The 56394-nt window shown below is 63.6% G+C and carries 58 protein-coding genes (2 of these 58 only partly in view); 39 read left to right on the top strand and 19 right to left on the bottom strand.

The features are described 5' to 3' along the window. From PVV74_RS20535 to PVV74_RS20470, 14 genes are all read left to right on the top strand, one after another. A protein-coding gene (locus tag PVV74_RS20535; RefSeq protein WP_103761940.1) for a cytochrome c biogenesis CcdA family protein crosses the window boundary here: on the top strand, window positions 1-211 show its 3' portion. It extends 530 nt beyond the left edge of the window; only the last 211 of its 741 coding nucleotides appear in the window; its start codon lies beyond the left edge, outside the window; the stop codon is at window positions 209-211. An 18-nt stretch (window positions 212-229) separates the two neighbouring features. Further along, on the top strand, window positions 230-781 hold the full coding sequence (locus PVV74_RS20530; RefSeq protein WP_274594482.1) for a thioredoxin family protein: 552 nt from the start codon (window positions 230-232) through the stop codon (window positions 779-781). Window positions 782-921: 140 nt separating this feature from the next. Then, complete coding sequence (gene soxX, locus PVV74_RS20525; protein WP_103761942.1) at window positions 922-1395, top strand: sulfur oxidation c-type cytochrome SoxX; 474 nt, start codon at window positions 922-924, stop codon at window positions 1393-1395. Between the two features lie 20 nt (window positions 1396-1415). Further along, a complete protein-coding gene (soxY, locus tag PVV74_RS20520) occupies window positions 1416-1838 on the top strand; it encodes a thiosulfate oxidation carrier protein SoxY (RefSeq protein ID WP_103761943.1) in 423 nt (140 codons plus the stop codon). 23 nt (window positions 1839-1861) lie between these two features. After that, window positions 1862-2191, top strand: coding sequence for a thiosulfate oxidation carrier complex protein SoxZ (soxZ, locus tag PVV74_RS20515; protein ID WP_103761944.1), 330 nt, complete (start codon window positions 1862-1864; stop codon window positions 2189-2191). A 62-nt stretch (window positions 2192-2253) separates the two neighbouring features. After that, complete coding sequence (soxA, locus tag PVV74_RS20510; RefSeq protein WP_274594492.1) at window positions 2254-3078, top strand: sulfur oxidation c-type cytochrome SoxA; 825 nt, start codon at window positions 2254-2256, stop codon at window positions 3076-3078. Between the two features lie 90 nt (window positions 3079-3168). After that, window positions 3169-4866 (top strand): thiosulfohydrolase SoxB, encoded by a 1698-nt coding sequence (soxB, locus tag PVV74_RS20505; protein WP_274594481.1) that lies wholly within the window; start codon window positions 3169-3171, stop codon window positions 4864-4866. Between the two features lie 25 nt (window positions 4867-4891). Then, window positions 4892-6166 carry a sulfite dehydrogenase gene (gene soxC, locus PVV74_RS20500; RefSeq protein WP_274594480.1) on the top strand — a complete coding sequence of 425 codons (1275 nt, stop codon included), beginning with the start codon at window positions 4892-4894 and terminating at the stop codon, window positions 6164-6166. Then, window positions 6150-7370 (top strand): c-type cytochrome, encoded by a 1221-nt coding sequence (locus tag PVV74_RS20495; RefSeq protein ID WP_274594479.1) that lies wholly within the window; start codon window positions 6150-6152, stop codon window positions 7368-7370. Before soxC ends, PVV74_RS20495 begins: the two co-directional genes overlap by 17 nt. Before the next feature lie 4 nt (window positions 7371-7374). Then, the gene (locus PVV74_RS20490) at window positions 7375-8091 is read left to right on the top strand and encodes a c-type cytochrome (protein WP_425061804.1); all 717 of its coding nucleotides are present in this window, start codon (window positions 7375-7377) and stop codon (window positions 8089-8091) included. A 28-nt stretch (window positions 8092-8119) separates the two neighbouring features. Next, entirely contained in the window at window positions 8120-9385 is a 1266-nt protein-coding gene (locus PVV74_RS20485) for an NAD(P)/FAD-dependent oxidoreductase (RefSeq protein ID WP_103761949.1), read from the top strand. Window positions 9386-9473: 88 nt separating this feature from the next. Beyond that, on the top strand, window positions 9474-9905 hold the full coding sequence (locus PVV74_RS20480; RefSeq protein WP_274594478.1) for a DUF302 domain-containing protein: 432 nt from the start codon (window positions 9474-9476) through the stop codon (window positions 9903-9905). Further along, window positions 9905-11122 (top strand): 5-aminolevulinate synthase, encoded by a 1218-nt coding sequence (gene hemA, locus PVV74_RS20475; protein ID WP_274594477.1) that lies wholly within the window; start codon window positions 9905-9907, stop codon window positions 11120-11122. The genes PVV74_RS20480 and hemA overlap by 1 nt, the downstream gene beginning before the upstream one ends. 207 nt (window positions 11123-11329) lie before the next feature. After that, a complete protein-coding gene (locus PVV74_RS20470; RefSeq protein WP_274594476.1) occupies window positions 11330-12376 on the top strand; it encodes a YeeE/YedE family protein in 1047 nt (348 codons plus the stop codon). A 3-nt stretch (window positions 12377-12379) separates the two neighbouring features. Here PVV74_RS20470 and PVV74_RS20465 read toward each other — a convergent pair whose 3' ends face one another. The 5 genes from PVV74_RS20465 to PVV74_RS20445 form a co-directional block, all read right to left on the bottom strand. Continuing rightward, complete coding sequence (locus tag PVV74_RS20465) at window positions 12380-13327, bottom strand: MBL fold metallo-hydrolase (RefSeq protein WP_274594475.1); 948 nt, start codon at window positions 13325-13327, stop codon at window positions 12380-12382. Beyond that, on the bottom strand, window positions 13327-14259 hold the full coding sequence (locus PVV74_RS20460; protein ID WP_274594474.1) for an MBL fold metallo-hydrolase: 933 nt from the start codon (window positions 14257-14259) through the stop codon (window positions 13327-13329). Before PVV74_RS20460 ends, PVV74_RS20465 begins: the two co-directional genes overlap by 1 nt. Window positions 14260-14359: 100 nt before the next feature. Further along, on the bottom strand, window positions 14360-14545 hold the full coding sequence (locus PVV74_RS20455) for a hypothetical protein (protein ID WP_274594473.1): 186 nt from the start codon (window positions 14543-14545) through the stop codon (window positions 14360-14362). A gap of 119 nt (window positions 14546-14664) precedes the next feature. Then, window positions 14665-15225, bottom strand: coding sequence for a thioredoxin family protein (locus PVV74_RS20450; RefSeq protein ID WP_103761956.1), 561 nt, complete (start codon window positions 15223-15225; stop codon window positions 14665-14667). An 80-nt stretch (window positions 15226-15305) separates the two neighbouring features. Continuing rightward, window positions 15306-15992: a response regulator gene (locus PVV74_RS20445; protein WP_274594472.1), complete on the bottom strand. Its 687-nt coding sequence runs from the start codon at window positions 15990-15992 to the stop codon at window positions 15306-15308. A gap of 301 nt (window positions 15993-16293) precedes the next feature. On the opposite strand from PVV74_RS20445, the gene PVV74_RS20440 reads away from it, so the two are divergent. The 7 genes from PVV74_RS20440 (at window position 16294) to PVV74_RS20410 (ending at window position 25037) form a co-directional block, all read left to right on the top strand. Then, window positions 16294-16917: a sensor histidine kinase gene (locus tag PVV74_RS20440; RefSeq protein ID WP_274594471.1), complete on the top strand. Its 624-nt coding sequence runs from the start codon at window positions 16294-16296 to the stop codon at window positions 16915-16917. Between the two features lie 61 nt (window positions 16918-16978). After that, window positions 16979-18727, top strand: a complete 1749-nt coding sequence (locus tag PVV74_RS20435) for a sensor histidine kinase (RefSeq protein WP_103761959.1) — start codon at window positions 16979-16981, stop codon at window positions 18725-18727. After that, complete coding sequence (locus PVV74_RS20430; protein WP_274594470.1) at window positions 18724-19962, top strand: sigma-54-dependent transcriptional regulator; 1239 nt, start codon at window positions 18724-18726, stop codon at window positions 19960-19962. The genes PVV74_RS20435 and PVV74_RS20430 overlap by 4 nt, the downstream gene beginning before the upstream one ends. Window positions 19963-20105: 143 nt before the next feature. Next, the gene (locus tag PVV74_RS20425) at window positions 20106-21440 is read left to right on the top strand and encodes an acyltransferase family protein (RefSeq protein WP_274594469.1); all 1335 of its coding nucleotides are present in this window, start codon (window positions 20106-20108) and stop codon (window positions 21438-21440) included. A gap of 251 nt (window positions 21441-21691) precedes the next feature. Further along, complete coding sequence (locus PVV74_RS20420; protein WP_274594468.1) at window positions 21692-22693, top strand: DctP family TRAP transporter solute-binding subunit; 1002 nt, start codon at window positions 21692-21694, stop codon at window positions 22691-22693. 132 nt (window positions 22694-22825) lie between these two features. Continuing rightward, window positions 22826-23551 (top strand): TRAP transporter small permease, encoded by a 726-nt coding sequence (locus tag PVV74_RS20415; protein WP_274594467.1) that lies wholly within the window; start codon window positions 22826-22828, stop codon window positions 23549-23551. Window positions 23552-23555: 4 nt separating this feature from the next. Continuing rightward, a complete protein-coding gene (locus PVV74_RS20410) occupies window positions 23556-25037 on the top strand; it encodes a TRAP transporter large permease (RefSeq protein ID WP_103761964.1) in 1482 nt (493 codons plus the stop codon). Between the two features lie 72 nt (window positions 25038-25109). Here PVV74_RS20410 and PVV74_RS20405 read toward each other — a convergent pair whose 3' ends face one another. From PVV74_RS20405 to PVV74_RS20375, 7 genes are all read right to left on the bottom strand, one after another. Continuing rightward, a complete protein-coding gene (locus tag PVV74_RS20405) occupies window positions 25110-25895 on the bottom strand; it encodes a carnitinyl-CoA dehydratase (protein ID WP_274594466.1) in 786 nt (261 codons plus the stop codon). Next, window positions 25885-27930, bottom strand: coding sequence for an acetate--CoA ligase family protein (locus PVV74_RS20400; RefSeq protein WP_274594465.1), 2046 nt, complete (start codon window positions 27928-27930; stop codon window positions 25885-25887). Before PVV74_RS20400 ends, PVV74_RS20405 begins: the two co-directional genes overlap by 11 nt. Before the next feature lie 49 nt (window positions 27931-27979). Continuing rightward, window positions 27980-29140, bottom strand: coding sequence for an acyl-CoA dehydrogenase family protein (locus PVV74_RS20395; RefSeq protein ID WP_103761967.1), 1161 nt, complete (start codon window positions 29138-29140; stop codon window positions 27980-27982). Between the two features lie 4 nt (window positions 29141-29144). Beyond that, a complete protein-coding gene (locus tag PVV74_RS20390) occupies window positions 29145-30554 on the bottom strand; it encodes a carnitine 3-dehydrogenase (protein ID WP_274594490.1) in 1410 nt (469 codons plus the stop codon). 14 nt (window positions 30555-30568) lie between these two features. Further along, entirely contained in the window at window positions 30569-31108 is a 540-nt protein-coding gene (locus PVV74_RS20385) for a lipocalin family protein (protein WP_274594464.1), read from the bottom strand. A 32-nt stretch (window positions 31109-31140) separates the two neighbouring features. Continuing rightward, window positions 31141-31905, bottom strand: a complete 765-nt coding sequence (locus tag PVV74_RS20380; RefSeq protein WP_274594463.1) for an SDR family oxidoreductase — start codon at window positions 31903-31905, stop codon at window positions 31141-31143. A gap of 76 nt (window positions 31906-31981) precedes the next feature. Further along, window positions 31982-32893, bottom strand: a complete 912-nt coding sequence (locus tag PVV74_RS20375; RefSeq protein WP_274594462.1) for a 3-keto-5-aminohexanoate cleavage protein — start codon at window positions 32891-32893, stop codon at window positions 31982-31984. Window positions 32894-32966: 73 nt separating this feature from the next. Here PVV74_RS20375 and PVV74_RS20370 point away from each other — a divergent pair, with 73 nt between their 5' ends. From PVV74_RS20370 to PVV74_RS20355, 4 genes are all read left to right on the top strand, one after another. Next, entirely contained in the window at window positions 32967-33911 is a 945-nt protein-coding gene (locus tag PVV74_RS20370; RefSeq protein ID WP_274594461.1) for a GlxA family transcriptional regulator, read from the top strand. Between the two features lie 31 nt (window positions 33912-33942). Further along, on the top strand, window positions 33943-35196 hold the full coding sequence (locus PVV74_RS20365; RefSeq protein WP_274594460.1) for an NAD(P)/FAD-dependent oxidoreductase: 1254 nt from the start codon (window positions 33943-33945) through the stop codon (window positions 35194-35196). Window positions 35197-35358: 162 nt separating this feature from the next. Continuing rightward, window positions 35359-35817 carry a (2Fe-2S)-binding protein gene (locus PVV74_RS20360; RefSeq protein WP_274594459.1) on the top strand — a complete coding sequence of 153 codons (459 nt, stop codon included), beginning with the start codon at window positions 35359-35361 and terminating at the stop codon, window positions 35815-35817. 1 nt (window position 35818) lies between these two features. Continuing rightward, window positions 35819-38017, top strand: a complete 2199-nt coding sequence (locus tag PVV74_RS20355; protein WP_274594458.1) for a xanthine dehydrogenase family protein molybdopterin-binding subunit — start codon at window positions 35819-35821, stop codon at window positions 38015-38017. A gap of 243 nt (window positions 38018-38260) precedes the next feature. Here the strand turns inward: PVV74_RS20355 and urtE are convergent, their stop codons facing one another. The 6 genes from urtE to PVV74_RS20325 form a co-directional block, all read right to left on the bottom strand. Next, complete coding sequence (urtE, locus tag PVV74_RS20350) at window positions 38261-38956, bottom strand: urea ABC transporter ATP-binding subunit UrtE (protein WP_274594489.1); 696 nt, start codon at window positions 38954-38956, stop codon at window positions 38261-38263. Between the two features lies 1 nt (window position 38957). Beyond that, complete coding sequence (gene urtD / locus PVV74_RS20345; RefSeq protein WP_103761974.1) at window positions 38958-39698, bottom strand: urea ABC transporter ATP-binding protein UrtD; 741 nt, start codon at window positions 39696-39698, stop codon at window positions 38958-38960. Further along, the gene (urtC, locus tag PVV74_RS20340) at window positions 39695-40957 is read right to left on the bottom strand and encodes an urea ABC transporter permease subunit UrtC (RefSeq protein ID WP_274594457.1); all 1263 of its coding nucleotides are present in this window, start codon (window positions 40955-40957) and stop codon (window positions 39695-39697) included. The genes urtD and urtC overlap by 4 nt, the downstream gene beginning before the upstream one ends. Window position 40958: 1 nt before the next feature. Beyond that, complete coding sequence (urtB, locus tag PVV74_RS20335; protein WP_274594456.1) at window positions 40959-42914, bottom strand: urea ABC transporter permease subunit UrtB; 1956 nt, start codon at window positions 42912-42914, stop codon at window positions 40959-40961. A 71-nt stretch (window positions 42915-42985) separates the two neighbouring features. Beyond that, complete coding sequence (gene urtA, locus PVV74_RS20330; protein ID WP_274594455.1) at window positions 42986-44260, bottom strand: urea ABC transporter substrate-binding protein; 1275 nt, start codon at window positions 44258-44260, stop codon at window positions 42986-42988. 293 nt (window positions 44261-44553) lie between these two features. Further along, window positions 44554-44928, bottom strand: coding sequence for a hypothetical protein (locus PVV74_RS20325; protein ID WP_146049970.1), 375 nt, complete (start codon window positions 44926-44928; stop codon window positions 44554-44556). 140 nt (window positions 44929-45068) lie between these two features. On the opposite strand from PVV74_RS20325, the gene PVV74_RS20320 reads away from it, so the two are divergent. Genes PVV74_RS20320 through ureG form a run of 8 tightly spaced genes read left to right on the top strand, consistent with a single transcriptional unit; the run spans window position 45069 to window position 50702 of the window. Then, window positions 45069-46001 carry an urease accessory protein UreD gene (locus PVV74_RS20320; RefSeq protein WP_245890438.1) on the top strand — a complete coding sequence of 311 codons (933 nt, stop codon included), beginning with the start codon at window positions 45069-45071 and terminating at the stop codon, window positions 45999-46001. A 5-nt stretch (window positions 46002-46006) separates the two neighbouring features. Further along, window positions 46007-46309 (top strand): urease subunit gamma, encoded by a 303-nt coding sequence (locus PVV74_RS20315; protein WP_103761980.1) that lies wholly within the window; start codon window positions 46007-46009, stop codon window positions 46307-46309. 20 nt (window positions 46310-46329) lie between these two features. Continuing rightward, a complete protein-coding gene (locus PVV74_RS20310) occupies window positions 46330-46905 on the top strand; it encodes a HupE/UreJ family protein (protein ID WP_274594454.1) in 576 nt (191 codons plus the stop codon). A 4-nt stretch (window positions 46906-46909) separates the two neighbouring features. After that, the gene (locus tag PVV74_RS20305) at window positions 46910-47215 is read left to right on the top strand and encodes an urease subunit beta (RefSeq protein ID WP_274594453.1); all 306 of its coding nucleotides are present in this window, start codon (window positions 46910-46912) and stop codon (window positions 47213-47215) included. Next, the gene (ureC, locus tag PVV74_RS20300; protein ID WP_274594452.1) at window positions 47215-48975 is read left to right on the top strand and encodes an urease subunit alpha; all 1761 of its coding nucleotides are present in this window, start codon (window positions 47215-47217) and stop codon (window positions 48973-48975) included. The genes PVV74_RS20305 and ureC overlap by 1 nt, the downstream gene beginning before the upstream one ends. A 5-nt stretch (window positions 48976-48980) precedes the next feature. Next, window positions 48981-49454 (top strand): urease accessory protein UreE, encoded by a 474-nt coding sequence (locus tag PVV74_RS20295; protein ID WP_274594451.1) that lies wholly within the window; start codon window positions 48981-48983, stop codon window positions 49452-49454. Then, a complete protein-coding gene (locus PVV74_RS20290; RefSeq protein WP_274594450.1) occupies window positions 49444-50082 on the top strand; it encodes an urease accessory protein UreF in 639 nt (212 codons plus the stop codon). The genes PVV74_RS20295 and PVV74_RS20290 overlap by 11 nt, the downstream gene beginning before the upstream one ends. After that, complete coding sequence (gene ureG / locus PVV74_RS20285; protein WP_103761985.1) at window positions 50079-50702, top strand: urease accessory protein UreG; 624 nt, start codon at window positions 50079-50081, stop codon at window positions 50700-50702. Before PVV74_RS20290 ends, ureG begins: the two co-directional genes overlap by 4 nt. A gap of 563 nt (window positions 50703-51265) precedes the next feature. Here the strand turns inward: ureG and PVV74_RS20280 are convergent. Then, on the bottom strand, window positions 51266-51721 hold the full coding sequence (locus PVV74_RS20280; protein WP_274594449.1) for a cyclophilin-like fold protein: 456 nt from the start codon (window positions 51719-51721) through the stop codon (window positions 51266-51268). Window positions 51722-52061: 340 nt separating this feature from the next. On the opposite strand from PVV74_RS20280, the gene PVV74_RS20275 reads away from it, so the two are divergent. From PVV74_RS20275 to PVV74_RS20250, 6 genes are all read left to right on the top strand, one after another. Beyond that, a complete protein-coding gene (locus PVV74_RS20275; protein WP_274594448.1) occupies window positions 52062-52520 on the top strand; it encodes a (R)-mandelonitrile lyase in 459 nt (152 codons plus the stop codon). Window positions 52521-52580: 60 nt separating this feature from the next. Further along, window positions 52581-53582: a PQQ-dependent sugar dehydrogenase gene (locus PVV74_RS20270; RefSeq protein WP_211286112.1), complete on the top strand. Its 1002-nt coding sequence runs from the start codon at window positions 52581-52583 to the stop codon at window positions 53580-53582. A gap of 96 nt (window positions 53583-53678) precedes the next feature. Beyond that, window positions 53679-54575: a LysR family transcriptional regulator gene (locus PVV74_RS20265; protein ID WP_274594447.1), complete on the top strand. Its 897-nt coding sequence runs from the start codon at window positions 53679-53681 to the stop codon at window positions 54573-54575. A gap of 109 nt (window positions 54576-54684) precedes the next feature. Then, complete coding sequence (locus PVV74_RS20260) at window positions 54685-55446, top strand: carboxymuconolactone decarboxylase family protein (protein WP_274594446.1); 762 nt, start codon at window positions 54685-54687, stop codon at window positions 55444-55446. 50 nt (window positions 55447-55496) lie between these two features. Continuing rightward, on the top strand, window positions 55497-56141 hold the full coding sequence (locus tag PVV74_RS20255; protein ID WP_338020437.1) for an NADPH-dependent F420 reductase: 645 nt from the start codon (window positions 55497-55499) through the stop codon (window positions 56139-56141). An 11-nt stretch (window positions 56142-56152) separates the two neighbouring features. Next, window positions 56153-56394 carry the 5' portion of a (R)-mandelonitrile lyase gene (locus PVV74_RS20250; protein WP_103761989.1) on the top strand. The gene runs 154 nt beyond the window's last position, so 242 of the gene's 396 nt are visible here — the first part of the coding sequence; the start codon lies at window positions 56153-56155; its stop codon lies off the right edge, out of view.

Here is a 56394-nt window from a genome sequence, read left to right as displayed (position 1 = left end):
CCTCGGCATGACGCTGCCCTTCATCGCGGCGGCGCTGTTCATCGGGCCATTCATGCGGTTCATGGCGCGGTTCCGCCGCCACCTCGGCCTTGTCGAAAAGATCATGGGCGCGCTGCTTATCCTGTTCGGCGTCCTGATCGCGACCAACTCGGTGAACATCATCGCCCAGTGGATGCTTGAAAATGTCCCCTGGTTCAGCACAATCGGATAAATCACAGGACACAGTCAGATGACCAGAATTTTAGCTTTCATAATAGCCACGCTGATCGCGCTGCCGGTCTTCGCGGCCGAGTTGGGTGACGACGGCCTGCACAAGGCCCCGTGGATGCGCGACACCTTCAAGGACCTTGGCGACGACCTCGAAGAGGCCACCGCCGAGGGCAAGCGACTGCTTGTCCTGATCGAACAGCGCGGTTGCATCTACTGCACCAAGATGCACGAGGAAGTGTTCGTCGTCCCCGAGATCGAGCAGTTCATCGAGGAGAACTATTTCGTGGTGCAGATCAACATGTTCGGCGATGTCGAGGTGACCGATTTCGACGGCGAAGCGATGGCCGAGAAAGATGCCGTGCGCCGCTGGAACGCCATGTTCACGCCGACGATGATGTTCTTCCCGGAGGAATCCGAAGGCGAACTGCCTGCCGACGAGCTGGCGGTTGTCACCATGCCCGGCGCGTTCGAGAAGGGAACCACGCTGAACCTGCTGCGCTGGGTCGTCGAAAAGGGCTATGAAGGTGACGAGCCGTTTCAGAAATACCTTGCGCGCAAGTTGGCCGAATGAATTTACGCTGCACGCGCAAGGTGATCCGCCCCATTTTCTGCGAAAGCGAACAGATTTAAAAATTCGCTTAATTGAATTTGTTGTTGCGTGAATCGCTTTTGTGTGTGCAAGTATACAGTAACTGTCATACGGGAGGGCACATGACACGTCTAACTGCTTTTGTATCCGCGGCCGCGCTATTCGCGACCGTTGCGGCTGCGGAAACCATCGCACCGCAAGACGTCGAATACGTCGATGGTGCGGTTGAAACTTCGCTGACCGGCCAGCCCGGTGACCCCGAGGCGGGGGCCGTGCTGATGAACAAGGGGGCGGGCAACTGCATCGCCTGCCACATGGTCTCTGATCAGTCGCATCTTCAGTTTCACGGCGAAATCGGCCCGCCGCTCGATGGTGTCGCCGACCGCTGGAGCGAGGCCGAGATCCGCGGTATCGTGGCCAACGCCAAGGTCATGTTCGAGGGCACGATGATGCCGGCCTTCTACAAGGTCGATGGCTTCACGCGCCTGGGCGACGCCTATACCGGCGAAGCGCACGAAGGTGAGGTCGAGCCGCTGCTGACCGGCCAGCAAATCGAAGACGTCGTCGCCTACCTGATGACGCTCAAATACGAATAACTCAGATTCTGGAGGACAAGATGGAACTGAATCGCCGAAAGATGCTGGTGCTTGGCACCGCAGGCGCAGCCGTGACGGCCTTCGGCGCGCTGCCGGCCTTCGCGTCGGCCACCGAAGACGCAATCGCGAAGTTCACCGGCGGCGCCGATGTGGGCGAGGGTGGTGTCGAACTGACCGCGCCTGAAATCGCCGAGAACGGCAACACCGTGCCGATCGAGGTCAGCGCCCCGGGTGCGGTGGCGATCTCGATCTTCGCCGATGGCAACCCGACGCCGCCCGTGGCGACGTTCAAGTTCGGCCCGCTGGCCGCGTCGCAATTCGCGTCGACCCGTATCCGCCTTGCCGGCACGCAGAACGTCATCGCCGTCGCCCAGATGGAAGATGGCTCGTTCAAGCAGGCATCGGCAAACGTCAAAGTCACCATCGGCGGCTGCGGCGGCTGAGTAGAGGACAAGGAGATTAGAACATGGCCGAAGGTGTAAAACCCCGCGTCAAGGTCCCGAGCAAGGCAAGCGCCGGTGATACGATCACCATCAAGACGCTGATCAGCCACCAGATGGAAAGCGGTCAGCGCAAGGATGATGACGGCAACACCATCCCGCGCTCGATCATCAACCGCTTCGTTGTCGACTTCAACGGCGAGAACGTGATCGACGTCGCGATGGAGCCGGCGATCTCGACCAACCCGTTCTTCGAGTTCGAGGCGACCGTGCCCGAAACCGGTGACTTCAAGTTCACCTGGTACGACGATGACGGGTCCGTCTACGAAGAGACCAAGACGGTTACGGTCGGATAAGGCGCCCCGGCGTCAGGGAGGATAACATGACAAGAACGACTGTAACGGGTGGACGTTTGATCATGGCAGCAGCCGCCAGCGTGTTCGCGCTGGCTGCCTATGCCGGGCCCGACGATGACGAACTGGTCGTCAACGGCGATATCGAGATGGTCACCAAGACCGATGCGCCCGATCATATGGATGCCATCGACACGATCTATTCGGGCTGGCGGTTCCGCTCGGACGAAACGCAGGCGGTGCAAGCGGACGATTTCGACAACCCGGCGATGCTCTGGGTGGAACAGGCCGCCGAGGTCTGGAACACCGCGGAAGGGTCCGAGGGCAAGTCTTGCGCGTCGTGCCACAACGAGGTCGACAGCATGGCTGGCGTCAAGGCGGTCTATCCCAAGTGGAACGAGGATGCCGGCGAAGTCCGCACGATCGAGATGCAGGTCAACGACTGCCGCGAGAACCGCATGGGCGCCGAGCCGTGGAAATATGCCAGCGGCGACATGACCAACATGTCAGCCCTTCTGGCGTCGGTGTCGCGCGGCATGCCCGTGAACGTGGCCATCGACGGTCCCGCCCAGTCCACCTGGGAAAAGGGCAAGGAGATCTACTATACCCGGTTCGGCCAGCTGGAACTCAGCTGCGCCAACTGCCACGAGGACAACTGGGGCAACATGATCCGTGCGGACCATCTCAGCCAGGGGCAGATCAACGGCTTCCCGACCTACCGTTTGAAGAACACCAAGCTGAACGCCGTGCAGTCCCGCTTCAAGGGCTGCATCCGCGACACCCGGGCACACACCTTCTCGCCCGGCAGCCCGGAGTTCGTGGCGCTCGAGCTTTATGTCGCCTCGCGCGGCAACGGCCTCAGCGTCGAAGGACCTTCGGTCCGCAACTAGACTCAATTCAAGGCTCCGTCATAACGGCGGGGCCTTTTTCATTCGCGCTATATTCAAATATGCGCATATGTCTCAAAGGGTGAGCTACACATGATTTCGCGCAGGGATTTTCTACAGGTCGGCATGGCGGCATCGGCCTTGGTCGGGGCCTCGGGCTTCGGCAACTGGGCCAAGCTGGCCGCACAACAATCACTGACCCAGGACCAGCTCTTGCAGTTCGACACGTTCGGCAACGTGTCCCTGATCCACGTCACCGACATCCACGCGCAACTGAAGCCGATCTATTTCCGCGAACCTTCGGTCAATATCGGCGTGGGCGAGAACAAGGGCGAGGTGCCGCATGTCACCGGCGCCGATTTCCGCCGCCTTTACGGGATCGAGGATGGCAGCCCCAGCCACTATGCGCTCAGCAGCGGCGACTTCACGTCGCTCGCCCGTGAATACGGCCGCGTCGGCGGGCTCGACCGCGTCGCGACCGTCGTGAACGCCATTCGCGCCGACCGCCCCGACGCCATCCTGCTCGATGGTGGCGACACGTGGCACGGCTCCTACACCTGCTATCACACCCAGGGCCAGGACATGGTCAACGTGATGAACGCGCTCAAACCGGATGCGATGACATTCCACTGGGAATTCACGTTGGGGTCCGATCGCGTGGCCGAGCTCGTCTCCTCTCTCCCGTTTGCCGCGCTCGGCCAGAATATCTTCGACGCCGAGTGGGACGAACCCACCGATCTCTTCCCGCCCTACACGATGTTCGAACGCGGCGGCACCAAGATCGCGGTGATCGGCCAGGCCTTCCCCTACATGCCCATCGCCAACCCCGGCTGGATGTTCCCGGAATACGCCTTTGGCATCCGGGATGAGAACATGCAGGAAATCGTCGACCAGGTCCGCAACGAAGGCGCGGAATGCGTCGTCGTGCTCAGCCATAACGGCTTTGACGTGGACAAGAAGATGGCAACCGTGGTTAGCGGCATCGACGTGATCCTGTCGGGCCACACGCACGACGCGCTGCCGGAACCTGTCCTGTCGGGCGAGACGCTCATCATCGCCTCGGGCAGCAACGGCAAGTTCGTCAGCCGCGTCGACCTCGATATCCGCGACGGCCGGATGATGGGCTACCGCCACAAGCTGATCCCGATCTTCTCGGACGTGATCGAACCCGATGCCCAGATGACCGCGCTGATCGACGCTGAGCGCGCACCCTACGAGGACAAGCTGTCGGAGGTGATCGGCCAGACCGAGAGTCTGCTTTACCGTCGCGGCAACTTCAACGGCAGCTGGGACGACCTGATTTGCGACGCGCTGCTGTCCGAGCGCGATGCCGAAATCGCGCTCAGCCCCGGCGTCCGCTGGGGCCCGTCCCTGATCCCCGGCCAGGACATCACCCGCGAGGATATCTGGAACGTCACCTCCATGACCTATGGCGAGGCGTATCGCACCGAAATGACGGGTGAATTCCTCAAGGTCGTTCTGGAAGACGTGGCCGACAACATCTTCAACCCCGATCCCTATTACCAGCAGGGCGGCGACATGGTTCGCACCGGCGGTCTTGGTTACAGCATCGACGTCAGTGCGCCGCAGGGCGAGCGGATCAGCAACATGACCCTGCTCAGCAGCGGCGATCCGATCGACCCCTCGCGCAACTACGTCATCGCGGGCTGGGCCTCGGTCAACCAGGGCACCGAAGGGCCGCAGATCTGGGACGTGGTCGAAAGCCACATCAGGAAAATGGGCACCGTCACGGTGCAGGAAAACGACAGCGTCGAAGTGACCGGCGTCTGAGCATTCATCAAGGGAGCGTTCAGCCATGAATGATCTTTTCAAATCACCGTCTCGCCGCGCCTTCCTGCGTGGCAGCGCGGCGGCGGTCGCAGGCTCCGTGGCCGGCGCGGCCTCGGCACAAGATCCCGATCCGCTGATCACCGAGGTTCAGGACTGGGCCGCGATCACCGGCGAGGGCGTCGACGAAACCCCCTATGGCCTGCCGATCCGGTTCGAGGACGACGTGGTGCGCCGCAACGTGCCGTGGCTGACCGCCGACCCGATCAGCTCGATCAACTTCACGCCGATCCACGCGCTGGACGGCACCATCACCCCGCAAGGCTGCGCGTTCGAGCGTCACCATTCCGGCGCTATCGAACTGGCCAAGGACGACTACCGCCTGATGATCAACGGCCTCGTGGATAAGCCCCTGGTCTTTCACTACGCCGATCTCGAGCGCTTCCCGCGCGAAAACCACGTCTATTTCTGTGAATGCGCGGCCAATACCGGCATGGAATGGGCGGGCGCACAGCTGAACGGCGTGCAGTTCACCCACGGCATGATCCACAACATGGAATATTCCGGCGTCACCCTGCGCACCCTGCTGGAAGAGGCGGGTCTCGATGCCGCCGGCGACCTGTCGGACAAGTGGGTCTATGTCGAAGGCGCCGACGCGTCCTCGAACGGTCGGTCCATTCCAATGGAAAAGGCTTTGGACGACTGCCTCGTCGCCTTCAAGGCCAATGGCGAGGCGCTGCGCAAGGAACACGGCTACCCGGTGCGCCTTGTCGTGCCGGGCTGGGAAGGCAACATGTGGGTCAAGTGGCTGCGCCGGATCGAGGTGATGGACGGCCCCGTCGAAAGCCGCGAGGAAACGTCGAAATACACTGACGTTCTGGCCGACGGCATTGCTCGCAAATGGACCTGGGTGATGGATGCCAAGTCGGTCATCACCTCCCCCAGCCCGCAATCGCCCATCAGCCACGGCCCCGGGCCGCTGGTCATCTCCGGCCTCGCATGGTCCGGCCACGGCAAGATCACCCGTGTCGATGTCTCCCGCGATGGCGGCGTCACGTGGGAAACCGCCCGCCTCGGCACCCAGGGTGATGCCAAGGCGCTGACCCGCTTCTACCTCGACACCACCTGGGACGGCGAGGAAATGCTGCTCCAGGCCCGCGCGATGGACGAGACGGGCTATGTCCAGCCGACCAAGGCGCAACTGCGCGAGGTACGCGGCGAAAACTCGATCTACCACAATAACTGCATCCAGACCTGGCACGTCAAAGCCAACGGGGAGGCCGAAAATGTCGAAGTTTCTTAAGATATTCGCGCCCGCCGCCGGTGGCGCCGCGGGCGTCCTGACGATGGCCTACGTTCTGGCTGACCAGTTCGTCGTGGACATCCCCTCGATTGCCCCTGCGCTCGTGTCACAGGCCAATGCCGCCTCGACCGATGCGGCAAGCGACAGCACAACGGACGAAACCCAACCCGCCGCAACCGAAACACCCGAAGGTGGTTTCGGCCTGGGCCGCGAAGCACTGCCCGAGGAAATCGCCGCCTGGAACGTCGACGTGCGCCCCGGCGGCATCGGCCTGCCCGAAGGCCGCGGCGACGTGGCAACAGGCGAAGAAGTCTTCGCCGAAGCCTGCGCCGTCTGTCACGGCGACTTCGCCGAAGGCGTCGGCAACTGGCCGGTGCTGGCGGGCGGCTTCGACACGCTCGACAACAAGGACCCTGTGAAAACCGTCGGTTCCTACTGGCCGTACCTGTCGACCGTCTGGGATTACGTGCACCGCTCCATGCCCTTCGGGAACGCGCAGTCGCTCAGCCCCGATGAGGTCTACGCGATCACCGCCTACATCCTCTATTCCAACTACCTGGTCGAAGACGATTTCGAGCTCAGCCACGAAAACTTCGCCGAGTTCGAGATGCCCAACGCGGATGGCTTCATCGTCGATGACCGTCCCGAAACCGAATACACCATCTGGCGTACCGAGCCCTGCATGGAAGGCTGCAAGGACAGCGTCGAGATCACCATGCGCGCCTCCGTCGTCGACGTGACGCCCGAGGAAGAGGGCGCCGAGGAAGAAGCCGCCGCCGAACCCGCCGCCGAAGAAGCGGCGGAGGAGGTCGAGATGGCCGCCGCAGACCCCGAACCCACCGAGGCGGCCGCGCCAGCGGCTGAGGCCTCCGCTGGCCCCGATCCCGAGCTGGTCGCGGCGGGCGAAAAGGTCTTCCGCAAGTGCAAGGCCTGCCACATGGTGGGCGAGGGCGCCAAGAACCGCGTCGGTCCAGTGCTGAACGGCGTCATGGGCGCGACCATCGGCGGCCACGACGACTTCAAGTATTCCAGCGTTTTCGAGGAAGCCGCCGAAGCAGGCCGCAAATGGGACGAGGCCGCAATGGCCGAATTCCTTGCCGCGCCGAAAAGCTACATGAAAGGCACCAAGATGAGCTTTGCCGGTCTCAAGAAGGACGAGGATATCGAGGCGATCATCGCCTATCTGCAAAGCTTCGGAGACTGACCGCGTGACGGTCGGCTTCCGCGCGCTCCCCTTCGCCCTGGCGTCAGGCCTACTGGCCTGCGCCACCTTCGCATCGGCTGAAGAGGGCGACCCGGAAGCCGGCAAGGAGGTGTTCGCCTATTGCTCCGGCTGCCATGAAGTGGGCAAGGGGGCCGAGCATGGCATCGGCCCGCACCTCAATGGCCTTTTCGGCCGGCAAGCGGCCACGCAAGAAGGCTTCCCTTATTCCGAAAGCTTCAAGCGCGCTGGTACAGGCGGCCTGGAATGGCACGCCGAAACCCTCGATGTTTTCCTCGAGAACCCCACCGCGATCGCCTCGGGCACAAGGATGAGCTTTGACGGGTTGGAGGACCCGCAAGAGCGTCTGGACCTGATCGCCTACCTGCGGCGCTTTTCCGACAATCCCCGCGACATCCCCGAGGCGGACCCGACCATCCAGGGCATGGACCATGACCTCGATCCGGAAATCCTCGCGCTTGTGGGCGACCCGGAATATGGCGAATATCTCAGCGGCGAATGCGTGTCGTGCCATCAGGCGGGTGGCGCCAATGACGGGATTCCGTCTATCGTGCTCTGGCCGGAGGAGGATTTCGTCGTCGCCATGCACGCCTACAAGAACAAGCAACGCAATCATCCGGTGATGCAAATGGTCGCCGGGCGCCTGGGCGATGAGGAGATTGCCGCACTGGCCGCCTATTTCGGCCAACTGACGACAGAATAAAAATAAATTATCTTAGGGAGGACAAGAAATGACACTCAACAGACGGACGTTCCTTGGAACGACGGCCGCCGCGGCCACGACGCTCGCAGCGCCGACCGTGCTGGCGCAAGGCGCGGGCAAACCGCGCGTCGTCGTTATCGGCGGCGGGGCAGGCGGGGCCACGGCGGCCCGCTATATCGCCAAGGACAGCGACGGCGCCATCGACGTGACGCTCGTGGAGCCCACGCGCACCTATTTCACCTGCTTCTTCTCCAACCTCTACCTTGGTGGCTTCAAGGAGTTCAGCGATATCGGCCACACCTACGGCACCATCGCGGCCAGCGGCGTGAACGTGATCCACGACTGGGCCGTCGATGTCGACCGCGACGCCAAGACCGTGACGCTCGCAGGTGGGTCCACGCTGCCCTATGACAAGCTGATCCTCAGCCCCGGCATCGATTTCGTCGATGGCGCCGTCGAAGGCTGGAGCATCGAGGCCCAGAACGCCATGCCACACGCCTACAAGGCCGGCTCGCAATCCGAACTGCTGCGCGCCCAATTGGAAGCGATGCCAGAAGGCGGCACCTTTGCCATGGTGGCCCCGCCGAACCCCTATCGCTGCCCCCCGGGGCCCTATGAACGGGTCTCGATGGTCGCGCATTTCATGAAGGAAAATAACCCGACCGCGAAGATCATCGTGGCCGACCCCAAGCCGAAATTCTCCAAGATGGCCCTGTTCCAGGAAGGCTGGAACAAGCATTACCCGGGCGTGGTCGACTGGATCGGCGAGGAATTCGGCGGCGGCAACGTCTCGGTCGACACGGCGAACATGACCGTCACCATCGACGGCGAGGAAACCAGCGTCGACGTCTGCAACGTCATCCCTGCGCAAAAGGCGGGCCGCATCGCCGACATGGCGGGCGTGACCGACGGCAACTGGGCGCCGGTGAATGCCGCCGACATGTCCACCAAGGCCGACGCGGATGTCTACGTGCTGGGCGACGCCGCTGCACAGGGCGACATGCCGAAATCGGGCTTTGCCGCCAACAGCCAGGCCAAGGTCTGCGCCAACGCGGTGCGCGGTGCGCTCACGGGCTCCAAGGTGTTCCCGGCCAAGTTCTCGAACACCTGCTGGTCGCTCATCGCCACCGATGACGGCGTCAAGGTGGGTGCGACCTACGAGGCGACCGAGGAAAAAATCGCCAAGGTCGACGGCTTCATCAGCGAAACCGGCGAGGATTCCGCCCTGCGCAAGGCGACCTACGAAGAGTCCGAAGGCTGGTACACCGGCATCACCACCGACATGTTCGGCTAAGCCAACGCGCCGTCCCGGCTTTGATCTCGCTCAAAGACCGGGGCGATGCCCCCGTGCGAAAACAAACCGACACCTAGGAGGACCCACCATGAAACCCGTGATTCTGACGGCTGCCCTGACATTTGCCACAGCAGCCCATGCCGAGGCCCCGATCACCACGCCCTACGAGGGTTCGTTCGACGACGCGGCCTTTGCCGTGGAAACGGCGATCGTGGGCCAGGGGCTGGTGATCGATTACGTCAGCCACGTGGGAGAAATGCTCAACCGCACGGGCGAGGACGTGGGCAGCGATGTCATGATCTTCAAGGAAGCGGATATCTTCATCTTCTGCTCGGCCGTCGTGTCGCGCGAAGTGATGGAGGCCGATCCGATGAACATCGCGCACTGCCCCTACGGCATTTTCGTGGCCGAGGACGCGGAAGGTGCCGTGACGATAGGCTACCGCGACTACCCCGATGGCCCGATGGAAAAGGTCGAGGCGCTCTTGGCCGAGATCGTGAAAGAGGCGACAGAGAACTGATGAACTACCAGGAATTTTTCCGCTCCGAACTCGATGGGTTGCGGGCTGAAGGCAACTATCGCGAATTCGCCGAACTCGAGCGGCGGCGCGGGCAGTTTCCGAAGGCGCATTGCTACAACGGCCCCGAGAACGTGACGGTATGGTGTTCGAACGACTACCTCGGCATGGGCCAGCACCCGGTCGTGCTCGACGCGATGCACGACGCCCTCGACACCACCGGCGCCGGGGCAGGGGGCACGCGCAACATTTCCGGCACGACCCACGCCCATGTGCAGCTCGAGGCGGAACTGGCCGACCTGCACGGCAAGGACAGTGCGCTGCTCTTCACCTCCGGCTACGTGTCGAACTGGGCCGCGCTTGGCACATTGGCGTCGCGCATTCCGGGGCTTGTGGTTTTGTCCGATGCTCTGAACCATGCGTCGATGATCGAAGGCATCCGGCACAGTCGCGCCCAGAAAGTGATCTGGAAACACAACGACCTCGCCGATCTCGAGGCCAAGCTGGCGGCCCTGCCCGCCAACGCCCCGAAGATGATCGCGTTCGAGAGCGTCTATTCGATGGACGGCGACATCGCCCCGATCAAGGAGATCTGCGATCTGGCGGATAAATACGGCGCCATGACCTATCTCGACGAGGTGCACGCGGTCGGCCTGTACGGCCCGCGCGGCGGCGGCATTGCCGAGCGCGAGGGGCTGATGGACCGCTTGACCGTGATCGAGGGCACGCTGGGCAAGGCGTTCGGCGTCATGGGCGGCTATATCGCCGCCTCGACCGAGCTGTGCGACTTTGTCCGCTCCTTTGCCTCGGGCTTCATCTTCACCACCGCCCTACCACCCTGCGTCGCCGCCGGTGCCGCCGCTGCCGTGCGCCACCTCAAGCACAGCAGCGAGGAACGCAGCCAGCAACAGGCCCGCGTGGCTGAGGTGCGCGCCCGGCTCGACGCGATCGGCTTGCCGCATATCGAGAACCCCAGCCACATCATCCCGGTGATGGTGGGCGACCCGGTAAAGTGCAAATACATCTCGGACGTGCTGATGCGCGACCACGGGATCTACATCCAGCCGATCAACTATCCGACCGTGCCCAAGGGCACCGAACGGCTGCGTATCACGCCGTCGCCAGTGCACTCCGCCGAGGATGTCGATCGGTTGATATCCGCCCTCGAAGAACTCTGGGCGCAGTGCCAGCTTGCCCGGCTGCCCATCGCCGCGCAGTAATCGGAAAAATTTCCCGCCAACGCGAAAAATAGGAAAATCCGTTTCGCCGGACCGTCCCGTGATGGTCCGGCGTTGCAACGTTGTCCGCGTTCCGGAACGTTGTTTCGCATTCGCTGTGGAACGTGGAACAATGCTCTTTCCGCCGGGCTTTGACTCGCGCGAAAACGCACCAGATAAGGGCGGATTACTTGAATCAGGACATGACCCATGCTGCTTGACTCCCTGCCGTTCGACCTTCCTGCACAAACCCTGCACCTGCTGCTGGGCGCACTTCTGGGCCTTGCCTTCGGCATTGCTGCCCAGATCTCGCGCTTCTGCCTGCGGCGGGCCGTGGCGGGCGAGGATGGCATGGACCGCTCGGCCCTCTCGGTCTGGCTGGTCGCGCTGGCCGTGGCCATCGGCGGGGTGGCCCTGGCCGGTGGCATGGGCTTTGTCGAGCTTGGCGACCATCGCTACCTGTCCAGCAGCGTGCCGGTCGCCGCGATCGCCCTCGGTGGGCTCGCCTTCGGCATCGGCATGGTCCTGACGCGGGGCTGCATGTCCCGCCTGACGGTGCTGGCCGGTACGGGCAACCTGCGCGCGGTCAGTGTCATCGCCCTCTTTGCCATCGTCGCCCACGCAACGCTGAAGGGCGTTCTGGCCCCGGTCCGCACATCGCTCGGCGCGGTTCAGTACGATTTCGGTATCGGCAGTCTCGCGTCCATTCCGGGTGTTGCCCCGGCCGTGGCGCTGGCGTTGCTGGCCATCGCCGTGCTGCTCGCACACCGCTCCGGCGCGCGCGTCCTGCACCTTGTCATGGGCGCGGTGATCGGCCTCGTGGTCGTGGCCGGCTGGGCCGGAACCTCCGTTCTGCTGTTGGATGACTTCGATCCGTTGCCCGCCCAGTCGATGGCCTTCACCTTGCCGTGGACCGACACTCTGTTCTACGCCATCGCGTCCACCGCTGTGCCCGCAGGCTTCGGTGTCGGTGTGATTGGCGGCGTCATCGTGGGCAGCTTCCTCAGCGCCGCCGCGCGCGGTGAACTGGCCTTGCAAAGCTTCTCGTCCCCCGTGCAGACCCTGCGCTACAGCGCCGGCGCCGTTCTGATGGGCTTCGGCGGCGTGCTGGCTGGCGGCTGCACCATCGGCGCGGGCCTCAGCGGCGGCGCGAACCTCAGCATCGCCGCCCTGCTGGCGCTCGGGTTCATCGTGCTGGGCGCGGTCGCGGCCCGCGGCGTGCTGGCACCTCGCGGTGTTGCCGTTCCCGCCGAGTAAGCCCTACTCGAACTCCATCTGCTCAAACACCCGGCCCGCATTCTTGGTGGCCAGTTCTTCAAATGTATGCAGGTGCTTGTATGGCGTCTGGTCGACGTAATAGGCGTCGGCCAGGCTGCCGCCTTCCTCCAGATGCGCGCCCACCTGTTCCCGCAGGTAAACCAGGTAGTCATGCGTGTACCGCCGCACCTGCGCCATGTTGGTCGGGTGCCCGTGGCCGGGGATCACATACGTCGCCTCCAGCGGCTCGAACGCGGTCTCCCACGTCTCCAGCCAGTCCTTCGTGATAGTATCCTCGAAGATCGGCAGCATCCGTTCGTGAAACGCCATGTCGCCCGCGATCACCAGGCTCTGCTCGGGCAACCAGACCGAGATATCACCGGGACTGTGCGCCGGCCCAAGGTGCAGAACCTCGATCCGGAACTCGCCCATCTCGATGATCTTCTCATCCTCGAAGGTTTCCGTCGGCCCGGCCAACACCGTGCCCTCGGCCTTGTCGCGGTTGTATTCCTCCATCCGCCGCAGGATCTGGGCACCGTATTCCTCGAATTCCTCGGCGGCATCCACATGCGCCAGGATCGGCACGCCCTGTTCGGCCCAATAGGCGTTGCCCAGCATCGCATGGCCCTGGCCGTTCTCATTGATCACCAGCTTCACCGGCTGATCGGTGATGCGCTTGATCTCGTCGTGCAGGGCCTCGGCCAGGATATAGGCCGCCCCGCCATTCACCACGACGACGCCATCACCCGTCACGATGAAGCTCAGGTTGTTGTTATGCCCGGTGTTTTCATAGGTCGGCGGCGCGGTCGCGCCGATGGCCGACCAGACATGCGGGATCACCTCGACCGGCTTGGAATAGAGCGGCGAACCGGGATACTGGTCGGGTATGTTTTCATCGGCCAGTGCGGGGCTCGTGCACAGGGCAACAAGGCAGGCAGCAAGCGCACGCATCACGCATCCTTTCCGACAAAACGGTATCCGGTCTCTGACGCCTCGGCCCGGCCCACGCCGCCTCCCGGCAGGTGGAACCCGATCAGGGTCATGTCCTCGGCGGTCAGCCGGTCGAACAGCGTCTTGCGCGTGGCCACGGCCATGTCCGGGGCCTGGTCCGATCCGCTGGGCCAGTCTGGCCGGGCGAAGGCGACGTGGTGATTGCCGATCGCGTCGCCGATGACCATCGCCGCCTCGCTTCCGCCACGCAGTTCAAAGCTCATGTGTCCGGGCGTGTGGCCCGGGGTCGAGACCGCGGCAATGCCCGGCAGCACCTCCTCGCCGTCGTCAAAGAATTCGACCATGTCCTCGATCGCCTCCATCCGGTTCTTGGCGCCTACGGCGAACGCGGCGCGCGCCTTGCCGATGGTGTTCACGGTCTCGGGGTTCCACCAGTAATCCCACTCGGCGCGGCCCATCATGTGCACCGCTTGCGCGAACAACGGGTCTCCGAAATCGTCCAGGACGCCCCAGATATGATCGGGATGCGCGTGGGTGAAAACGACGTGGGTGATGTCTTCGGGCGACAGCCCCGCGGCCTCCAGACTGGCCGGCAACTCGCCCGCACTCGGCATGAAATTCGACCCGGCGCCGGCATCAAACAGCACGGTGTTGGTGCCGTCGCGGTAAAGCGTCAGGTTGCATTCGGGGCGCAACTCGTCGCGGCTCTGGCCGGTGGCCTCGAGGATCGGCATCAGTTTGTCCTGCGGCATCGGCTCGAACAGGAAATCGCCCGGCAGCACGAGATTGCCGTCGCTGACGGTCGTGACCGTCGCATCGCCAAGGGACATTTCCGCCAGGCTCCAGCGCGGCAGGGCCGCGGCAAGGGGCAGGGCCGCGGCAAGGGGCAGGGCCGCACCGGTCGCCATCAGGTGGCGTCGGGTCATTCGCATGGTATTCCTCCCAGAAATTCTCTTATAGGAATATGTGCGAATGTTTCGAGTCGCGCAAGCGCCGTCCCTTGTGAAACATCCGTGTCGAGCACTCGGCCGGTTAACAGTCGCGCAGCGGCCCGGCCATCGTCAGCCCCTCCCAAGGGCTGGCGATTTGGCTGAGGCTGGGCGCAACGATCTTTCTGGGGATATACCTGGCAGGCATAAAGTGCTTTGAAATTGCCGTCGGGTTGCCACCCCATGGGCTGACGTTTGCCTCCGTCGTGAACGGCAGCAAAGTCAGCATGGCCGAAACTCATCTCAACCAGCTCCCGAGAATTTCTTCGGGAACTGGTTTCTTGTCATCAGCGCGTCTTGAACGGCGCTCAGCTCGGAATGGCATCATTTTCCGCAAAGCGCCGGCTCTCACGCCGCCGGTTTCCACTTGATCGAACAGCCGACCGACGCGACCTGGTCGCGCGGACCCTCGCCGGTTTCCGCGACCTGTTTCATCGCATCGAACAACTCGCGCGGCGCGTCCGCCGGCGCAGGCGACATGCGTGACGCATCCAGCCGGCCACGGTATTGCAGCCCGCCTTTTGCGTCGAAACCAAAGAAATCCGGCGTGCAGGAGGCGTGATAGGCCCGCGCCACGGACTGATCCTCGTCGTGCAGATAGGGAAAGGGCAGCCCGGCTTTCTCGGCCAGTTTCACCATGTTGTCGAAACTGTCGTCCGGATACGTCTCGGCATCGTTGGAACAGATCGCCGCAACGCCGATCCCCAGCGCTTGCAAATCCTTGCCGTCGCGCACGATCCGGTCCAGCACCGCCAGAACGTAAGGGCAATGGTTGCAGATGAACATGATCAGCGTGCCGCGCGGGCCGGACACATCGCTCAGCGTGTAGCGCTTGCCGTCCGTCCCCGGCAGATCGAAATCCGGCGCAGGCCAGTTGAAGTCGCACACGGGCGGGGTGTTCGCGGTCATGATCTTCCTCATTCGCTGTTCGCGACCAGTCTCGCCGACCCGCACCAGCTTGGCAACTGGTGGCGTGACCGCCCGCTGATTCAGCGAAAGGCGAAGGGCGGGTCCGGGTCCATGACGCCTTCGGCATCCCAACGATCGGCCAGCGTCAACCCGCGGGCCGCCAACATGTCCAGAATGCGCTTGTCGATCGTGTCGATCAGGCGTCCGAACTCCATCTCGTCGCGTACCAACTTGGCGACGTCCTGCGCGATCAGCGTCCGCTGTTGAGCCAGAAGTTCCCCGATCCAGTGGCGCGAGGTTTCCGCGAGGACCTTGACGGAGGCCATCATCAGCTCCCGCAGCTTGTCGGTGCTCAACTCGACCTTGTCGAGACAGTCCAGAGAGCCCTGCTTGATCGACTCGATGGCGACGTCGGTGCGCATCTTGTTCGACATCATGACCACGGCGGCCGCAAAGTTCGTCGGGTGGCTTTGTACCATCTTTTGCGCGGCAAGGCCGTCGCTGTCCGGCAGCAGGTAATCTATCAGCACCACGTCGAAGCTGCCGGCGTCGAGCGCGGCGTCGAATTCACGGATCGTCGCGGCACTGACCGTGTTCACGGGCAGGCCAGTCGACTCCAGCGTTCGCAATAAACGTTTCTGGTCGAACGGGTCATCGTCAAGGATAAGTACGTCAAAGCAGTCGCCGCGACGGGCGCCGTGCAGGTTGGCCGCGGGCAGCGCCTGAGCGACCATTTGCTCGGCCGGGATTGGAGAGATAGACGCCATTTCGTTTCCTTTCCTACGAAAACACCCAGAATTCGTGGTGCGATGCTAGGGCCGTGATTGTTACCAGAGCGTTACCGTCGACGCGCCCGGTGTTGCTGATTTTAACAGTTTCGTCGGCATCCGGCGGCTGCCGTTCACCGGTTGGAAACATGTGCCTGTCAGGTTTGCCCGACGCGCGAACAAAGATGAAAAGGGGAGACACGTGTCACGCTCGTTCACCTCTGACAGTCCTGGACCGGTCCGAGAGGCCGAAGAATTCCTGTATATCCTGACACATGACCTCAAGGCATTCGCCCGTGCCATGCGCTCCATCCCGGATTGGATCTACGACGATCTTGCCGCTCAGGGATTTGCGCTGCCGGCGGATTCCGCGGAAAATCTGGCCATGTTGCGTGACTACGCGCATCGGCTGGACGATACGCTGAACGCTTTGACCGAGTTGTCGCGGGTCGGGCGATTGGCGGATCCGCCTGCCACGCATGACCTTCACGCGCTTGTCGCCATCAGTTGCGCCGAACTGCCAGCAGTGCCCAAGCTGACCTGCGATCTCCAGTGCCTGGGGCTGAGCGTCAGGGGGGCAAAAAACGATCTGCGCCGACTGTTCGATGCGGTGATCGGCAATGCGGCTGTGCATCATGACCGGGATTTCGGCAACCTGCGGATCGCCGCCACCCCCTGGAATGGCCGGGTTCAGGTCACCGTCTCCGACGACGGGCCCGGAATTCCACCCGCTCACCGGGAGGCGGTGTTCAAACCCCTCGCCACCCTGCGCCCCAAAAGCGAGACCGGGCGCGTCGGCGTCGGTCTTGCGATAGCACGGAAAATCGTGCGTTCCATGGGCGGCGAGATCGCGATCGTTGAGGCGGACGCCCCGCGTGGCCTTTCGCTGCGCTTCGACCTGCCACGCTCGGACGCCGGTCACTGACCATGGCGCTCGCGCACGCTTTATCTGGTCAAGCAGGGGACAGGCTTGCTATCACCTTGGCATGTTGTCACTTCTTCGCGCCCGGTGGATCGTCATCGCGTTCTTCCTGCTTGCGGTCACCGCCGCGGCAGCAACCGTTTGGCGCTATGGCCATAGCCAGGGACTGACACAGCTGGCCAAGCAGGGGCGTGCCGATCTCGCGTTGGCGGCCGACCGTTTTACCGGCGAGATGCGCCGCTTTCGCGAACTCGCGGTTCTCATGTCCGATCATCCCAGGTTGGCGGCGTTGACAAGTGCCAGCCCGGACGTCCCCGCGGCCACCCAGCTTTTGCAGGAGGCCGTCGACAAAAGCGGGGCCGCCGGGCTGATATTTACCGATGCCAACGGTACGGTACTTGCGCAGGCGGGCGAGGTCTCTCTTGATCCCGCCGGCAGCAGCTACTTTCGCCGCGCCATGCATGGGGCGCTCGGGTCCTTCTTCGGACGGCTCGGCCCCGAGGGACGACGCGTTTACGCCTATGCCGCACCCTCTTTCGCCGAAGATGGCGCAATCCGTGGCAGTCTCATCGCCGTCGTCGACATTTCCGAAATCGAATGGGGCTGGATCGGCGGCCAGCCGGTGGTTTTCTTTACCGACAATGACGATCGCGTGTTTATCTCCAACAGGGAAGAGATACTGGGTTGGCGCATCCGACCCTCCGCTGCAGGTCTGGCCCCGCCCGGTGCCGCCGAGGCGGAAGGTGGCGCACGCAGGAAAGATCCGGATATCTGGACGCTCGATCACGGCAGCTATCTGCCAAAGCGTGCCTTGCACCTGGCCACCCCCAAGCCGGTGATCGGAATGACCGGTCATGCGCTGATGGACGCGGCCCCCGCGTCTCGCTTGGCGATGCTGCAAGCAGCTGTCTTTGCCGCGACGTGCCTTGCCTTCGGCGCCGTGTTGTTGCTGTTCGCCGAACGCCGTCGCGCGCTTGCCATCTCCAACGCCCAGCTTGAGACGCGTGTTGCGAACCGCACGGCGGAACTGTCGCAGACCAATGCCGTCCTGCGCCGCGAAGTGGCCGAGCGGATGGAAGCCGAAGCAGCGCTGACCCGTGCCCAGGAGGACCTCGTTCAGGCCGGCAAGCTAAGCGCGTTGGGGCAGATGTCGGCGGGTATCAGTCACGAGCTGAACCAGCCTTTGATGGCGATTCAGCAGTTCGCGGATAACGGCGCCGCGCTTCTCGATACCGGCAAGACGCAATCCGCCAGAGACAACCTCGGCCGTATCTCTGATCTTGCGGCGCGCGCGGCGCGGATCATTCGGAACTTGCGAGCCTTTGCGCGCAACGAGGCCGAGCCCGCCGGAAAGGTCGACCTGGGCGCCGTGATCGACACCGCCGTCGAGCTGACCGAACAGCGCCTCGGCAACGAAGGCGTGGCGCTGGATTGGCACCGGCCCGAGTTTCCGGTGCATGTGCAGGCCGGCGAAGTCCGATTGGGCCAGGTTATGGTGAACCTGATCAACAACGCGGTCGATGCCATGGCCGGACAGGTTGACAAACATATCGAGATTTCACTCCTCCCCGGTGCTCACCCTACCGTGACGGTGCGGGACAACGGGCCGGGCATCTCCGATCCGGCAAAGATGTTCGAACCTTTCTATACCACCAAGGAGGTCGGCGGCGAGGATGGCCTGGGTCTCGGTCTTTCGATCTCCTACGGTTTGGTCGAAAGTTTCGGAGGCCGCATCAGTGGCAGCAACGCGGATGACGGAGGCGCAATCTTCCGCATCGAACTGGACCCCTGGAAAGACGAGGCCGCGGCATGAAAAGGGATGTTCTGATCGTCGACGACGACGCGGCAGTCCGAGAGGCGCTGGCCCAGACGCTGGAACTGAACGAACTTCGACCGCGCCTTGCGGGCTCGTTCATCGAGGCAAAGGACCATATAACTCCGGACTTTCCGGGCGTGATACTGTCGGACATCCGCATGCCGGGGCGCGACGGATTTTACCTTCTGGACCATACTCGCAAAACCGATGCCGAACTGCCGGTTATCCTGCTGACCGGCGAGGGCGATATCCCCATGGCGGTCCGTGCGATGGGGCAGGGCGCGTTCGACTTTCTTGAAAAACCCTGTGCGCCCGATGCCCTGTTGCCAGTTCTGACCCGCGCGTTGCAGACACGATCCCTTGTGCTGGAAAACCGGCGGCTGAAACGCCAGCTTGAGACGGGCGACGCCGCCGCCCGGATGCTGTTCGGCACCTCGGAACTGGCCGAGCAACTGCGCGAGCGCGTGCGCCGCGTCGCCGCGATGGGGGCAGACGTTCTCGTGACCGGCCCCCCGGGCGCGGGCATTTCGAAAGTGGCCGAGGTCGTGCATCTGATGACGCCCGCCAGCCGTGGCCCCTATGTCAAACACCCTGCTGCCGCGCTTGATGTCGGGGCACTGGATGATGCGATGGCTTCGGCCCGCGGCGGCAGTCTTTTCATCGAAGAGATCACCGCGTTGCCCCCTCATGCCCAGCACGCCCTGCTGGACCGGCTGGAGGAAGGCGCCGAAACGCGCCTGATCGCGGGTACGACGACGGATCTTGCCAAAGCTGCCGGCGACGGCCGCTTTTACCCCGAGCTTTATTATCGGCTTGACGTGGCGCCGGTGCGCATCCCGGCCTTGTCGGAAAGGCCCGAGGACATTCCGGTTCTCTTCCGGCACTACGTGGCGCAAGCGGCCGAGCAATCCGGTATCGCCGCGCCGGACATCGCCCCCGATCACGTGGCCCGCCTTATGGCACAGGATTGGCCCGGCAACGCAAGGTCCTTGATGAGCGCGGCCATGCGCTTTGTTCTCGGCATGCCGGATGAAGTGACCCGCGCCGCCGACCTGGGGCTTTCAGAGCAGATGGCACAGGTCGAGCGCTCTTTGCTGATCGCCGCGCTTGGCCGCCAGAACGGCCGCGCCTCCGAGGCCGCGAAGGCGCTGAAGCTGCCGCGCAAGACGTTCTACGACAAGCTTTCACGCTACGGCATCAAGCCCGAGGACTATCGCCGCGGCGACGATTGAGCGCGGCTTCGGTGCCACAAGGGCCGACCCTCTCCGGTCTTTCCGATATCCGCGATTCCGCGTGGCATGGAAGCGAGTTAGCATCCTGACCGAGGTCATGCGGCCCAAATCGCGGACGCGCAGTGCCGGAGCGGAAAACCAGGATGAACACCACCACTGAAGACCGAATGCCCAAGGGCCTGATGGCCGCGGCCCGTTGGGCCGCCGAGCGCACACCCGAGAGCCGCAACCGCGCTGTCGACCTATACCGCGCCATCGCCATCAGCTTCGTGATCCTCGGCCATTGGCTGCTGGTCGCCGCGGTGATGCGTGACGGCGAGGCGACGCTGGTGATCCTGCTGGCCGAACAGCGCTGGACCCATTACGCCACCTGGCTTTTCCAGGTCATGCCGGTCTTTTTCTTCGTCGGCGGATTTTCCAACAGCCTGTCCTGGGACTCTGCCCGGAAAGACCCGGAAAAGAAACGCGCCTGGGCCGCCACACGCCTGTCGCGCCTTCTGAAACCCACCGTTCCCGTGGTTCTGGCCTGGGCCGCGGGCGGGGTCGTCGCACGCGCCACGGGCGTCTCGCCCGAGCTGATCGGCTTTGCGTCACAGGCCGCATTGGTGCCGGTCTGGTTTCTGGCCGTCTACATCGTCATCACCATGGCCGTGCCGGTCACCGTCGCGCTCTGGGATCGCATCGGGGTCCTGTCGGTCCTCCTGCTGGCCCTCGGCGCCATCGCGGTGGATGCCATTGCCTTCGGGCTGGACCAAGGCTGGCTGCGCTGGGCTAATTACGGCTTCGTCTGGCTTGCGGTGCACCAGCTTGGCTACTGGTGGCGCCGCGCCGCGCGGCCCAAGACCTGGGCGCTGGGTTTCATCGGCTTGGGCGTCGCCGGCCTCTACGTGCTGATCGTGCAGTTCGGATACCCCGTCGCCATGGTCAGCGTGCCGGGCGCCGAGATGTCCAACACCCGCCCGCCCACCACGGCGATGCTGGCCGTCGGCGCGGTGCAGATCGGCGCGATCCTGCTGTTTACGGATATCGCACAGGCCTGGTTGCAACGCACGCGTCCTTGGTCGCTGGTGATCCTGTTCAACCAGATGATCATGTCGATCTACCTGTGGCACATGACGGCGCTGATCATTGTCGTCGGCCTTGCCGTATTGCTGGGCGGCGTTGGCCTGCACGAGCCGCCGGGCAGCGGCGCGTGGTGGGCCATGCGGCCCGTCTGGCTGACCTTGTTCACGGTCGTGCTTGTCCCGCTCGTGCTGATCTTCGTTCGGTTCGAGGCCGGAAGTCGGACACCGTCCTCGGGGCGTCCCGGTCCGCTTGTTGCAATGCTCGGAGCAGTGATGACATGCGCCGGACTGATCGTCATGGCGATGGTCGGTCTTGGGGCCGACAATGCCAGTGGCGTCAATTGGCTGGCCGTGGGGCTGGTCGCGGTCGGCGTTCTGGTTGCGACGCGGCGCTGGCCGGGCCAGGCGGCCTGAACGCCGTCGGTCGGGGGCTGTGCGGAAATCCGCACAACGCCGTAAAAACGCGTGCGGGAATCCGCACAGCCGTTTCGAGCGCGCTTCAGCTCACGGCGATTCGAATCCCGCAAGATATTGATCCTTATCAATATATTTTGATTCGCGTCATCCTGCCTCGAATCGGCTTGTTGCATCCTTCCCAATCGCCATTCTGGCTGCGCAATACCGTGACGGTATCAAAGCCAGTCTCGAACTAGGGAGGAGAGACCATGAAATTCCTGTCTGCCGCAACTGCGGCACTCGCACTTACTGTATCCGCAGGTGCCGTAAACGCCGCCTGTGACGATGGCGAAGTCGTCGTCAAGTTCAGCCACGTCACCAACACCGACCGGCACCCCAAGGGGATCGCCGCCTCGCTGCTGCAAGAGCGCGTCAACGAGGAAATGGACGGCAAGATGTGCATGGAGGTGTTCCCCAACTCCACGCTCTACAACGATGACCAGGTGCTCGAGGCGATGCTGCAGGGCGACGTCCAGCTGGCCGCGCCGTCGCTGTCGAAATTCGAGAACTTCACCAAGGTGTTCCGCATCTTCGACCTGCCCTTCATGTTCAAGAACATCGACGCCGTCGACAGCTTCCAGGCGTCCGACGCCGGCCAGGACATGCTCGATTCCATGCAGCGCCGTGGCCTGCAGGGCCTGGGCTTCTGGCACAATGGCATGAAACAGTTCTCGGCCAACGTCCCGCTGGTGGAGCCGGGCGACGCCCAAGGCCTGAAGTTCCGTGTTCAGACCTCCGACGTGCTCGTGGCCCAGATGGAAGCCCTTGGCGCCTCGCCGCAGCCCATGGCCTTCTCCGAGGTCTATGGCGCGCTGCAGACCGGCGTTGTCGACGGCCAGGAAAACACCTGGTCCAACATCTACGGCCAGAAGTTCTTCGAGGTGCAGGACGGCATCACCGAGACCAACCACGGCATCATCGACTACCTCTTGGTGGCCCCGGTCGACTGGCTGGATTCGCTGGAGCCTGACGTGCGTGAGCAGTTCATGACTATCGTTGACGAAGTCACCCAGACGCGGAACGCCGAAAGCTACAACGTGAACCAGGAAAACCGCCAGGCGATCATCGACGCCGGTGGCGAGGTGCGCGAGCTCGACGCCGACCAGCGTCAGGCATGGGTGGACGCGATGCGCCCGGTCTGGGACCAGTTCGTCGAAGACGTGGGCCAGGACAACATCGACGCGGCCCAGTCCCACAACAGCGGAAGCTGACGTAGGGCAGGGCGGGAGCGCCTGCGGCTTCCTTCAGGTCGCATCGCGCCCGCTGCGCCGGACCCCGGCGGCACCACCCGTGCCGCCGGAACCTGCACCGGCCTTACCCCACAATATCCGGAGGGAAACGCCATGAGCGTGAGCGGATACACACCATCGGGCCCGGTCGGACGCTTCGTCCACCGCGCCGAGGAAATCTTCATCGCCCTGATCCTTGGCGCGATGACCCTGATCACCTTCGCCAACGTCGTTCTGCGCTACGGCTTCTCCGAAAGCCTGCTCTGGGGGCAGGAGGTGGTCGAAATCCTGTTCGCCTGGTTGGTCCTCTTCGGCATTTCCTACGGCTTCAAGGTCACCGCCCACCTGGGCGTGGATGCGGTCATCAACATGCTAGGCGGTGGTCTCAAGCGCGTGCTGGCGCTGATGGCCTGCGTCGTCTGCGTGGCCTATGCGTTCCTGCTGCTCAAGGGGGCCTACGATTTCTGGGCGCCTTTCTCGAACCTCGATCCGACCTCGGGCCGCTGGTTCCCAACGGGTTTCGAAGAGGCCCGCGCCCAAGGCTACGCCGTGGTGCGCCCCGTGCCGATCCCCTTTGGCAAGGAGTTCCTCGAGAATACCTTCAACTGGTACATGGACGGCGACACGCGCGTGGTCGAGGAATACGACTACCTGCCGCGCGTCATTCCCTACCTGATCCTGCCCATCGGTGCGGCTCTGCTGCTGTTCCGCGTGTGTCAGGCCACCCTTGGCGTCATCCGCGGCACCCGCCAGCGCATCATCACCAGCCACGAGGCCGAGGACGCGGTGGAAACCGCCGCCGACAAGCTCGCCCGTGGCGAAAACGCGAAAAAGGTCTGAGATCATGGAAGTCGCCTTTCTCTTCGTCATGATCATCGGCCTTCTGCTGATCGGCGTGCCGATCGCGGTCTCGCTCGGGTTCTCCTCGATCGTGTTCCAGCTGATGTTTTCGAACACCTCCATCGGCGCCGTGGCCAAGTCGCTCTATGACGCGATGGCCGAACATTACACGCTCCTGGCTATCCCGTTCTTCATCCTCGCCTCCAGCTTCATGTCGACGGGCGGGGTCGCAAAACGGATCATCCGCTTTTCCATCGCCTGCGTCGGGCACCTCAAGGGCGGTCTGGCCATCGCCGGTGTTCTCGCCTGCATGATCTTCGCCGCGCTCTCGGGCTCGTCGCCCGCCACCGTGGTCGCCATCGGCACGATCGTCATCGCCGCCATGCGGCAGGTAGGCTATACCAAGGACTTCGCCGCCGGCGTGATCTGTAACGCCGGTACGCTCGGCATCCTCATTCCGCCGTCGATCGTAATGGTCGTCTACGCCTCGGCCACCGACGTGTCGGTTGGGCGGATGTTCCTCGCGGGCGTCATCCCCGGCCTGCTGGCCGGGACGATGCTGATGATCACGATCTACATCATGGCGCGCATCCGCAACATGCCCGCGGGCGAATGGAAAGGCTGGGGCGAAATCTTCGACAGCTTCCGAGACGCCTTCTGGGGCCTCTTGCTGATCGGGATCATTATGGGCGGCATCTATGGCCATCCCTGGATCAACCTCAGCGGCGAGGGCAGCCTGATCTACTGGCAACCCGGCGCCTTCACCCCGACCGAGGCCGCCGCCGTCGCAGCCGTCTACGCCTTCTTCGTGGCCTGCTTCATCTACCGTGACATGGGTCCCCTCGCCGCACCTTCGGAAGAGGAAACCTATACCGGTGCCATGGGCGAGCGCAGCGTCAACGCCGCCGTGGCGCCGCGCCCGGCGACCCTGCTGCAAAAGCCCTGGGCGCTGGTGACGGCCTTCTGGCATCGCGACACGGTCAACACCGTCTTCGAAGGCGCGAAACTGACGATCACCCTGATGTTCATCATCGCCAACGCGCTGCTCCTGAAGCACGTGCTGACGGACGAACAGATCCCCCAGGCCATCGCCGAAAGCATGCTGGCCGCTGGCCTCGGCCCGGTGATGTTCCTGGTGATGGTCAACGTGATCCTGCTGATCGGCGGCCAGTTCATGGAGCCATCGGGCCTTCTGGTCATCGTCGCTCCGCTCGTATTCCCCATCGCCATCGAGCTTGGCATCGACCCCATTCACCTCGGCATCATCATGGTGGTGAACATGGAAATCGGGATGATCACGCCCCCCGTCGGCCTGAACCTCTTCGTCACCTCGGGCGTCGCGGGCATGCCGATGATGAACGTGGTGCGCGCGGCCCTGCCGTTCCTCGCCGTGCTCTTCGTCTTCCTGATCATGGTGACGTATATCCCGTGGATATCGACCTACCTGCCCACGACCTTCATGGGGCCGGAGATCATCACCAACTGATGCCACTGGCGCGCGGTCCGATCACCCGCGCGCCAGAAAATCCTCCGAATTTTCAGCCGCCTTCGACCGCCCTCAGCGCCCCTTCCAGACCGGGTCGCGCTTTTCGGCAAAAGCCTTGGCGCCTTCCAGTTGATCCTCGGAATCATACAGCACATCGACGCTTTCGAATTGCCGCCGCGTGATCCGGTTCATCGCGTCCTGGAACGTCATCGCCTCGGCCTCGCGCACGATCTCCTTGATCGCCGCGTAAACCAGCGGCGGGCCGCTCGCCAGCAAATCCGCCATGTCCCGCGCGTTCGCCATAAGCTGGTCGCCCGGATGGATCTGGTTGATCAGCCCCCACCGCGCGGCCTCTTCGGCATCGATCCAGCGCCCGGTCAGCAGCATTTCCATCGCGATGTGATACGGGATACGCTTGGGCAGCTTCACACTGGCCGCATCGGCCACCGTGCCCGACCGGATCTCGGGCAGGGCGAACTGCGCATGGTCGGCGGCCAAAATAATGTCCGCGCTCAGCGCCCATTCCAGCCCGCCGCCGCAGCAGATGCCGTTGACGGCGGCGATGATCGGCTTGTTCATCGCCCGCATTTCCTGCAAGCCCCCGAAGCCGCCGACGCCGTAATCATCGTCCACCGCATCACCATCCGCGGCTGACTTCAAATCCCAACCGGGGCAAAAGAACTTGTCGCCCGCCCCGGTAATCAGCGCCACGCGCAACTCCGGATCGTCGCGGAAGTCCTTGAATACGTCGCCCATGATCCGGCTTGTCGCCAGATCAATCGCATTGGCCTTGGGCCTGTCCAATGTCACTTCCAGAACATGGCCGCGTCTTTCGGTCTTTACCGGATTATCCGTCATCTCGTTCTCCTAGCCGTATCAATGCGTCCGCGACCACCGCGCGGGTGTTCGTACAGATCAGCGGGTTGACCTCGACTTCCTCCACTATGCAGCGATGGGCCGTAACATAGTCCTGCAGCGCCATCGTCGCGCGAATGATCGAAGCCTTGTCCACGCCCGGTTGCCCGCGATACCCGTCCAGCACCGGCGCGATTTTCAACCGTGCCAGAGCCTCGGCGACCTCTTCCTCCGAGACCGGCAACAACATCGAAACCGTGTCCCGCAGGATCTCGGTCAGCGTGCCACCGGCCCCCAGTGTCATCACGAAGCCATGCGCTGGGTCCCGTACCACACCCAGCAACAGTTCCGCCACGCCACCCGTTATCATCTCTTCGACGAGGTAGCCCTTGCAGGCCATCCCGCCCGCCGCCGCGTCGACGTCCGAGGCGCTCTTCAGGCTCAGGGCGACAAGCCCGGCCTCGGTCTTGTGCGCCGCGCCGGTGCCTTTCAGCACAACGGGAAATCCCACCTTCTCGGCTGCGGCCGCCGCCTCGTCGACTGACCGGGCAGACACCAGGCGCGGCACGTCCAGCCCGGCCTCGGCCAAGTGTCGCTTGGCCTCTGCCTCCTCCATAACCACGGATGACTCGATTGGCGCGACGGCCAAGGCCGGCGCGGGCGGCGGTCCGCACTGTCCGGCAAAAGCGGCCGCTTCCAGCGCGGTCAGGAAATCATCGAGGCCCTGCATCGGGATCATACCCCCGGCCACGGCGCGCGCCGCCATGTCTTCGGGCAGCAACTCCGGCAGGGTCGAGACCAGAACCAGGGGCTTGCCGGTCTCTGCCACCGCCGCTGAACCGGCGGCGAACACGCAATCCCACGCCGCCGGATCGCAGCGGTCCTTGCGCGGAAAGTCGATGATCACGCAGGTCAGGTCGGCCTCGCCGCCTTGCATCGTGGCGAAGACCTGTGCCATGCGCTCGTCATCGTTCCAGATAAAGGTGTGATAATCCAATGGGTTGGCCAGCGCTACCATGGGTCCCAGCACCTCGCGCAAACGGGTGATTTGCGCGGCTGTCAGATCGGGGAACTGCACGCCCCTGTCCTCGGCGCTGTCGGCCATCAGGCTGGCCTCGCCGCCGGAACAGGACACCGACGCAAGCGACGTGCCCCGCAAGGGACCGGCGAAATGCAGGAGTTTCGCGGTCTCCAACAGGGCAGGCAGGCTATCGACCTGTGCCATCCCCAGGCGTTTCAACAATGCCCTTGCCCCGGCATTGCTGCCGGCCAGTGAGGCGGTGTGCGAGACAGCCGCAGCTTGGGCCCGCGCCGATTTTCCGGCCTTCAACACCACGATCGGTTTGCCCAGCGCGCGTGCCGCAAGCGCCAGTGCCTCAAACGCGGCGACGTCGCCCACGCCTTCGACATGAAGCGCCAGAACGGTCACCCTCGGGTCGTCAAGCAGCGCCATGCCAAGTTCGGCCAATCCGGTCTGCGCCTGGTTCCCGGCAGTGGTCACATAGGCCAGGGGCAGGCCGCGCGACTGCATCGAGATGTTGATGGCCATGTTGGAACTTTGGGTCAGCACCGCCACCCCGCTTTCGACACGCGCGCCGCCATGCTGGTCGGGCCACAGCAGCGCCCCATCGAGATAGTTGATGAAGCCATAGCAATTGGGCCCCAGGATCGGCATATCCCCCGCGGCATCCAGCAAGGCCAGCTGAAGATCGGCGCCGTCGCCGGTTTCGGCCTGTGCCTCGCGAAAGCCGCTGGCAAAGCACACGGCACCGCCCGCACCCATCGCGCGCAGGCGGCCCACTGTCTCGACCGTCGCGTGGCGGTTCACGCCGATGAAAACCGCGTCGGGCGGTTCGGGCAGATCCTCCAGCCGCGCCCAGGCGGTTTGGCCCGCGATCTCGGTCCTGGTCGGATGGACCGGCCAGACTGGCCCGGCAAAGCCCATCTTGAGGCATTGTTGCACAACGCTCGTGCACCACGCGCCGCCGCCGATGACGGCGATCGACTTGGGCTGGAAGAGGCGGCTCAGGTCGCGCATGGGGCGGATCCTTGCACCAAGGAGTATCCTCGCCGAAGGCATTCGTCTCTTATGCTCCCAGCGGCCGCAGAAGCTCGCGGCTGATGATGTGCCGCTGGATTTCCGATGTGCCGTCCCAGATCCGCTCGACCCTTGCGTCGCGCCAGAACCGCTCGATGGGAAAGTCGTCCATCAGGCCCATGCCGCCAAAGATCTGCAAGGTGGCGTCGGTCACGCGGGCCAGCATTTCGCTGGCATATAGCTTGGCCGAGGCGATCTCGCGGTTCGCCGGCAAGCCTTGATCCAGCCGCCAGGCGGCGGCGAGGGTCAGCCAGTCAGCGGCGTCGATCTCGGTGACCATGTCGGCGATCTGAAAGCTCACGCCCTGGAACTTGCCGATCTGCTGGCCGAACTGTTTGCGCTCGGCGGCGTAACTCAAGGCGTAGTCAAAGGCCCGCCGGGCCCGCCCGACACTCATCGTCGCCACGGTGATGCGCGTGGCGTATAGCCATTCGTTCATCACCGCGAACCCGCCATCGACCTCGCCCAGCACCTGCGCGTCGGGCAGGCGGCAATCATCGAATTCCAGCACCATGTTCTTGTAACCGCGGTGGCTGACCGACTTGTAGCCGTCGCGGATGGTGAATCCCGGCGTGCCGCGATCGACAAGGAAGGCGGTGATGCGTTTCTTGGGGCCTTTGGGCGTGTCGTCCTCGCCCGTGGCGATGAAGACGATGATGAAATCGGCATGATCCGCACCCGAGATGAAATGCTTGGTGCCGTTCACCACCCAGTCGCCGCCGTCACGCTTGGCGAAACACTTCATCCCCCGCACGTCCGACCCGGCATCGGGCTCGGTCATCGCCAGCGCATCCATCCGCTCGCCCCGCACGGCGGGCAGCAGGTACCGCTCGCGCTGCTCGCCCTCGCAGGCCATCAGGATGTTCTGCGGCCGGCCGAAGAAATGCGTCAGCGCCATCGACCCGCGCCCCAGTTCCCGTTCGACCAGCGCGAAATCCACGTGGCCGAGGCCCGCGCCGCCCACCTCGTCGGGGAAGTTGCAGGCGTAAAACCCGAGATCCATGCACTTGCGCTTGATCTCCTGCGCCACTTCGGGCGGCACCTCGCCGGTCCGTTCGACCAGTTCCTCGTGGGGATAGACCTCCTTCTCGACGAAACTGCGCACCGTCGAGACGATCATCTCCTGCTCGTCCGTCAATCCGAAATGCATGGTCTCACTCCTCAGCGTGCAGGGCGGCCAGCGCCGCCACCTTGTCCGCCACGTCCTCGGGCGGCGCGCAGGTGCGCCGGGTCTCCAGGCTCACATGCAGCATCAGCTGGTCGCAGGTCGCCATTACCTCGCCGTCGCTCTTGCGCTTCATCTCGTGAAAACAGCGCAGCTTCTTGCCGCCGCCTTCGGTCACCCGGCTCTCGACGATGATCTCTTCCCCGGCCTGCGTCTCGGCCAAATACTTGATGGTCGTCTCCACGGTGAAATAACTCAGCTGCCGCTCGGACACATAGGCTTCGTCCGCGCCCACAAACGCCATCACGCCCTCGGCCGCATCGCTGAACACCTGCCCGTAGCGGCCCTCGTTCATGTGGCCGTTCATGTCGGTCCAGTCGACCGGCACCATCCGGTCCTGCGTGATCATGGGCTGGGCGTCCTTCGGCGGATGCATCAGCTTGCGTTGATGCTGACCGACCAGCTTGCCCGACGACGTCACCTGCTGCTTCAGCGCCCGCATCATGGCGATCAGGTTGCGGTCTCGCTTGCGCTCAAGCTCCCGGATCGACAGGTGCCCAGACTGCGCGTCCGACTGGTCCGCGATCAGGTCCACCAACTCGGGCGTGAACTCCGGCACATCCATCAGCTTGGTCCAGGGCCAGCTCAGCGCCGGGCCGAACTGTGCCATGAAATGCCGCATCCCGGCTTCGCCGCCCGCCACGCGGTACGTCTCGAAGAGGCCCATCTGTCCCCAGCGCAGACCAAAGCCATAGCGGATGGCGTTGTCGATCTCCTCTGTGGTGGCGATGCCATCCTTCACCAACCAGAGGGCCTCACGCCAGACCGCTTCCAGGAAACGGTCCGCGATATGCGCATCGATCTCCTTGCGCACGTGCAGCGGATACAAGCCAACCTCTGTCAGCGTCGCCTTGGCCGCCTCGACCATCGCGGGCGCCGTGGCCTCGGATGGCACCACCTCGATCAGGGGCAGCAGGTAGACCGGGTTGAACGGGTGCGTGACCATGATCGTCGACGGATCGGCGGCACCTTGCTGCAACTCCGACGGCTTGAACCCGCTGGTGGACGAGCCGATGGGCACGCCCGGCGCGGCGGCCTGGATCTCGGAAAAGACCTTGTGCTTCAGGTCCAGCCGCTCGCTCACGCTTTCCTGTATCCAGTCCGCGCCGTCGACCGCTTCGGCGATTGAGCCGTGAAAACTCAGCTTGCCCTCGGCGGGCAGGGCGCAATCATAAAGCATCGGCAACGCACCCCGCGCATTGTCCAGAACCTCGCCCACCTTGCGCTCGGCTTGCGGGTCGGGGTCGAAAACCCGCACGTCCCAGCCGTTCAGCAGGAACCGCGCGGCCCAGCCGCCGCCGATCACGCCGCCACCAATGATTGCCGCCCGTTTCGCCATCGTCGTTCCCTTCGTCATCGCACCTTGATCCGCGAGGTGTCATAGCCGTTGAAATTCAGGATCTCCGCCGCCGCCCGCAGCCGGTCCGCTCCGCCCTCGGGTCGCCGGTCGAGGATCCAGCCATAGCTGCCATCGGGCGTCCCGATTGCCGCCGTGCGGAAATCGTCGTCCACCCAGACGACCCACATCTGCCGTGGCGCTTCGCCCTCGTGGTTCAGTTGCCAGCGGTTCTGGCCCAGCGGCCTGGCCATCCATATCTCGGTGTCCGTCTCGCAGTCGCCGGACAGCAGGCAGGCCTCGGTGCGAAACTCCACCGCCTGCTGGCCGCGGACGTCGGGCAGGAAGGTCACCATCGCCAGCCCTCCGTCGCCGGGGAAATAACCCCGCACGAACCACGGACCGCCCATGTCCTGCATCCCGTTGCCGCGCGTCGTCACCGACAGCGGTTGACCCGTGTCGCGGAATGATCTGTCCGGGGCCAAGGGCCCGCTGGCGCAGCCCGCCAGCGCCAGGGCCGCCGCGAGGTATGTGATCCGGTTCGTCCAGTTTCGCATGGTTTGCCTCATGTCGTGATGCTTCGCGCGCATCATGGCACCAGTGTCTCGGTGTGGCCATCCACCGCCATAACCTGCCCCGAGATCTTCGACGCCCCCGGCGATGCGAGAAACAGCACCATGTCGGCAAGGTCATCGGCGCTGACCCACGAGCGCAGGCTGACGCCCTTGACGTATTGCGCACGCACCTCGTCCTCGGTCTTGCCGCTGGCGGCGGCCTCCATGGCCACGACGCGATCCATCCGTTCGCCTTCCACCGCGCCGGGCGCGATGGCGTTCACCCGGACGCCTGCCGGGCCAAGCTCCATCGCCAGTGTCTTGGTCAGGCCCACCAAGGCCCACTTGGCCGAGGAATAGGGCGAGCGATAGGGATAGCCCCATTGCCCCGCCGTCGACGTGGTTAGCACGATCAGTCCAGATCCTTGAGTCCGCATCACCCGCGCGGCCCAGCGGCAGGTCAGGAACGACCCGTGCAGGTTGACCGCGATACATTGCTGCCAGGCGGCATAATCCAGATCCTCGATCAGTCCCGCCTGTCCGCCCGTCCCGGCATTGGCGCAGACCACGTCGGCCCCGCCCCATTCACCTTCGACCTGGCTCAGGAAAGCGTCCATGTCGGCCTCATCGGTGACATCGGCCTGTTGCGCGATCAGCGACGGGTTGGCCTCGGCCATCGCGGCCACCGCCATCGGGTCGGTGTCACAGATCGCCACGCGGTCGCCCATTTCCAGGAACCGTTCGGCCAGCCGCTTGCCGATCCCGGACGCGCCGGCGGTGATGACCACGCGGCGGCTCATGGCCGGGTCGTCCGACAGGCGTAAATGGCACCGACGCGATGCCACCCAAATACCGACGCGATACCGACAGCCATTTTCAGACCGGCGCCCGCTTGGTCAGCCCCAGCTTCTTGCGCACATCCTTGGGCCCGATCGCACGGGCGCCCAGCCGTTCGACGATCTCCTTCGCGCGGGCGACAAGCTGTTCATTGGTGGCCAGCACACCCTTGTCCAGCATCAGGTTGTCCTCCAGCCCGACGCGCACATTGCCCCCCGCCAGCACAGAGGCGGCGACGTAAGGCATCTGGTTGCGCCCGAGGCCGAACGCACTGAAGTGCCAGTCGTCGGGGATGTTGTTGACCATCGCCATGAAGGTGTTCAGATCATCCGGCGCGCCCCACGGCACACCCATGCACAGCTGCACCAGCGCGGGGCTTTCCAGAACTCCGTCGCTAACCAGTTGTTTTGCATACCACAAATGCCCGGTATCGAAGGCTTCGATCTCGGGCTTTACTCCTAGCTCGGTCATCATCCGGCCCATCGCCGTCAGCATGCCGGGCGTGTTGGTCATGACGTAATCGGCCTCGGCAAAGTTCATCGTGCCGCAATCCAGGGTGCAGATTTCCGGCCGGCACTCTGCCACATGCGCCACCCGCTCGGTGGCGCCGATCATGTCGGTATCCGCTTCGTTCAGCGGCAGCGGGCTTTCGACATCGCCAAACACCATGTCCCCGCCCATCCCGGCGGTCAGGTTCAGCACCACGTCGACGTCCGCATCCCGGATCCGCTCGGTCACTTCGCGGAACATCTTCACGTCCCGCGACGGCACCCCGGTCTCGGGGTCGCGCACATGACAATGCACCACCGCCGCCCCCGCCTTGGCCGCAGCAATGGCGCTGTCCGCGATCTGCTCGGGGCTTCGTGGCACGTGCGGGCTCTTGTCTTGTGTCCCGCCCGATCCGGTCACGGCACAAGTGATAAAAACCTCTCGGTTCATGGCAAGCGGCATGGTGGTCTCCCTTTGTTGGCCAGATCATATCGCGCTGGCGATATCGCCGAGTTTGCGCTAATTGACAAAAATCATGCCGGAATGGACAAAATCAGCGCTTCACACCACGCGGATCGGGTTTCTGCTGTTCGACAGGTTCTCGAACCTGTGCCTGGCCAATTGCATCGAGCCTCTGCGCGCCGCCAACACGGTCGGACCAAGGCCGATCTTCGAATGGACAGTGCTCAGCCTTGATGGCGGCCCGTCTCGGTCCTCCAGCGACATCGAGATGATCGCCCGCGCCTCGGTGACCGCGATGCCGAAGGTCGATTACCTGTTCGTAGTGGCCAGCTACGGCCACGAAGCGCATGACAGCCCGCGCACCCGCAGGCGATTGCGCGATGCCGTTCAGCACGCCGATGTCGTTGTGGGACTGGACGCAGGACCGTGGCTGCTTGCGTCCGCCGGGTTGTTGGACGGGCGCCGGGCAACGGTGCACTGGGACCTACTGGACGCCTTCACCGAGCGGTTCCTGACCGTCGATGCCGAGCAGGCCCGGGTGCTGCGGGATGGAAACGTGATCACATGCGCCGGCGCCATGTCGGCGCTCGACCTGACACTGGAGTTGATCGCGCAGCATGCCGGCATGGCCGTCCGGCTGGACGTCGAGGCGCTGTTTTTGCATGGCGAGCCGCCGGTGGGCCGCGGCAGGACCAGGCAGGTCGCTGACCCACTGGTGCGCCGTGGCTTGCAGGTGATGCGCGACGCCGTCGAAAAGCCGCTGACCCTGCAACAGCTTGCGACGCGTTTGTCGTGTCAGCCCCGGACGCTTGACCGCCGGTTTCGCGCGCGGTTGGGGGCGTCTCCGGGCAAGGTCTATCGACATCTGCGCCTGGCCGCCGCGCGTAAGCTGATCGAGGACAGCACCTTGGGAATTGCCGAGATCGCCATTCGCTGCGGGTACGATTCGCCGTCCTCCATGACCCGTGCGATCCGACGGCAGTACGGCAGCACGCCACGCCAGTTGCGGTGCCATTGACAGCAATGAAGGCGCCGCTAAAGCTGCACCTATGACAGGCAAGACGTGTAATGTTGCAGTGATCGGCGCGGGCATCGTGGGGGTGTCCACCGCGCTTTGGCTGGCGCGCGAAGGTCATACGGTCACCCTGATCGACAAGGCCGGTCCTGGCGAGGCGACAAGTTTCGGAAACGCGGGCCTTCTGGCGTCCGCGGGCACACTGCCTGTGCCCGGTCCCGGCCTCATGCGCAAGGCCCCGCGCATGGCACTGGATCCTCGTGAACCGCTTTACATCCGGTGGCGCCATTTGCCCGCGCTTGCGCCCTGGCTGATGAAATACCTGCGCCACGCGACGGCGGATGCAGCCAAGATCCGGGCGAACGCGATGCTGCCGTTGATAGGCGACAGCCTGTCCGACCACCAGGCCCTTGCGGCGGGAACCGAAGCCGAAAAATACGTCGTGCCCTGCGACTATCTCTATGGCTATACGACCCGAAAGGCGTTCGATGCGGACCGGTTCACCTGGGACATCCGCACGGCGCAGGGATTCGGCTTTTCGGTGATGGATCGCGAGGCCTTGCGCGCTTATGACCCGATCTACGGGGAGGCGATCGGATGTGCCGCCCGTATCGCGAACCATGGGCGCATTTCGGATCCGGGGGCTTATGTCAAAGCGCTTGCAAGAGCCGCCGAACGCCTTGGAGTTCGGCTGATCCGTGATGAGGTCAAAGCGATCGAACGCACCAATGGGCAAGTCACGGGGCTGCGCCTGACGGGCGAAACGCTCGCGGTGGATACGGCCGTTGTCACGACCGGCGCATGGTCGAAACCCCTGGCCGAGTCGTTAGGCATAGCGGTTCCCCTGCATCCCGAGAGCGGTTTTCATGTCGAGCTTTGGGAGCCGTCGCAGATGCCGCGGTCTCCCCTGATGTTCTCGGCGGGCAAGTTCGTGATCACGCCGATGGAAGGCCGCATCCGGCTGGCCGGAATGGTCGGGTATGGCGGGTTCGACGCGCCGCCGCCCGAGGCGCCCTACCGCATGTTCATGCGTCATCTGAAAGCGGCGCTGCCGGGTCTGACATGGCGCGAAACCACGCGGTGGATGGGCCATCGTCCGGCAGTCTCGGACTCGCTGCCGTTGATCGGGGCGGTGCCGGCTGTTGCCGGTGCCTATACCGGCTTCGGTCACGATCACGTGGGGCTGACCGGCGGACCCAAAACGGGCCGATTGCTGGCGCAGATGATCTCTGGCGGGCGTCCGAATATCGACGTTACCCCCTTTGCGCCAGACCGTTTCACGCGCTGATCCGCCGGTGCCTTGTGCGAATTTGAACGCATGCCTGTGCGGGTGACGTGGCCGGTATCGACTTTTGCGGATCCGCTCTAACTCGTAAGTTGTGATCACCAAGGTGCGGTCCTCGCGCCCGTTTGACGTTCCAGCGACTGCCAACAGGGATAGGAGCCAGACATGACGACATTCACACTCAACGGAAAAGAAACGGAAATAGACGCAAGCCCGGATATGCCATTGCTTTGGGCGCTGCGCGATGAACTGAAAATGACCGGCACCAAGTACGGATGCGGTGTCGCCTCATGCGGGGCATGCACGGTGCATATCGACGGCGTGCCGTCGCGATCCTGCCAGACGTACCTCGGCGACCTCGAGGGCGCGACGATCACCACGATCGAAGGCGTCGAAAACGACGCTGCGAAGGCGATTCAGGAGGCCTGGGTCGAGCTTCAGGTGCCGCAATGCGGCTATTGCCAATCGGGGCAGATCATGTCGGCCTCGGCGCTGCTGGCGGAAACGCCCAAACCCACTGACGAAGACATCGACACGGCAATGGATGGCAACCTGTGCCGCTGCGCGTCCTACGCCCGTATCCGCAAGGCCATTCACCGGGCCGCAGAAATCATGGAGGCGTAAGATGAGACTGATCGACAAACGCGACCTGATGCGCGCCACACGCGCGCTCACGACGACGCGGCGCGGATTTCTGACCCTGTCCGCCGGTGCCGCCGGTGGTCTGTTGCTCGGCGCTGCCGTGCCTGTGCATGGTCTGGCACAGTCCGCTGCCGAGGGCGACGTGCTGGTGACGCCGTTCGTCCACGTGATGCCGGACAACACCGTTCTTGTACTCAGCAAGCACCTGGATATGGGGCAGGGCACGGCATCGGGCCTTGCCACGCTGGTGGCCGAGGAATTGGATGCCTCGATGGATCAGATCACCACGGATTTCGCACCGTCGAACCCCGAAGTTTATGCGAACAGCGCGTTCGGCGTGCAGGGTACCGGCGGGTCTACAGCAATGCCCAATTCGTGGGAGCAGTACCGCAAGGCCGGCGCGACCGTCCGGGCGATGCTGGTCAACGCGGCTGCAAGCGAGTGGGGCGTCGATGCCTCCGAGATCGGCGTTTCCGAGGGCAAACTTTCGGCTGGCGAAAACAGTGTCACATTCGGCGAGATGGCGAGCCTTGCGGCCGGCCAGCAACCGCCCGAGGATGTTGTGCTGAAGGCACCCGAGGATTGGGTCTATATCGGCAAGTCCTTCGCCCGCGTGGAGGTGCCGCAAAAGACGCGAGGCAGCGTCGGCATGTTCGGGATCGATCAGCAGCCCGAGGGTGGGCTGGTTGCCGTAACGGCACGCCCGCCGCGGTTCGGCGCGACCTTGGCCTCGATGGACGCGGCCGACGCGAAAGCGATGGACGGTGTGCATGATGTGCTGGAAATCCCGCAAGGCGTCGTCGTGGTGGCCGACACCACGTGGAAGGCGATGCAGGCGCGGGACGCGGTGGCGCTGGAATGGACCGAAGGCTCGGGCGAGACTCGGGGGACGGACGCCCTGATGGAAGAGTTCCGTGCGCTTTTGGACCAGCCCGGAAACCCGGCAGAGCCAAAGGGCGACGCCGCTGCCAAGCTGGAGCAGGCAGAGACGATCATCGAAGCGGACTACGTGTTTCCTTATCTGGCTCACGCGCCGATGGAACCGCTGGACATGACCGTGCATTTCGACGGCAGTTCCGCGCAGTTCTGGGGCGGTTCGCAGTTGCAGACCGTGGATCACGGTACCGCGGCTTCGGTCCTCGGGCTTGAGATGGGGCAGGTGCAGGTGCATACCAAGTGGGGCGGCGGATCTTTCGGTCGTCGCGCAACGGGCGACGCGCACCTGGTCGCCGAGGCCGCGACCATCGGCAAGGCCTGGCTGGAGGCTGGTCACGACGCACGGCCGATCAAGCTGATCTACACGCGCGAGGATGACATCAAGGGCGGCTACTATCGCCCCCTCACGATGCACCGCGTGCGGGCTGGTCTTGACGCCGACGGCAATATCTCTGGCTGGGAGCACCGCATCGTCAGCCAGAGCATCGCCAAGGGTACGCCGTTCGAGCAATACATGGTCAAGGAAGGGGTCGACGACACCACGATCGAGGGCATTCACCCCACGCCCTATGCCATTCCTGACCTTATGGTCGACGTGCACCACCCGGATGTCGGCGTGCCGGTCCTGTGGTGGCGCTCGGTCGGGCACACGCACACGGCCTATGTCATGGAGACCATGATGGACGAGTTGGCAGAGGCCGCCGGGCGCGATCCGGTGGAGTTCCGCCTGACCTATCTGGGCGAGGATGCGCGGTTGGCCGGAGCGTTGCGGTTGGCGGTAGAAAAGGCCGGAGAATCCGGGCCGGAAGGCACCCATCGCGGGATTGCCGTTCACAAGAGCTTTGGCAGCTACGTCGCTGAAGTAGCCGATGTGCGACTGCGTGAAGACGGCACGATCAAGGTCGAGAAGGTCACCTGCGGCGTCGATTGCGGTGTGCCGATCAATCCCGACAACATCGTGGCACAGGTCGAGGGCGCCCTTGGCTATGGCCTCTCATCGATCCTGCGGGAGCAGATCACCATGACTGACGGAGCGGTGGACCAGTTCAATTTCCCGGACTACACGCCGCTGCGGATTTCGGACATGCCCGAGGTGGAGGTGCATATCGTGCCCTCGACCGAAGCGCCCACCGGCATCGGTGAGCCGGGCACACCGCCTATCGGACCCGCCGTGGCCAATGCCGTCTACAAGGCGACGGGAGAGCGTGTTCGCAGCCTGCCGATGTCGCAGCACGGCCTGGCCTGAGGCCGGTCAAGCAAGGCATGAAAAAAGGGGCGGCGACGCCCCTTTTTTGTTTCAGGCTTTCAAACACCCGATCATAGCGCGCGTGCGCAGGTCATTCGGTGTTATCGTGGTGATATGCTGCAATCCGTGGATCCGGATCAGAGTTCATTTCAGCCACACCAAAAGCCAAGGCATTTCACCTCAAAGCAAACGGCGTCTTCTTTTGACTTGCCACATACAATCCACCGCGATTTTCGAGCCTCGTCAAATCGCCGTGCTTTTCGCAAGTTCTTCGCTCGTCACGGAATCCTTGTCCGCGCTCAGTTTCACCGCACCGCGTTCGATCACGTAGAACCGGTCGCCCAGGTCGAAGGCAAAGCTGAAATACTGCTCGACCAGAATGATCGCGATGTCGCCCTGGCTGCGCAGGAGGCGGATGGCTTCGCCGATCTGCTGGATCACGTTGGGCTGGATGCCCTCGGTCGGTTCATCCAGCAGCAGGACTTTGGGCTTCGTGATCAGCGCGCGGGCAATAGCAAGCTGTTGCTGCTGACCGCCCGAGAGGTCGCCGCCGCGCCTTGGCATGAATTCCTTGAGGATGGGAAAGAGGTCGAAGATATCGTCGCGCAGGTGGCGTTCGCTGCGCGGCAGGCAGGCAAAACCTGTCTCAAGATTTTCCTCGACCGTCAGGAAAGGGAAGATGTCCCGCCCTTGGGGGACGTAGCCAACACCGCGCCGCGCCATGTCATACGCGCCCAGTTTGCCGATGCTTTCCCCCGCCAGCGTGTAGGCTCCGCCGGAGCGGGGATGGGTGCCCGACAGCGCCTTCAGCAGAGAGGTCTTGCCGACGCCGTTGGTGCCCATGATGCAGGTGACCTCGCCTTGCCGCGCGCCCATATCGATGCCGTTCAGGATCTGGCTGCCGCCGTAGTGAAGGGTCAGGCCCTCGACGCTCAGGATATCATCGGCCAAGATACACCTCGATCACGTTTTCGTTCTTGGTCACATGGTCGATGGAGCCTTCGGCCAGCACCGCGCCCTCGTGCAGGACCGTGACCTTGCAACCAAGGCGGCGGACGAATTCCATGTCATGTTCGACGACGACTACGGCACGGGTTTTGGCGGCTTCGCGCAGAAGGTCGGTTGTCTTTTCCCGCTCAACGGTGGTCATGCCGGCCGCCGGTTCGTCCACCAGCAGAAGCTGCGGGTCCTGCGCCAGCAGCATGCCGATTTCCAGCCACTGCTTCTGACCGTGCGACAGCTCGCCAGATTTGCGCCCGAGCGCCTGCGCCAGACCGATGGTTTCGGCCAGCTCGGCGACGCGGTCGCGATCCTCGGCGCTCGGCTTGAAGAATAGAACGGCGAAGGGTGAGCGCGGTTTGCGCAGCGCCATCATCAGGTTGGCCTCAACCGTCTGATCCTCGAACACGGTCGGGCGCTGGAACTTGCGACCCACGCCCGCCATGGCGATGCTGCTTTCGGATTTCCCCAGTAATGAAACCGGCGGCTCGCCCCAGAGGACACGGCCCTCGTCGGGCTTGGTCTTGCCGGTGACCACGTCCATGAAGGTGGTTTTGCCCGCGCCGTTGGGGCCGATGACGGCGCGCAGTTCCTTGTTGCCAATCGAGAAGGACAGGTTGTTCAAAGCCTTGAAGCCGTCGAAGCTGACCGAGACGCCGGAGACCTCCAGAAGCTGGCTCATTTGTCGGCCTCCTGGTCGCGCAAGGCGCCCTGGTCTGGGCCGAGGTCGGCGCCGTGGCGATCGGGAGTCAGGCGATCCGCCAACAGGTCAAAGAGCCCGCCGATGCCTTTCGGGGCAAACAGCGTGACCGCAACGAAGGAGACGCCGAGCAGGACCGTCCACCAATCGACCCACTGGATGCGCCAGCTGCCCAGCACGATGTCGGGGGCCTGTCCGCCGGTAAACCACGTCGACAGTAGCGACACGAAGGCCGCCCCGATGACCGCGCCGTATAGCCGCCCACGCCCGCCGATGGCGACCCAGACGGCAAGGTAGATCGAGGCAATGGGCGCCAGTTCCGCCGGATTGATGATGCCGGCCTGCGGATAATAAAGCGCGCCGGCGATGCCCGCGATGACCGCCGACAGAGTGAAGACGAAAAGCTTGTACGCCTCGACCGGATAGCCGAGGAAGCGCACGCGCGCCTCGTCATCGCGGATGCCGCGCAGGACCGAGCCGAACTTTCCCGAGACGACCCAGGTGGCCAGCCAGTAGCCCAGCCCGAGCGCGAGCGCCGAGGCCCAGAGGAACCACACGGAGACGACGGATTGCGGGACATTGCCGAGGCCGGGCAGGTTTTGCAGGCCCGAGAGGCCATTGTTGCCACGCAACCCGCTGTCGTTCTGAAAGAGGTAGAGGGCGAGCGCGAGAGTCATCGCCTGGGTCAGGATCGACAAGTACACGCCCGTCACGCGGCTGCGGAAGGCGAACCAGCCGAAGACCAGCGCCAAGAGGCCCGGTATCAGCACCACGGCGGCCAGTTGCAGCGGCAGCGAGTGGGCGACCGCCCAGATCGGCGGGAATTCGGACGCGCCGACGACGCCGAAGATCTGGCTGGCGATGCCGTCGGATATCTGTTCGGGCGTGGGCGGCAGAACCTCGGCGGACATGCTTTCGACCACGATCAGGCGGGTGCGCTCGTACATCAGCCACATGCCGATGGCGTAGCCGCCCAGTCCGAAAAAGGCCATGTGCCCCAGAGACAGGATCCCGCAATAGCCCCAGACGAGGTCCATCGCCAGCGCCACGAGGCAGAGGCATAGCGTCTTGCCCAGCGTCTTGACGAAGCTGGTGGAAATGATGCCGATGCCGAAGCCTTCGGACAGGATGGTGACGCCCACCGTGAAGAGCGCGAGGCAGGCCATGAAGATCAGGATCGCCGGAAAGCGCAGGACCAGAGGCTGGCGGGGTGCGGGGCGGGCGAGGGTGCTGTCGGTCATGTCACGCCTCCGCCGCCCGGCCCTTGAGCGCGATGATGCCGCGCGGCCGGAATTGAATGAAAAGAATGATGAACAAGATCATGTAGGTCTGCGCTGCCAGCGTATTCGAGGGGTTCAGCCATTCGATCCCTTTCTGCAGTGAGCCCACGAGCGTGGCGCCCAGCAACGTGCCCCAGATATTGCCGACGCCGCCCACGACCACGGTCATGAAGCTTTGCACGATGTAGTCGGCACCCATCTCGGACGTGACCTTGGCATATAGCCCGATGGCCACACCGGCGATGCCCGCGATGCCCGACCCGAACCCGAAGGTCAGCATATTGATCCGGTCGGGGTTGATGCCCATCGAGGCCGCCATGCGCGGGTTCTGGGTGACCGCGCGCACCTCCAGCCCCAGCCGGGTGCGGTTCATCACGACCAGGAACAGCGCAAGGAACAAGAGCGCCAGCACGAATATCGCGATGCGGATATAGCTGATCGAAACGATATCGTTGAACACCAGTGACCCGTCGAGCCAGCCCGGCGCCGTCAGCGGGCGGGCCTGCGTGCCAAAGATGTTCTTGGCGATCTGTTGCAGCGCGATGGAGATACCGAAGGTGGCCAGCAGCGTTTCCAGCGGGCGGTGATAGAGCCAGCGGATGACCAGCCGTTCCATCGCCACGCCCGCCGCGAAGGTCACGGCAAAGGCCAGCGGGATGGCGAGGATCACCGAAAGCGTCTGGTCAGGGATGATCTGCTGCACGACAAAGCCGGTATAGGCGCCCATCATGATGAACTCGCCATGGGCCATGTTGATCACGCCCATCACGCCAAAGGTGATGGCAAGCCCGATGGCGGCGAGGAAGTAGATCGACCCGAGCGAAATGGCGTCGAGCGCAAGGTCGGCGGCCTGGTTGACGGCAACGCGGGTTTCGATGCCGTTGAGGGCATCCATCGCGGCCAGCGCGACGGCGGGCGGGGCGCCGGTAAAGACCTCGTAGAACGCGTATTCGCCAAGCGTCTCGTCGACCTCAGCCTCGGTAGCGACGGGGTCGACTGTACCTTGCTCGGCCAGCTTGGCATAGGCCATGTCGCGGGCGTCTTCGGTGTCCAAGGTGGCGACCTCGATTCCGGCGACTGCCGCGTCGTCGATATTGGCCACGAGCGCCGCGGCCTTGTCGATGCGGCTGATGCGGGGCTTGGCGAACCCTTCCGAGACCAGCAGGTCGTAGGCGTCCTCGCGGGGCAGGGCCTCGGAGCCGGGTTTCAGGACGCGGGCGATTTCGGGGCTTTCGGGCGCGGTTTCCGCGGCTTCTAGCCGGGTCGTCACCAGCGGGTTCAGCGCACCTCGCAAATCGACGCCCAGGTCGCCCTGGAAGCCTTCGATGGCGGCGATGCGTTCTTCTTCGGTTTCGCCGAAACGGATGGTCAGCAGACGTTCGAGGCGTTCGGCGCGGGCCTTGAGGGTCGGGCTTGTCTCGGCCTCGATCGCCTCGCGCAGGGGGGCCAGGTGCGAGGCTTCTGCGTCCCGCTCGATGTTGTCGATGGCGGTGCGGCGGGTTGGGAGGTCTTCGGCGGTCAGCTGGAATCTCACCAGCGCGGCGCCGATCATCTTGCGCACGCCGGAATTGGGTTTGGACTGCTCAAAGTCGTCGTCGGGCAACTCGCCCAGGGCCGTGTCCCCGGCAAAGTCGAAACCTCGGATAGTGTCGCGGTCGATTTCCTCGGCCCAGATGAAAAGGCCGGTCTCAGCATTCCGCCACAGCTCCTTGTCCTGCCACTTGCGCAGGACGGTCTGCGCCTCGGGCAGGCCACTTCCGGCGATGGCGTCGATGGTGGGGGCGACCTTGGTGCGCGATGGCTTCGCCAGCTGGTTCGCATGCTCCTGCATCAGTTGCTGGATCGGCGCATCCGCTTGCTGTGCCGAGGCGGGCGAGTATGCGAAAACAAGCGTGAGGATCAGCAAAAGACGTGCCATGCACGGGCCTCCCAAAGGGAAAAGAAGGGGGTGAAGGGCGGCGCAGGGTCCGCCCTTCAAGTCTTAGAGGGTCAGTAATTCGACTTGATCTGCACGCAGGTCTCGGTCTCGGTGTTGTACATACCGCACTCGAGTTCCTGCCAGTCGGACTTCAGCACTGCCGACTCCGGAAGGTAGTCTGTCCAGGCGTCGCCCGGCACTTCCTCGGTCTGGCTGATGATGTCGAATTGACCGTCTTCCTGGATCTCGCCGATGAGAACCGGCTTGGCCAGGTGGTGGTTCGGCAGCATGACCGCGGTGCCGCCGGTCAGATTCGGGAATTCCTGACCGTACATGGCGGCGCGGACCGCATCGACGTCGGTAGTGCCGACCGCTTCGGCGGCGTTCACCCACATGTTGAAGCCGATGTAATGCGCCTCCATCGGGTCGTTGGTCACGCGTTCCTCGCCCATGCGGGCCTTCCATGCCTCGATCCATTCGGCGTTGGCATCGGTGTCGGCGGACTGGAAGTAGTTCCACGCCGCGAGATGCCCGACGAGGTTCGAAGTGTCGAGGCCCGACAGCTCTTCTTCGCCCACCGAGAAGGCGACGACGGGGATGTCATCGGCCGAAACACCCTGTGCTGCGAGTTCCTTGTAGAATCCCACGTTAGCGTCGCCGTTGATGGTCGAGATCACGCCGACCTGTTTGCCGCCTGCACCCAGCGCCACGACGTCCGACACGATCTTGGACCAGTCTGAATGGCCGAAGGGCGTGTAGTTGACGAAGATGTCCTCGTCGGAGATGCCCTTCGATTTCAGGTAGGATTCCAGGATATTGTTCGTGGTGCGCGGATAGACATAGTCGGTGCCTAGCAGCGCGAAGCTTTCGACGCCAAGTTCTTCTAGGAAGTAATCCGTGGCGGGGATCGCCTGTTGGTTCGGTGCCGCGCCGGTGTAGAATACGTTCTTGGAGCTTTCCTCGCCCTCGTACTGCACGGGATAGAACAGCAGCCCGTTCAGTTCCTCGATGACTGGTAGCACGGATTTGCGGCTGACGCTGGTCCAATTGCCGAAGATCACGTCGACCTCGTGCACGGTCAGCAGCTCGCGCGCTTTCTCGGCGAACAAGGGCCAGTCCGAGGCGGGGTCGACGACCACTGCTTCCAGTTCGCAGCCCAGAACGCCGCCTTTCTCGTTCTGCTGTTCGATCAGCATTTCCATGGTGTCTTTGAGCGTGGTCTCCGAGATTGCCATGGTGCCCGACAGCGAGTGCAGTACGCCGACCTTGATCGGGCAGTCCTGCGCCATTGCGGGCAGCGCGGTTGCCATCACGACAGCGACGGAGCTTAACAGCTTTTTTGACATTGATTCAGTCCCCTTTGCGTAACGCGCAGGGTGCTTGTGGGCAATATCCAAATGTCCCATATATCCCCCACGCAACATGTTGCGGAGTGCGGTGGTGATCTGGATTGCAAGGCCTGCACCATCGCACGTTCGACCGGACGGGATTCGTCCGCCGCACACAGTGCTTCCACATGCTTCTGCAAAGCGGCGAGGTTGCAGCGTGGCGATGGGCCGGAGTCTACTGCCGAAGTCTAAATTTTCAGCGCAATCGGCAGTTTTCGCCTGTTTTTTGGGCGCTCTCTTTTTCGCGACGATCAGCTTTCCAGGAGCAAGCTTTCACAATAGTCGATCTCGACCTTCGCGCGGTGTCTGGCCCAACGGGCTATGTCTGGATCTCGTTCGAATTGTGCCATGCTCAGAATGTGCGCATGCGCGCTTTTCGCCTTTATCCGCTGATCCAGAAGGCTGCTGCGCATCTCGTTTTTCGTCACTGAGGCGAGCATGTCTTCGAAATGCGCCCGGCGCAGTTCCAGAACCTCCGCGTCTACGCTCCGCATCAACCAGGCATGTTCAAGCTCGGCGGAGAAACGTCCGGTGCAGCTCGCAAAGACCTGCGGCAGCGTCGTGGCGGCGGCTGGCCCACCTAGCATGATGCCGAGAACAAATGCGCCTGTCTTCATTCCGCTCATTTCCTGATCGTCCAGTCTAAAAATCCGGCAAGCAACATGAGTTTCACCGTTGCTCCAAGGGCCGCGATGGGTGTGGCCATTTCGTCCCGCGCGCGCCCAATTTTCGAGCATTACGGGTCAAAGCTGCCGAATTCTTGAGCGTGGCGGCATGGCGACGGGGCCTCCAGAAGGGCTTGGACTGGAACAGGGCGCATGGGGCGTGCTCGTTTCCGGTGTCCTCTCGCTCGGAAACGCCCATGCATCTCGTTCAAGACTTCAAGGCTTCTGCCGATGCACCGTGCCTTCCCCGGGCGGTCGGTGGGTTGCAGGTGTCGTCGAAGATGCGGGATGGCCATAGCTGGATCGACGGATTGCACAGTGCGGGATGCGCACGCGCTGTTTTTCCGCGCCGAAAGGATGCTGTCGAAGCTATCGTGGTTAACACCTCCGGTGGGCTGACAGGCGGGGATCGTTTTGACATCGACGCACGCGCCGGTCGTGACAGCAGGCTGGTGTTGACGACGCAAGCCGCAGAACGGGTGTATCGCAGTTCTGGTGGCCGTGCGCATGTCAGGACAAGACTTGCTGTCGAGGCCGGGGCGGCGATGTACTGGCTTCCGCAGGAATTGCTGGTTTTTGATGGCGCGGCACTGGACCGACGGCTGGAGGTCGATCTGTCCGAAAAAGCCGCGGAGTTCGTGATGGCCGAGCCGATCGTCTTGGGGCGTACGGCGATGGGCGAAGTGGTCAACGATGCGACTTTTCTCGACCGCATCAGCGTTCGTCGCGGCGGGCAGCCGGTCTATGAAGACCGTCTTGCCCTGACAGGGGATATCCCGGCGCTTTTGGTCCAGGCCGCGACCGCTGGCGGGATGCACGCGATGGCAAGCGCGCTTTATGTCGGCCCGCGGGCAGAAGCCTTGCTAAAAAAGGTCCGCGGGTTTCTGTCGTCAACTGGCGGTGCCAGCCTTCTTCGTCCCGATACCCTCGTGGTCCGCGTGCTTGCACAAGATGGTTTCCTGCTGCGCACGGTGCTGTGCCCGGTGCTGGAGGCGCTGTCGGGTGCCACACTTCCCAGATCCTGGAGGCTTTGAGAGAAATGCAACTGACGCCAAGAGAAAAGGACAAGCTGATGGTCGCGATGGCCGCCGAAGTGGCGCGAAAGCGGCTGGCGCGGGGGGTGAAGCTGAACTATCCCGAAGCGATTGCCTTGATCACGGACGCGGTTGTCGAAGGCGCACGGGACGGCCGCACTGTCGCGGACATGATGACCGCCGGGGCCGAAGTGGTTTCGCGCGGGCAATGCATGCAGGGCGTGCCTGAAATGATCCATGAGGTTCAGGTCGAAGCCACTTTTCCCGACGGCACCAAGCTTGTCACCGTTCACAATCCCATTCGCTAAGCCCACAGGAGACCACCCTCATGCAACGCCTCGCCATTTCCCTCGTTCCCGCTTTGCTGGCTGCCGGCCCGGCGCTTGCCCATCTCGATCCGGGTGCGCACGGCTCTTTCGCGGCGGGTGCCTCGCATCCGGTCTTTGGGGTCGACCATATCCTTGCGATGGTTGGGGTGGGGCTGTGGGCCGCCAGCCTTGGCGGACGCGCATTTTGGGCGTTGCCGGTGGACTTCGTGGCCGCGATGACGGGTGGGTTCGTGCTGTCACTGGGTGGACTGCCGCTTCCCATGGTCGAGCCGATGATACTTGCCTCTGTCCTCTGTCTTGGCCTGTTGGTCGCCATGGCGGCGCGGTTGCCCTTGCCTGGCGCGGTGGCGATCGTGGCGGCGATGGGCGTGTTCCACGGTCACGCGCACGGGGCCGAGATTGGCAGCGCGGGGGCGTCAGCCTATCTTGCCGGGTTTGTCGCCGCGACGGCGGCGCTTCATGCATTGGGGGCCGCGGCAGGTTGGACGCTGGGCCGTTCGGGCGGCGCGCTGATGGCGCGTGGCGCCGGGCTGGCCGTCGCCATGGGCGGGTCCGCATTGGTCATGATTGGATAAATCGATGATCCCCGGAGAAATCTTTCCCGCCGAAGGCACGCTGGAGCTGAACGCTGACCGCCAGGCGATCACGCTGGAGGTGGCGAATACCGGCGACCGGCCCGTTCAGGTGGGCAGCCATTATCATTTTGCCGAAACGAACCCAGCCTTGGAGTTCGACCGTGACGCCGCACGCGGTCACCGTCTTGACATCGCGGCCGGCACCGCCGTGCGGTTCGAACCCGGACAGCGGCGCGAGGTGCAGCTGATCCCGATGTCGGGCGCGCGCCGCGTGTACGGCTTCAACCAGCACATCATGGGAGAGCTGTAATGCCCGCCACGATCTCACGGGGCGACTATGCCGCGATGTTCGGCCCCACGACGGGCGACAAGGTGCGTCTGGCCGACACGGACTTGATCATCGAGGTCGAACGTGACCTGACCGCCTTGAACGCAGGCGCCGCCACGACGGGCGGTACCGGAGATAACGCCACGCTCTACGGCGAAGAGGTCAAGTTCGGCGGCGGCAAGGTCATTCGCGACGGAATGGGCCAATCCCAGGCGACCCGGGCCGAGGGCGCGGTCGATACGGTTATCACCAATGCGCTGATCGTCGATCATACCGGCATCTACAAGGCTGATGTTGGCCTGAAAGCGGGGCATATCCACAAGCTCGGTAAGGCCGGCAATCCCGATACGCAGCCCGGCGTCGACATCATCATCGGTCCCGGCACCGAGGTCATTGCAGGCGAAGGCCGCATCCTGACAGCAGGCGGGTTCGACAGCCACATCCATTTCATCTGCCCGCAACAGATCGAGGATGCGCTGCATTCCGGCCTGACCACCATGCTGGGTGGCGGTACGGGGCCCGCGCAAGGGACGCTTGCGACGACCTGCACACCCGGCCCCTGGCATATCGGGCGCATGTTGCAGGCGGCGGACGCTTTCCCGATGAACCTCGCATTCGCGGGAAAAGGCAACGCCTCGTTGCCCGGCGCGCTGGAAGAGCAGGTCAATGCCGGGGCCTGCGCGCTGAAACTGCACGAGGATTGGGGCACCACGCCAGCCGCGATCGACTGTTGCCTGTCGGTCGCCGACGCGATGGATGTTCAGGTGATGATCCACACCGACACGCTCAATGAATCGGGCTTTGTCGAGAACACGGTGGCCGCGCTCAAGGGGCGAACCATTCATGCCTTCCACACCGAAGGTGCGGGCGGCGGCCATGCGCCGGACATCATCAAGATCTGCGGGCAGGAAAACGTGTTGCCGTCGTCTACCAACCCAACGCGACCTTTCACCGTGAACACGCTGGAAGAACACTTGGATATGCTGATGGTCTGCCATCACCTCGACAAATCGATCCCCGAGGATATCGCGTTCGCCGAAAGCCGCATCCGGCGCGAAACCATAGCTGCAGAGGATATTCTGCACGACATGGGGGCCTTTTCGATCATCGCCTCCGACAGCCAGGCCATGGGCCGCGTCGGAGAGGTGATCATCCGTACGTGGCAGACCGCGGACAAGATGAAGAAACAACGCGGGCGGCTGGATGAGGAGTCTGGCGAAAACGACAACCTTCGTGTCCGCCGCTACGTCGCCAAATACACGATCAACCCCGCCATCGCGCATGGTATTTCGGGCCACATAGGCTCGATCGAGGAAGGCAAGCGGGCCGACCTTGTGCTGTGGAACCCGGCGTTTTTCGGGGTGAAGCCCGAGATGGTCCTGATCGGCGGCTCGATTGCCTGTGCGCAGATGGGCGACCCGAACGCCTCGATCCCGACGCCACAGCCGGTCTACACGCGACCCATGTTCGGGGCATTCGGGCGCGCCGTCGAAGCGTCGGCCGTGACCTTCGTTTCGGCAGCAGCCGCGGATGCAGGCATTGGCGATAGCCTCGGTCTGGCCAAGCGGACACTGCCTGTTCAAAAGACCCGCGGCATCGGAAAAGCCGATCTGAAGCTTAACGATGCCTGCCCCGAAATCGACGTCAACCCCGAAACCTACGAAGTGCGCGCCGACGGCGAGCTGCTGACCTGTGAGCCGGCCAGCGAATTGCCCATGGCGCAGCGCTATTTCCTGTATTGACCGCCATGACCCAACTCCCGATCGCCCAACACCTGCACAAGGCCGGAACCTGGACCGGTGACGCGGCACTTTGTGCGCTGTCCTACGAAGACCGGTTTTTCCGGCGCCGCAAACTTACCGTCGATCAAGGATGGTCGCTCGTGGCCGATTTCGAACAGACGGTATCCTTGAACGACGGGGACGCGCTGGAAACCACCGACGGCCGTCTCGTGCGGATCATCGCGGCCCCGGAGGCGCTGTTGGCCGTGTCGGGGTCCGATCTGGCGCGGCTGGCCTGGCATATCGGCAATCGGCACACGCCTTGCCAGGTGGAGGCTGATCGGCTTTTGATCCGCGACGATCCGGTGATCGCGCATATGCTGGCGCATCTGGGGGCGACCATGACGGCGGTTACCGAGCCCTTCAAGCCCGAGGGCGGCGCCTATGGCCACGGCCGCACGCACAGCCATGAGCACGGGGCGACGGCGCATGCCCACTGATGCCGAGCTGCTGACACTGGCGCAATGGCTGTCCCCGGCCTTTCCCATCGGCGCTTTTGCATGGTCGCACGGGATTGAGCAAGCCATCCGTGATGGACAGATCAATGATGCCGGCACCTTGCAGGCATGGCTGCGCAGTTGCCTGAACCAGGGCGGGGGCCGCAATGATGCGATCTGGTTGCGGCTTGCCGCCGGACCAGGCGATGTGATCGAGATCGATGCGCGGAACCGCGCCTTCGCGCCCTCCGCCGAACGCCTGTCCGAGACCGTGCGGCAGGGAGCAGCCTTCGTGCGCACGACCAACGCCGTCTGGGGGCTTGATCTTCCGCAGCTGACCTTGCCGGTTGCAACAGGTCGGGCGGCGCATCTCATGCAGCTCGACATTGACGCCTGCGTGCTGCTCTATCTGCAATCCTTCGTCTCCAACCTTGTTTCCGCCGCGCTGCGCCTGATGCCGCTTGGCCAGACAGACGGGCAACGCGTGCTGGCCGCGCTTCAGGCTGACGTGATCCGGGTGGAGGCCGAGACGCGCGGCGCGGTCCCTGACGACATTTTCAGCAACGCGTTTCTGTCCGATATAGCGTCGATGCGGCACGAAACTCTCGAACCGAGGCTATTTCAGTCATGACCAGGATGAACGGCCCCTTGCGCATCGGAATCGGCGGTCCGGTCGGCGCGGGCAAAACCACGCTGACCGCCCGTCTTTCAGAGGCGATGAAAGACAGGTTTTCGATCGGCGTGATCACCAATGACATCTATACTCAGGAAGATGCGGACGCCCTTGTGCGGATGCAGATCCTGCCCTCGGACCGGATCATCGGAGTTGAAACAGGGGGCTGTCCGCACACGGCGATCCGTGAAGACGCGTCCATCAACCTCGCCGCTGTCGCCGAGATGCGTGAACGCCACCCGGATCTCGAGGTTGTCCTGATCGAGTCGGGCGGTGACAACCTGTCCGCCACGTTCAGCCCGGAACTGGCCGACCTGACGGTCTATGTGATCGACACGGCGGCGGGAGAGGAGATCCCGCGCAAGGGCGGTCCGGCGATAACACGCTCCGACATACTGGTGATCAACAAGACCGACCTCGCACCCCATGTAGGCGCTTCGCTCGACGTGATGCGACAGGACGCCACGCGGATGCGCCAAGGCCGCCCGTTCATTTTCACATCGCTCAAGTCGGGTGTCGGTGTCGACGAAATTCTTCAGGAAATCACGATGATTTCTGGTCTTGGCTCGACACAATAACGGCTCTTCTGTTTTGGCGTACTTGCGTTTGCTTGCGTCACGATCCGCCCGTTTGTCTTTAGGTAACAAAGGACCCTCCGAACAAATCGGCATTCTGATTTCCTTTCACATAGGAACACCACCCACCGGACTCCAGTCCGACGCTGCCCGAAGGCGGCGCCCATATTTTTGGGATTTGTTGATAAGGATCAATTGGCTCTTAGTTTTCGGTCACTTCAAGTTTATGATCCAAAGATCCGATTGATTAGACTAGGTAGGCAGTTCATGGCATTCACGTCGTCCTTCAGTCTCTTTCAATCGCCTTTCCTGCGCGCCTAGAGTGGAGCGCAAAGTGCCGTCCATGATGTCTTGATGGGCTGGAAGGATACAACAAAAGCTGGCCACCTATTCCCGACGATAGCATCTGTTTGCCTCTTTAACATTCATGCCCACGTTACCGCGGTGGGAAATCCGGAATGCTAACATATCGGCCATGGTGTTGGGGTTCTCCTTTACCACGGAACGCCAGCAGCCCCGCACGCGTAACATACGCAGCCCGGTCAGGATTGGTGCGAGGACAGTTATCAGTCGGCGAGTTCGATGCGCACGGAAAAATCCCCCTCCCGCATCAACGGCTCGAGCGAACCGTCAATCTCGCCCAGCCGCAGCAGGCCTGCCGAGGACTGGAATGGCTTGTAGAAGATCGCGAGGTTGCCCCATGGTCGATACTGCGTGATGTCACCCGGCTCGGGTTCATAGGCGCGCGGCGCGCCCGTGTCGTCGAGCTTTCGGTCAAGGTTGGCGACCTTCTCGATGCCGTGGTAATCGCTGAGCGTCAGGTCGATCGGGAGCATCGATTCGAAGTCCCGCGCGGCAGGGGTGTCGTCCAGCGTCGCGGGCATCACCTCGTCTCCGACAATAACGTTGATCCGGGTCATGGCACTCCTGCTATTGAAATCATCAGCATTTCCGGCCTTGGCCGGTGCAAAGAAAAGGGCCGCAGCGGTCAGTGCCAGTGGAATATCGGGTCTGCCGGCCATACTGGGTTTCCTTCCTCGCCTCGCCAGCACTCTAACCGCTACGACGGCGGAGAATAGGGGGAAGATGTCGCTTCCACTCATGAGCCACGGCCATCAGTATGACGGCATTCCGCCCTTCAGGTCCATGCCGGCCCGGGTGCCGGCCCTGTCGACAAGGATGCGACAGCGAGCCCGGCGGTTCACGATCCACTCGCAAGCCTACCCGTTCATGAATGCGTCTCATGGGTGGATGCCGCCTGCGCCGCATTATCCCGGCTGATACGCACTCTAGCTTGACTGTCAGCGGCGCGGGACGTGCCCCGCCGCAAGGCGGCAATTCGACGAAAGGAGACATCCCGTCATGAAACACCTTATCGGAACGACCCTCGCGCTTGGGCTGGCCGCCCCGGCCGCTTTTGCGCAATCCCAGACCATCACCCAGACCGAAGATCGCGGCGGGCAGATCGGGAGCGAAGAAACCTTTACCGGCACCGCCTATGTCGCGCCCGTTTTTCCGCCCGAGATGAACGGCGTCAGCGCGGGCGAGGTGACATTCCTGCCCGGGGCCCGCTCGGCCTGGCACACGCATCCGGTGGGGCAGATGCTGGTGGTCACCGACGGCACTGGCTGGGTGCAGGAACGCGGGCAGGAAAAGGAGGTCATCCAGGCCGGTGATGTCGTCTGGTGTCCGCCGGAAACTGAGCACTGGCACGGTGCGACCGACACCACCTCGGTGACGCACTATGCCATCCAGGGAAACGAGGACGGCTCGGCCGTGACCTGGGGCGAGCATGTCACCGATGAGGAATATGCGCAGTGACCTTTCGGCGGTCCGCGTTGTGCGGGCCGCCTACTCTCACGCTTTGGAGCTTTCGTCGACATGAAACGCGTTCTGCACTTTTTGACCGCAGCGATGCTGGCGCTGCCCGCGCATGGCCAGACGATTGAAACGGTTCTGCCCGACCTGAACTACCCCTGGGACATCGAGGCCAGTAAAGGGAGTCTCTATATCACGGAAAAGGCCGGCACCCTGTCGGTGCTGGAAAACGGCGAGTTGCTGCGCCTGCCGGTGGTCACCAGTGTGCCGATCCTCGACGACCGTGGCGGTGGGCTGCTTGGTCTCGCGCTGAGGCCGGATTTCACTGAAAGCGGGCGTGTGATCCTGTATCAGCACCATGGAACGCCCGAGAACCGCAGGAACCGGGTTATCGAGGTTGTGCGCGACGGCAATGCCTGGCGCGAGACGCGGGTTCTTGTCGAAGACATCCCCGGTCACCCGCTCTACAACGGTGGCCGCGTCGCCTTTGGCCCGGATGGCATGCTTTATGTCACCACCGGGTGGACCGAGAACCGGGAGCGGCCGCAGGACCTGCAGAGCCTGGCGGGCAAGGTCCTGAGGGTCACGCCTGAGGGCGACGTGCCCGGCGACAATCCGTTTCCGGGCTCGCCAGTCTATTCGCTGGGGCACCGCAATCCGCAGGGCCTTGCCTGGAACGACGACGGCGTGCTGTTCGTCGCCGAGCACGGGCAGTCCGGCCAGGACGAGGTGAACCGCGTCGAGGCAGGCGGCAACTATGGCTGGCCGCTGATAAAAGGTGACGAGACGCGGGACGGGATGCATGCGCCGCTGGCGCAGTCCGGGGGCACAACCTGGGCGCCGTCGGGCCTGGCCTGGGACGGTGAGACTCTGTTGTTGGCAGGACTTCGGGCGCAGGGTGTGCTTGCCGTGACCGAGGACGGAGAGGTGCGCGAAGCCTTCCACGCCGGCGAACGGATACGCGACATCGTTGTCACGCAAGAGGGTATTCTTGCCATCACCACCAACCGCTCCCCGCGCGGCGACGGCGCCTCGCGCGACCGGCTCATCCGGATCCTTCCGTAACTCGCAAGCGCATAATGCATGGACTTTATGAGCCAAGCACATATATCCGGAGGCGAACCCGCCATGATCACCGACAGAGAGATCAGAGCTTCCGCCATGCTACGAGAAAACATCAACGACCTCATCGCGCTGGCCGCCGTTGCGGAGGAACGCAGCTTTACCAGGGCCGCGGCGCGGCTGAACGTGTCGCAATCCGCGCTCAGCCACACGATCAAGGGGCTGGAAAAGCGGCTTGGCCTGCGCCTGCTGACGCGCACGACACGTTCGGTTGCACCGACGATCGAGGGCGAGGATCTGCTGGCCACGCTGAATCCCTGCTTCGAGAAGATCGAGTCTAGGCTTCAGGCGCTGAACGATGCGCAGGACCAGCCGACCGGTACGGTGCGGATCGTCGCGGTGGAATACGCGATAGAGTCCCTTCTGTGGCCGAAGCTGTCCCCGGTGCTCAAGGCGCATCCGGCGGTAAAGGTCGAGTTCGTGGTCGATTACGGCTATTCGGATCTTGCGGAGTCGCAATGTGATGCCGGTGTGCGGTACGGCGAGCAGGTGAGCGAAGGCATGATCGCGATGCGGATCGGGCCGGACGAGCGGATGATCTGCGTCGGCGCCCCTGACTATTTCGAGACGGCGGGTGTGCCCGAGACGCCGCAGGACCTGACAAGCCACCACTGTATCAACCTGCGCCTGTCGACGCATGGCGCGCTCTACGCGTGGGAGTTCGAGGATGCTGACGGAAACGAGATCCGGGTGAAGGTGCAGGGCCAGGCCGTATTCAACATGATCAACCCTGTCTTGCGTGCGGCCACGGACGGTCATGGTCTTGCATTGGTGCCGGAACGCCTGGCGCAGGAGAAGCTGGATGCGGGCGATTTGCGCATCTGCCTTGACGAGTATTCGCCGTATTTCCCCGGTTTCCATCTGTATTATCCCAGCCGGCAGCGCCCGTCCTCGGCGTTCCAGGTTGTTCTGGATGCGCTACGCGAGCGCGCGTGAGGGCTCATGAGCCAAGCTCATGAGTGGCTTGGGAACGGGCGGCATTAACCTTTGAGCCGAAGCGACCAGATCATGGGGCAGTTACAACATGATCCGAAAGGTTTTCCCCATGAAGACGCATTTCGCCGCTTCTGCCCTGTCTCTTCTCGCCGCGTCCGCCTCGGCGCAGACACCGGCTGAAACACTTCCAGACGCCGTCGGCAGCGTTGCCCCCGCGCTGGAGGCCTACTCGCAGGACTCGCTCTTCGGCTCCGTGTGGCAGTCCGAAGACCTGTCCGTGCGCGACCGTTCCCTGATCACCTTTGCCGCCCTGATGACCCGGCACGAGACGGAAGACCTGGGCGATTATGTCGCCCTCGCACTTGATGCCGGCGTGACGCCCGCAGAGATTTCCGAGACGATCACGCATCTTGCCTTCTATTCCGGCTGGGGCAACGCCACCGCTGCCGCCGAGGCCGCCGCCCCGGTCTACGAGGAGCGCGGCGTGAGCGCCGAGGACCTGCCGGACGTCGATCCCGAGCTTCTGCCGCTGAACGAAGAGGCCGAAGCCGCCCGTCAGGAGCACGTTCAGGGTACGTATGGCGAGGTCAGCCAAGGCGTGGTGGACAACACCGAACAGCTGCTTTTCCTCGACCTGTGGCTGCGCCCGGCGCTGGAACCGCGGGATCGCAGCCTCGTTACAGTTGCCGCGCTGATCGCCGCCGGTCAGCCCGAGCAAATGACCTTTCACCTGAACCGCGCCATGGACAACGGCCTGACGCAGGAGGAAGCTGGCGCGATGCTGTCGCACCTGGCCTTCTACACCGGCTGGCCGCGCGTCTTCTCGGCGATGCCGGTGGCCAAGGACGTGTTCGCAAACCGCTCTGAATGAGCCTTTGCCGGCGGGGACAACCCCCGCCGGTTCATCAACAGGAGACCGGAATGAAGATCGGCATAATCGGAAGCGGCCTGATGGGATCGCAGCTTGGGCGGCTCTGGGCTGCCAGCGGGCATGCGGTCACGTTCTCGTATTCCCGCAGCGCGCAAAAGCTTGAGCGGCTGGCGCGAGCCGTAGGCGCCGCGCATGGCAGCGTGGCAGAGGCCGTGTCCGGGACCGATGCCGTTCTGCTTGCCGTCCACTGGTCGCGCATCGACGATGTACTGGACCAGGCAGGAGACCTGGGCGGTGCGGTCGTGCTGAATTGCTGCGTGCCAATGGATGACAGCAATACCGACCTCGTCGTCGGAACCACCACCTCGGGGGCCGAGGAACTGGCGGCGTTGCGGCCGCGCGCCCGCTGGGTGTCGTGCTTCAACACCGTGCCGTCGGAAGCCTTCGGACCGGTCTTCGACCGCAGGAACCAAAAGCCGCGGCCGCAGGTTCTTACCTATGGCGACGACGAGGGCGCAAAGGAAGTGGCGCGCGGCCTTATCCGCGAAGCCGGCTTCGAGCCGCTGGAGGCCGGTGGTTTGCGCACCGCTCGCTTCGTCGAGCCCTTTGCCATGGTCACCGCCGAACTGGCCTATGGCCAGCCCGGAGGTCCGGCCCTGACCTACCGTTTCGAAAAACTGCGCGCTGCGCATTGAAAGGAAAAGACATGAAGATCACCCGTTCTGGCAGCTCGCCGTCCAATCCGGGACCGGAAGACTATTTCACCGGCACCGTTCGTATCGACCCGCTGTTCCAAGCCGAGGAGCCCGGCCGCACCAGCGGTGCGCATGTCACCTTCGAGCCGGGCGCCCGCACCGCCTGGCACACTCACCCCGCGGGCCAGACGCTGATCGTCACGTTCGGCCGCGGGCGCGTCCAGCGCGACGGCGGGCCGGTCGAAGAAATCAG

The organism is Roseovarius sp. SK2, assembly GCF_028807495.1.
Classification (GTDB): Bacteria; Pseudomonadota; Alphaproteobacteria; order Rhodobacterales; family Rhodobacteraceae; genus Roseovarius; species Roseovarius confluentis.
Note: the sequence above shows the minus strand (reverse complement) of the source record. Positions and strands in the feature narration are given on the sequence as shown.

Bases quoted from the DNA above. Each gene is read 5' to 3' on its own strand.
- PVV74_RS20530 (WP_274594482.1), top strand. From the start codon at position 230: ATGACCAGAATTTTAGCTTTCATAATAGCCACGCTGATCGCGCTGCCG.
- soxX (WP_103761942.1), top strand. From the start codon at position 922: ATGACACGTCTAACTGCTTTTGTATCCGCGGCCGCGCTATTCGCGACC.
- soxY (WP_103761943.1), top strand. From the start codon at position 1,416: ATGGAACTGAATCGCCGAAAGATGCTGGTGCTTGGCACCGCAGGCGCA.
- soxZ (WP_103761944.1), top strand. From the start codon at position 1,862: ATGGCCGAAGGTGTAAAACCCCGCGTCAAGGTCCCGAGCAAGGCAAGC.
- soxA (WP_274594492.1), top strand. From the start codon at position 2,254: ATGGCAGCAGCCGCCAGCGTGTTCGCGCTGGCTGCCTATGCCGGGCCC.
- soxB (WP_274594481.1), top strand. From the start codon at position 3,169: ATGATTTCGCGCAGGGATTTTCTACAGGTCGGCATGGCGGCATCGGCC.
- soxC (WP_274594480.1), top strand. From the start codon at position 4,892: ATGAATGATCTTTTCAAATCACCGTCTCGCCGCGCCTTCCTGCGTGGC.
- PVV74_RS20495 (WP_274594479.1), top strand. From the start codon at position 6,150: ATGTCGAAGTTTCTTAAGATATTCGCGCCCGCCGCCGGTGGCGCCGCG.
- PVV74_RS20485 (WP_103761949.1), top strand. From the start codon at position 8,120: ATGACACTCAACAGACGGACGTTCCTTGGAACGACGGCCGCCGCGGCC.
- PVV74_RS20480 (WP_274594478.1), top strand. From the start codon at position 9,474: ATGAAACCCGTGATTCTGACGGCTGCCCTGACATTTGCCACAGCAGCC.
- hemA (WP_274594477.1), top strand. From the start codon at position 9,905: ATGAACTACCAGGAATTTTTCCGCTCCGAACTCGATGGGTTGCGGGCT.
- PVV74_RS20470 (WP_274594476.1), top strand. From the start codon at position 11,330: ATGCTGCTTGACTCCCTGCCGTTCGACCTTCCTGCACAAACCCTGCAC.
- PVV74_RS20465 (WP_274594475.1), bottom strand. From the start codon at position 13,327: ATGCGTGCGCTTGCTGCCTGCCTTGTTGCCCTGTGCACGAGCCCCGCA.
- PVV74_RS20460 (WP_274594474.1), bottom strand. From the start codon at position 14,259: ATGCGAATGACCCGACGCCACCTGATGGCGACCGGTGCGGCCCTGCCC.
- PVV74_RS20455 (WP_274594473.1), bottom strand. From the start codon at position 14,545: ATGCTGACTTTGCTGCCGTTCACGACGGAGGCAAACGTCAGCCCATGG.
- PVV74_RS20450 (WP_103761956.1), bottom strand. From the start codon at position 15,225: ATGACCGCGAACACCCCGCCCGTGTGCGACTTCAACTGGCCTGCGCCG.
- PVV74_RS20445 (WP_274594472.1), bottom strand. From the start codon at position 15,992: ATGGCGTCTATCTCTCCAATCCCGGCCGAGCAAATGGTCGCTCAGGCG.
- PVV74_RS20440 (WP_274594471.1), top strand. From the start codon at position 16,294: ATGCGCTCCATCCCGGATTGGATCTACGACGATCTTGCCGCTCAGGGA.
- PVV74_RS20435 (WP_103761959.1), top strand. From the start codon at position 16,979: ATGTTGTCACTTCTTCGCGCCCGGTGGATCGTCATCGCGTTCTTCCTG.
- PVV74_RS20430 (WP_274594470.1), top strand. From the start codon at position 18,724: ATGAAAAGGGATGTTCTGATCGTCGACGACGACGCGGCAGTCCGAGAG.
- PVV74_RS20425 (WP_274594469.1), top strand. From the start codon at position 20,106: ATGAACACCACCACTGAAGACCGAATGCCCAAGGGCCTGATGGCCGCG.
- PVV74_RS20420 (WP_274594468.1), top strand. From the start codon at position 21,692: ATGAAATTCCTGTCTGCCGCAACTGCGGCACTCGCACTTACTGTATCC.
- PVV74_RS20415 (WP_274594467.1), top strand. From the start codon at position 22,826: ATGAGCGTGAGCGGATACACACCATCGGGCCCGGTCGGACGCTTCGTC.
- PVV74_RS20410 (WP_103761964.1), top strand. From the start codon at position 23,556: ATGGAAGTCGCCTTTCTCTTCGTCATGATCATCGGCCTTCTGCTGATC.
- PVV74_RS20405 (WP_274594466.1), bottom strand. From the start codon at position 25,895: ATGACGGATAATCCGGTAAAGACCGAAAGACGCGGCCATGTTCTGGAA.
- PVV74_RS20400 (WP_274594465.1), bottom strand. From the start codon at position 27,930: ATGCGCGACCTGAGCCGCCTCTTCCAGCCCAAGTCGATCGCCGTCATC.
- PVV74_RS20395 (WP_103761967.1), bottom strand. From the start codon at position 29,140: ATGCATTTCGGATTGACGGACGAGCAGGAGATGATCGTCTCGACGGTG.
- PVV74_RS20390 (WP_274594490.1), bottom strand. From the start codon at position 30,554: ATGGCGAAACGGGCGGCAATCATTGGTGGCGGCGTGATCGGCGGCGGC.
- PVV74_RS20385 (WP_274594464.1), bottom strand. From the start codon at position 31,108: ATGCGAAACTGGACGAACCGGATCACATACCTCGCGGCGGCCCTGGCG.
- PVV74_RS20380 (WP_274594463.1), bottom strand. From the start codon at position 31,905: ATGAGCCGCCGCGTGGTCATCACCGCCGGCGCGTCCGGGATCGGCAAG.
- PVV74_RS20375 (WP_274594462.1), bottom strand. From the start codon at position 32,893: ATGCCGCTTGCCATGAACCGAGAGGTTTTTATCACTTGTGCCGTGACC.
- PVV74_RS20370 (WP_274594461.1), top strand. From the start codon at position 32,967: ATGCCGGAATGGACAAAATCAGCGCTTCACACCACGCGGATCGGGTTT.
- PVV74_RS20365 (WP_274594460.1), top strand. From the start codon at position 33,943: ATGACAGGCAAGACGTGTAATGTTGCAGTGATCGGCGCGGGCATCGTG.
- PVV74_RS20360 (WP_274594459.1), top strand. From the start codon at position 35,359: ATGACGACATTCACACTCAACGGAAAAGAAACGGAAATAGACGCAAGC.
- PVV74_RS20355 (WP_274594458.1), top strand. From the start codon at position 35,819: ATGAGACTGATCGACAAACGCGACCTGATGCGCGCCACACGCGCGCTC.
- urtD (WP_103761974.1), bottom strand. From the start codon at position 39,698: ATGAGCCAGCTTCTGGAGGTCTCCGGCGTCTCGGTCAGCTTCGACGGC.
- urtC (WP_274594457.1), bottom strand. From the start codon at position 40,957: ATGACCGACAGCACCCTCGCCCGCCCCGCACCCCGCCAGCCTCTGGTC.
- urtB (WP_274594456.1), bottom strand. From the start codon at position 42,914: ATGGCACGTCTTTTGCTGATCCTCACGCTTGTTTTCGCATACTCGCCC.
- urtA (WP_274594455.1), bottom strand. From the start codon at position 44,260: ATGTCAAAAAAGCTGTTAAGCTCCGTCGCTGTCGTGATGGCAACCGCG.
- PVV74_RS20325 (WP_146049970.1), bottom strand. From the start codon at position 44,928: ATGAGCGGAATGAAGACAGGCGCATTTGTTCTCGGCATCATGCTAGGT.
- PVV74_RS20315 (WP_103761980.1), top strand. From the start codon at position 46,007: ATGCAACTGACGCCAAGAGAAAAGGACAAGCTGATGGTCGCGATGGCC.
- PVV74_RS20310 (WP_274594454.1), top strand. From the start codon at position 46,330: ATGCAACGCCTCGCCATTTCCCTCGTTCCCGCTTTGCTGGCTGCCGGC.
- PVV74_RS20305 (WP_274594453.1), top strand. From the start codon at position 46,910: ATGATCCCCGGAGAAATCTTTCCCGCCGAAGGCACGCTGGAGCTGAAC.
- ureC (WP_274594452.1), top strand. From the start codon at position 47,215: ATGCCCGCCACGATCTCACGGGGCGACTATGCCGCGATGTTCGGCCCC.
- PVV74_RS20295 (WP_274594451.1), top strand. From the start codon at position 48,981: ATGACCCAACTCCCGATCGCCCAACACCTGCACAAGGCCGGAACCTGG.
- PVV74_RS20290 (WP_274594450.1), top strand. From the start codon at position 49,444: ATGCCCACTGATGCCGAGCTGCTGACACTGGCGCAATGGCTGTCCCCG.
- ureG (WP_103761985.1), top strand. From the start codon at position 50,079: ATGACCAGGATGAACGGCCCCTTGCGCATCGGAATCGGCGGTCCGGTC.
- PVV74_RS20280 (WP_274594449.1), bottom strand. From the start codon at position 51,721: ATGGCCGGCAGACCCGATATTCCACTGGCACTGACCGCTGCGGCCCTT.
- PVV74_RS20275 (WP_274594448.1), top strand. From the start codon at position 52,062: ATGAAACACCTTATCGGAACGACCCTCGCGCTTGGGCTGGCCGCCCCG.
- PVV74_RS20270 (WP_211286112.1), top strand. From the start codon at position 52,581: ATGAAACGCGTTCTGCACTTTTTGACCGCAGCGATGCTGGCGCTGCCC.
- PVV74_RS20265 (WP_274594447.1), top strand. From the start codon at position 53,679: ATGCTACGAGAAAACATCAACGACCTCATCGCGCTGGCCGCCGTTGCG.
- PVV74_RS20260 (WP_274594446.1), top strand. From the start codon at position 54,685: ATGAAGACGCATTTCGCCGCTTCTGCCCTGTCTCTTCTCGCCGCGTCC.
- PVV74_RS20255 (WP_338020437.1), top strand. From the start codon at position 55,497: ATGAAGATCGGCATAATCGGAAGCGGCCTGATGGGATCGCAGCTTGGG.